Below are 44,393 nucleotides of genomic sequence, written 5' to 3'. Positions count from 1 at the left end.
GCTGCCCCTCCCCCGGGGGCCTCCCCCCCCCCCCCCGCGGGGGGCCCCCCCCCCCCCCGGGGGGGGGGGGGGGGCCGGGGGCGGGGGGGCCCCCCCCCCCCCGACGGTGCCGGCCTCAGGAGGTCAGCGAGGTCTTGCGGGTGGAGATGATCTGGTCCACCAGGCCGTACTCGGCGGCCTCCTCGGCGGTGAGGATCTTGTCGCGCTCGATGTCCTCGCGCACCTGCTCCACCGACTTGTTGGAGTGCTTGGAGAGCATCTGCTCCAGCTGCTCGCGCATCCGGAAGATCTCCTTGGCCTGGATCTCCAGGTCGGACACCTGGCCGCGGCCGGTCTCGGTGTACGGCTGGTGGATCAGGATGCGGGCGTTCGGCAGCGCCATCCGCTTGCCGGGGGTACCGGCGGCGAGCAGCACGGCCGCGGCGGAGGCCGCCTGGCCCATGCAGACGGTGGTGATGTCCGGCTTGACGTACTGCATGGTGTCGTAGATGGCCGTCAGGGCCGTGAACGAGCCGCCGGGCGAGTTGATGTACATCTGGATCTCGCGGTCCGGGTCCATCGACTCCAGGCACAGCAGCTGCGCCATGATGTCGTTCGCCGAGACGTCGTCGACCTGCGAGCCGAGGAAGATGATGCGCTCCTCGAACAGCTTGGCGTACGGGTCGTACTCGCGGATGCCCTGCGTGGTGCGCTCGACGAAGCGCGGGACGATGTAGCGGCCCTCGGCGCGCATGTCCTCGACGCGGGCCTTGGCGGCCGACAGGCTGGGGATGTTCATGGGGGTTCTTGTCCTCCGGGGCGTTGTGGCTGTGGTCTCGTGGGCCGGGCCGAGGCTCAGGCGCCCGTGCCGCCGCCGCCGGGGACGTCCGCGGCGCTGTGCATGATCGCGTCGATCAGGCCGTACTCCAGGGCCTCCTCCGGGGTGAACCACCGGTCGCGGTCGGAGTCCCGGGTGATCTGCTCGAAGGACTGGCCGCTGTGGAAGGCGATCAGCTCGGACATCCGCTTCTTGGTGCGGAGCAGCTGCTCGGCCTGGATGCGGATGTCGGTGGCGGAGCCGCCGAGGCCCGCGGAGGGCTGGTGCATCAGGATGTTGGCGTTCGGCAGCGAGAAGCGCTTGCCCTTGGCGCCGGCGGTCAGCAGGAACTGGCCCATCGAGGCGGCCATGCCCATCGCGATGGTGACGACGTCGTTCTTGATGTACTGCATGGTGTCGTAGATCGCCATGCCGGCCGAGATCGAGCCGCCCGGGGAGTTGATGTAGAGGAAGATGTCCTTCTCGGGGTCCGCGGCCAGCAGCAGCAGCTGCGCGGTGATCTTGTTGGCGATGTCGTCGTCGACCTGCTGGCCGAGGAAGATGATCCGCTCGCCCAGCAGCCGGTTGTAGACCTGGTCGCCAAGGCCGCCGAGCACGTCACCAGCGGCGGCGTGCGGCGCCATCGGGCCAGGCATCTGCATCTGCGGGAACGTCACTTAGCCACCTGCTCAGTCGATTTGGACGGTCGCTCGACGGCCGTCACGATGTCGCACAGCTTCCGGGTATCACGTCGTGATTGTCGCTGTCCAAGGACCCTAACGCGCAGGCCGGGCCGCAGAATCCCTCACGCAGAACTGTTCGCTGTGAGCGCAGGGTCGCGGCGGCGCGCGGGCGGGACGACAGCGGGCCCGGACACCGTACGGCGTCCGGGCCCGCTGGGCTGCCTCAGGGGGCTACCGGGGCTCAGGCCTCGGTGTTCTCCTCGGCTGCGGCCTCGACGGCCTCAACGGCGGCCTCGACGGTCTCGCCCGTCTCGTCCTCGTCGTCGAAGTTGATCTCGTTGCCCTCGGTGTCGACGACCTTGGCGGCCTCGACCACGGTGGCCAGCGCCTTGCCGCGGGCGACCTCGCCGACCAGCAGCGGAACCTGGCCGCCCTGGACGACCTGCTGGGCGAACTGGTCCGGGGTGAGGCCCGAGCCGGCGGCGCGGCGGATGAGGTGCTCGGTCAGCTCCTCCTGGTTAACACCCAGCTCCTCGTTGGCGACGATCTGGTCCAGGACGAACTGGGTCTTGATGCCCTTCTTCGCCTGCTCCTCGATCTCCGCGTCCCACTCCTCGCGGGTCTTGCCCTGGGTCTCCAGGTAGGTGTCGATGTTCAGACCCATCGGCTCCAGCTGGTGGTGCTCGACGTTGTGCTTGCGGGTCTCGATCTCGTCCTTGAGGAGCTTCTCGGGGTACTCGATCTCAACCAGCGCGAGCAGCGCGTCCAGCACCTTCTCCTGGGCCTGGGTGGCCTGGTCGTACTCCTTCATGCGCTCCAGGCGCTTGCGGGAGTCGGCGCGCAGGTCCTCCAGGGTGTCGAACTCGCTGGCCAGCTGGGCGAACTCGTCGTCCAGCTCCGGCAGCTCCTTCTCCTGGACGGCCGTGACGGTGACGGTGACCTCGGAGGTCTTGCCGGCCTGGGTGCCGCCCTTGAGCTCGGTCTCGAAGGTCTTCTCCTCGCCGGCGGACAGGCCGACGACGGCCTCGTCGATGCCGTCGATGAGGCGGCCCGAGCCGATCTCGTAGCTGACACCGGTGGCGGTGCCGTCCTCCGGCACCTCGCCGTCGACCTTGGCGATCAGGTCCACGACCACGATGTCGCCGGCGGCCGCGGCGCGCTCGACGTCCTTGACCGAGGAGAAGCGCTCGCGCAGCTGCTCCAGCGACTTCTCGATGTCCTCGTCGGAGACGGCGATCGGGTCGACGGTCACCTCGATGGAGGAGAACTCCGGCAGGGTGATCTCGGGGCGGATGTCCACCTCGGCGGTGAACTTCAGGTCGCCACCGTCGGCGATCTTCTCGACACCCTCGATGTTGGTGATGTCGGGCTGGCCGAGGACCTCGATCTTGCCCTCGTCGACGGCCTGCGTGTAGAAGCGCGGCAGGGCGTCGTTGACGGCCTCCTCCAGCACGGCGCCACGGCCGAAACGCTGGTCGATGACGCGAGCCGGGATCTTGCCCTTACGGAAGCCCGGAACCGTGACCTGCTGGTTGATCTTCTTGTACGCCGCGTCGAGGCTGGGCTTGAGCTCCTCGAAGGGCACCTCGACGGTGAGTCGAACCCGGGTCGGGTTCAGAGTCTCGACGGCGCTCTTCACGGTTAGGTCTCCTATGGGCTTGCGGTCAGGTTGTCTCCGCCCGCCCCCGCACGCCCGGCCGGAGCCGGTACGGGTGGGTCGGACGAGACGGGCGATGGGCGGTTGGAGCTGCATCTCCCGTGTGGGTGGACGGTGAGCTTGACTCCTCGCCCTCGTGCGGTTGACCTGGGTGGACGCCACAGGGACTACCGCCGCCAGCGCACCATCCTACCGGTACCACGAAAGGCGGACGCCAGACGCCACCGTACCGCCCCGACAGAACAGGGCCCCGCCCCGATGGGCGAGACCCTGCCGCACTCACTGTCGGGGTGACCGGATTCGAACCGACGGCCTTCCGCTCCCAAAGCGGACGCGCTACCAAACTGCGCCACACCCCGTGGTGCCGAGAGGAAGCGTACACGCCGGGCCTGCACGGCTCGCCGACTATTTCGGGGCGGGGCGCAAGCGGGTTCGTGACGAATACGGTGTGCACGGGAGCGGCCGGACCAGGTACGCTGTCTCCCGAACTTCCGGCCGGAGACGGCTCGGGGGGTCGCGCGGGCGTAGCTCAATGGTAGAGCCCTAGTCTTCCAAACTAGTCACGCGAGTTCGATTCTCGTCGCCCGCTCTTCCGGTCCGGCCCCGGTGCGCCCAGCGCACCGGGGCCGTCGACGTTTTCGGCGTGTCCGGGGTTCCCGGCGGGATCAGAGCCCGAGCCGGGCGGCCCGGGCGGCGGCCCGGTCGAGCAGCAGGTGAACGTCACCCTCCCGGGTGGTGGGGCGGTCGTTGTACTCGTCCGGGGAGCGCGCCGGGTGCCCGGTGGCGTGCAGCACCTCCATCAGCTGGGCCCGGGCGGTGCGCACGGTCGCCGGGGTGCCGTAGCCGTACGCCAGGACGGCGGCCTGGGCGCCGAGCAGGCAGACCCGGCCGGAGTGGTCCCACATCGCGCCCTGCAGCCAGCCGTGGGCGCCGATGAAGCGGGAGGCGAGCCGCAGGTGGTCGGCGGCGCTGACCGGAACGGGCCGGGCGGGGCGGCGCAGCGCCCGGTCGAGCAGGGTGGCCCGGGGCGCCGGGTGGTCGGCGTTCCAGGGGCGCAGGGTGCTGCCGTACCGGCAGACGTACGGCGCCGGGGTACGCGCGGGGGCGGGGAGCGAGGCGAGGTAGGCCTCGATCTCGGCGACCAGGCCGGGGCCGTCCGGGCCCGCCGGCAGCCCCGGCAGGGGCACCGGGAGTGGCGGAAGGGGCGTCAGGTCGGTGCGGGGCATGCGGGCTCTCCAGGCGGGCGGCCTTCAGGTTCCGCTCCCCAAAGTGGGGCATTCAGAACATTTCCGCGACCGGAGGCCGGGCCTGCGCGAACGGTTTCCCGGTTGGCGGTCGGGCCGATAGCCTCGGCGGCGTTCGAGCTCAGTTCGAGCGCGGCCGCAGCCGGCGCGCTCCCTAGGTGGAGGAGTCCCGGTGCGTCCGCAGGAGCGACTGGCCGTCATACAGCGCTGCGTGGTCCGGGAGATGGCGCGACTGGGTCAGGAGTTCCATCCGGACGGCGAGGTGGTGCGCGGCCCGGGCACCACGGCGGTGGCGGTGCGCGAGCACCCCGGGGACGACGGCGCCGGGCACGTGGACCTCGGCTTCGTGCTGCAGCTGGGCCGGGCGGACGCGCCGGTGGTGTGGGACTGCGCGGCGGGCCTCGGCAAGACCGAGGAGGAGAAGCTCGCGAACGCGGTGAAGATGTGGGCGACCACCACCGCCTCGGTACTGGTCGAGCTGGCCGAGGGCCGCGGGGTGCACGCCGACCACGCCGATCTGCCCGAACTCCCGGGCTGGCACGCGGTGCAGGGGCCGGCGGCGGTGTTCGGCTTCGGCAACGAGCACCTGGCGGCGTGGCTCGCCGAGCACCGGGTACTGCCGGCGCTGGCGCCGGCGCTGCGGACGGAGCTGGCCGGGCCGGGCCCGGTGGGGGTGAAGCTCTTCCTGGGCGGGAAGGCGGGCGACGACGTCGCCGAGGTCCGGGTGGGCGGCGAGGCGTCGGAGGCGGCCTCTGCGGCGCTGCGCGCGCTGGACTGGCCGCGGGGCGAACGGCTGTGCTGGGCGCGGTTGTTCGTGCTGTTGACAGCGGAGCGGGCAGCACCGGTCACGGCCGCGCCGGCGGGTGCCGCGGCACCCGCACCCGTACGCGTCCCGGCCCCGGCGGCGATGCGCCCCCGGGGTCTGTTCGCCCGCTGGCGGGAGGCCCGACGGGCCGGCCGGTGACCGTGACGCGCCCGCTCGCCCCCTTCGGCTCGGGGCCGGCACGGCGCGAGAGGTCCGGCGGCCCGGGCCGGGTCAGCCGCCGGTGATGCTGGAGATGCTGTGCGCCAGGTTGGACAGCAGGGAGTTGATCGAGCCCGCCATGGTCGTCTCGTGCAGCATGAAGCCGAACAGGGCGGCGACGATGCCATGGGCGATCTTCATCTGCTTGTTCCGGATGAAGATGATGCACAGGATCGCGAACAGGACCAGCGCGGAGACGGAGAGTGCCACCCGGACTCACTTCCTCGTTTCATAGCGTGGTGCCGCCGCCCGGCGGCACCTGTGAAGCCGGACCCCGGCCTGTCCGACGGTCCCGAGGCGGAATCGCGGACCGTCCGGCGCAGTGCCGGTGAGGGAGCCCACGCTGGAGCGCTGCCTGTCGTGCCGCACGTGTCGCCCCCCATCCCCCGAATCCTGAACAGTCCCGCCCGGACTCAGTGTGGTCGACCGTGCCGATTGCGTAAAGGTCTGACAGTCAGCCCAACGCCGACATCCTGCGATGCGAGACGAGTTTCCGCCGACCGGGACGATATCGGAGCCGCCCTGACGAATCGTCGGCGGGGCGTGCTGAGCGGCCGGGAACGCGCGGAGACGGGGAGCGGAAGCCGCTGATCCGGTCAGCCGACGGGGCGCCCGATATGGCCGAAGATCAGCTGCCAGGCTTGACAGCGACGCTGCCGGTGGCATGTGTCACCGGCGTGCCGTCAGTCGCGCCAGAGCAGCAGGACCGCGCGGTCGTCGTTGATGTCCCGGGCCACCGTCTCGATCAGCGCGGCCGCGGCCCCCGCGCCGCTGCCCGGGCCGCCGCCGGGGACCAGCCGGTCCGCCTCCCCCATCAGCCGGTCCATGCCCTCGGCGAGGTCCCGGCCCGGCGCCTCCACCATGCCGTCGGTGCACAGCATCAGCACGTCGCCGCGGTTCAGCCGGCCGCGCACGCCCTCGAACTTGGCGCCGTCGTAGATCCCGAGCAGCGGGCCCTCGGCCTGCTTGACCTCCCAGCGCCCGGCGCCGGCCAGTCGCTGCATGCCCGGCAGGTGCCCGGCCGAGAGCAGTTCGTACTCGCCGGTGTCCAGGTCCAGCACCAGGTGGACGGCGGTGGCGAAGCCCTCCTCCCAGGACTGGCGCAGCAGGTAGCCGTTGGCTGCGGGCAGGAAGTCGTGCGCGGGCAGCGAGCCGACCAGGCCGCCGAAGGCGCCGGAGAGCAGCAGCGCCCGGGAGCCGGCGTCCATGCCCTTGCCGGAGACGTCCGCGAGGACCACCTCCAGCAGCCGCTGCCCGGGGCCGGTGCGGGCGGCCACCACGAAGTCCCCGGAGAAGGACTGCCCGCCGGCCGGGCGCAGCGCCATGTCGGCGTGCCAGCCGTCCGGCAGCCGGGGCACCCGGCTCTGCACCCGCAACCGCTCGCGCAGGTCGAACAGCATGGTGGAGCCGCCCCACCAGGGAACGCCGACCCGGGCCCGGAACTGGGCCAGCAGCAGGCCGCCCACTCCGGCGGCACCGACCACCAGGGCGGCGCCCGGGGTCACTCCGTAGACGTAGGCCTCCGGGTTCTCGCTGGCGACCCGCTGGCCGGTGTGGATCACGGACTCGGCGGACAGCCCGAGGGCCGCCAGCGCGTAGAGCACCACCAGGCTGCCGGGGCGCAGCAGCAGCGCGCCGGCCAGGATCGGCAGGACCAGGGCGGTGGGCGGGGCCCAGTCGGGGATCCAGACGTTGAGCAGGATCAGCAGCGGGACGAGCAGGGCCAGCGCGCAGAGCACCGGCCAGTCGGCGGCGCCGCCGCGGAAGTAGTCGACTCCGGCCGTGCGCAGCCTTCGGCGGACCCGGCGGAGCCTCTTGCGCAGCCGGGCCGTCACGGGCTCGGACGCCGGGGCGGCGCCGGGCCTCGTCGCAGTCGTCTGGGGCGGTGCGCCCGGCGGTCTGCCAGCCATGGGGCCCGACCCTATCCACGGGTGCGGCCCGGCGTCGACGGCCCGGGGGCGGGCGGCGATGTCGACGCGCGGGGGGTTCAGCGGGTTTCGGCCGATCGGAGCGGTGCCGGGCGCGCCGTCAGGAGGCGTGCGCCGGTTGGGCGTACGGAGCCTGCGGATGGTGTGCGCGCCCCGCGTGCGGCGGTGTGCGTGCGCCGGGGCCTGTGGCCGATCCCACAGGTCCGGGGGCCGGGGCGGATCTCTCGGATCTTCGCCGCCCCCCGGGCGGAAACGGCGGCGGCCGGTCGCACCCGGGGGTGCGGCCGGCCGTCGTGGGCGGGTGGGTGGCGGGATCAGCCCTGCGGGTGGTGGGCCGGGATCGGCGGGAGTTCGCCGGTGGTCTCGTACTCGCTCAGCATCTCGATCCGGCGGGTGTGCCGCGGCTCGCCGCTGTAGGGGGTGTTGAGGAAGACCTCGACGAACTTGGTGGCCTCCTCCTGCGTGTGCATGCGGCCGCCGATGGAGATCACGTTGGCGTTGTTGTGCTGACGGCCGAGCTCGGCGGTCTGCGCGCTCCAGGCCAGCGCCGCACGGACGCCCTTGACCTTGTTGGCGGCGATCGCCTCGCCGTTGCCCGAGCCGCCGATCACGATGCCCAGGGCCTCCGCGTCGGCGGCGGTGCGCTCGGCGGCGCGCAGGCAGAACGGCGGGTAGTCGTCCTCGGCGTCGTAGATGTGCGGCCCGCAGTCGACCGGCTCGTGGCCGGCCTCCTTCAGCCACTCCACCAGGTGGTTCTTCAGTTCGTATCCGGCATGGTCGGAGCCCAGGTACACGCGCATGCCATGAGTGTGGCATGCGCGAGCGCCCGGGCCCGACAACGGGGGCGTCAGCGCTTGCCGAGCAGCTTCCAGGCCAGCGGCAGGGCGGCGGCGGCGAAGGCCGCCTTGAGCGCGTCGCCGACCAGGTACGGGTAGAGGCCGAGCTCGGCGGCGCGGGCGAGCGACACGTGCAGGGTGAAGGCCAGGTACGGGACCCCGACCGCGTAGATGGCGAGGCTGCCGAGAACCATGGTGACGGCGGTGTTCACCGGGGTGCGGTCGGCGCCGCGGCGGGCCAGCGCGCCGGTCAGGGCGGCGGCCAGGACGAAGCCGAGCACGTAGCCGAAGGAGGGCATGGCCCAGCCGGAGGTGCCCTCGGCGAACCAGGGCATGCCCGCCATGCCGGCCAGCAGGTAGAGGGCGAGCGAGGCGACGCCGCGGCGGGCGCCGAGCGCGGTGCCGACCAGCAGGGCGGCGAAGGTCTGACCGGTGACCGGCACCGGCGAGCCGGGGACGTTGACCGACAGCTGGGCGGCCATACCGGTCAGCGCGGCGCCGCCGACCACCAGGGCGAGGTCACGGGCCTGCGTGCCGAGGCGGGTGGAGGCGGCGGGCAGCAGGTCGGCGAGGACGGCGCGGCGCGCTATCGGGGTGGTGGCAGTGGCCATCGGGGGATCCTCCGTACGGGTCCAGGTGAGTGAACACCTGTGAACCTACGCGGTGATCCACTGCGCCGCCGCCACGGTTTCGGACAAAGCCCCGCCCTCGGGCGTTGTCGGAACCGACCCGAAACGACGCTCCGCGATCGGTTGATCACGCCGGGGTGCGGCCCGGTCCGCATGGTGGGCCGGAAGCGGACATTCTTGGCATGACCGGAGGGGTCCCCGGATATTGGACAGCTCATGCCGCATTCCGCACAGTCTGGATCCACCCCTATGGCCCCCACCTCCACGCCCACGGCGTCCGGGACCACCGACGCCGCCCAGCCGGACTCCGGCCCGACGTCCGGCCAGCAGCTCAGCCACGGGCTCAAGCAGCGCCACCTGTCGATGATCGCCCTCGGTGGCGTCATCGGCGCCGGCCTGTTCGTCGGCTCGGGCGCCGGTATCGCGGCCGCCGGTCCGGCGATCATCCTCGCCTTCACCCTCTCCGGCCTGCTGGTCATGCTGATCATGCGGATGCTCGGGGAGATGTCCGCCGCCCGTCCGGCCTCCGGCTCGTTCTCGGTGCACGCCGAGAAGGAGATCGGCTCCTGGGCCGGGATCACGGCCGGCTGGATGTACTGGGTGATGCTCTGCTGCGGCGTCGCCGCCGAGGCCACCGCGGCCGGGAAGATCGTCAACGGCTGGATTCCCGGTGTCTCCGCCTGGGTCTGGGTCGGCCTGTTCATGGTCTTCTTCTGCGTCAGCAACCTGACCGCGGTGAAGAACTTCGGCGAGTTCGAGTTCTGGTTCGCCACCATCAAGGTCGCCGCGATCGTCGCCTTCCTGGTCCTCGGCGCGCTCGGCGTCGCCGGGGTGATCGGCCCCGGCGCCCCCGGCACGAGCAACCTCACCGGACACGGCGGCTTCCTGCCCAACGGCATCAGCGGGCTGATCGTCGGCCTGCTCGCCTCGGTGTTCGCCTACGGCGGCCTGGAGACGGTGACCATCGCCGCGGCCGAGTCCGACGACCCCAAGAAGAACGTCGCCAACGCGGTGCGCACGGCGGTGTGGCGGATCGCGATCTTCTACATCGGCTCGATGGCCCTGGTGGTCACCCTGGTCTCCTGGAAGGACCCGGCGGTCGTCGCCGACGGCCCCTACGTCACGGTGCTGCGCCACCTCGGGGTGCCCGCGGCCGGGGCGATCATGGAGGCGGTGGTGCTGATCGCGCTGCTGTCCGCCATGAACGCCAACATCTACGGCGCCTCCCGGATGGCGTACTCGCTGGTCGGCCGCGGCCAGGGCCCCAAGGCGCTGGCCAAGGTCAGCGGCGGGGTGCCGCGCCGGGCCGTGCTGGCCTCCTGCCTGTTCGGCTTCGGCGCCGTGCTGGCCGCCAAGTTCTGGCCCGCCACCGTGTTCACCTGGCTGATGAACACCACCGGCGTGGCGATCCTGGTGGTCTGGCTGTTCATCTGCATCGTCCAGCTGCGGATGCGCCGCCGGCTGGAGCGCGAGGCGCCCGAGCTGCTCACCGTGAAGATGTGGGGCTACCCGTACCTGACGTGGATCGCGATGGCCGCCGTGGTCGGCATCCTCGCGCTGATGACCACCACCGAGGGCAACCGCCAGCAGCTGTACGCCGCCGGGGTGCTGGTCGCACTGCTGAGCGGAGCCGGCCTGCTCAAGCAGCGCCGGGACGCGGCCGCGCGCTGAGCCCCGGACACCCGGAAGGGCCAGGTACCGAGCCTTGGTACCTGGCCCTTCCGCGTACCGGACGGACCTACTCGAAGGACGGGCCCGCCGTACGGGTGCGCTTGATCTCGTAGAAGCCCGGGGTGGAGGCCACCAGCAGGGTGCCGTCCCAGAGCCGGGCCGCGGCCTCGCCCTTCGGGGCCGGGGTGACGACCGGGCCGAAGAAGGCCACCCGCTCGCCGTCCGCGCCCTCGACCGCGATCACCGGGGTGCCGACGTCCTCGCCGACCAGGGTGATGCCCTCCTTGTGCGAGGCGCGCAGGGCCTCGTCGTACGCGTCGGTGTCGGCCGCGTCTGCCAGCTCGGCGGGCAGGCCGGCGGCCACCAGGGCGGCCTGGACGGTCTCCCGGTTCTGCGGCAGGCCCTGGTTGTGGAAGCGCAGGCCCAGCTCGGTGTAGAGCCGACCCAGTACCTCCTCGCCGTGCTGCTGGGCGGCCGCGATGCAGACCCGCACCGCGCCCCAGGCGTTGTCCAGCAGCTGGCGGTACTCCTGCGGCAGGTCGCGGTGCTCGTTGAGCACCGACAGGCTCATCACGTGCCAGTTCACGTCGACCGGGCGCAGCTGCTGGACCTCGACCAGCCAGCGGGACGTCATCCACGCCCACGGGCAGGCCGGGTCGAACCAGAAGTCGGCGGTCTTGCGCTCAGCGGCAGTCGTCACTGGGTCTCGTCCTTCGTGCGGTGATCCGAGGCGGCGGGGCCCCCATCCATGACAACGGGGCGCCACCCAGCCCCAACACCCCTCCGGCGCCGGTGATTCCGGCCCCGACCCGACGGCCTGTGCAATGGTACCGGCCAGGGCGGGCGTGAAAGGATGCCCCTGCGCGCGGCGCACACCGCGCACGGGACATCCACAGACGCACCACCGTGCGAGCCGGACAAAGGAGTACCGCCGTGCCGGGCAAGAACCTGAGCCGCGACGAAGCACAGCAGCGAGCCGGCATCCTGGCCGTGGACGGCTACCGGGTCCGGCTGGACGTGACCTCGGCCCCCGACCCGGCCGCCGCCACCTTCCGCTCCACCACCACCGTCGCCTTCCGCTGCTCCCAGCCCGGCGCCGCCACCTTCCTCGACCTGCTCGCCCCGGCCGTCCGCTCGATCACCCTCAACGGCCGCACCCTGGACCCGGCGACCGCCTACGACGGCGCCCGGGTGCACGTCGACGGCCTGGCCGCGGAGAACGTCCTCACCGTCGAGGCCGACTGCGCCTACAGCCGCACCGGCGAGGGCCTGCACCGCTTCGTCGACCCGGCGGACGGCGAGACCTACCTCTACACCCACTACGAGCCGGCCGACGCCCGCCGGGTGTTCGCGAACTTCGAACAGCCCGACCTGAAGGCCCCGTTCAGCTTCACGGTGACCGCCCCGGCCGCCTGGGACGTGTGGTCCAACGCCGTGCACGAGAGCGTGACCGAGGAAGGCGCCGCCCGCACCTGGGAGTTCGCGCCGACCAAGCCGATCTCCACCTACCTCACCGCCGTGGTGGCCGGCCCGTACCACGTCGCCCGCGACCACTACAGCCGCGAACTCGCCGACGGCACCACCCTGGAGATCCCGCTCTCCACGATGTGCCGCAAGTCGCTCGCGCCGTACTTCGACGCGGAGGAGATCCTCGGCGTCACCAAGCTCGGACTCGACTTCTTCCACGAGGAGTTCGACTTCCCGTACCCCTTCGGCAAGTACGACCAGGCCTTTGTCCCCGAATACAACATCGGCGCGATGGAGAACCCGGGCTGCGTGACCTTCAAGGAGGAGTTCGTCTTCCGCTCGAAGGTCACCGACGCCGCCTACGAGGCCCGCGCCAACGTCGTCCTGCACGAGATGGCGCACATGTGGTTCGGCGACCTGGTCACCCCGCGCTGGTGGGACGACCTGTGGCTGAAGGAGTCCTTCGCCGACTTCATGGGCTCCTACGGCCTGATCGGCGCCCGCACCCGGTACTCCTCCGCCTGGGTCACCTTCGCCAACCAGCGCAAGGCCTGGGCCTACCGGCAGGACCAGTTCCCCACCACCCACCCGATCACCGCCGACATCCGCGACCTGGAGGACGCCAAGCTCAACTTCGACGGCATCACCTACGCCAAGGGCGCCTCCGTCCTCAAGCAGTTGGTCGCGTACGTCGGTTCGGAGGCCTTCTTCGAGGGCGCCCGCCGCTACTTCAAGCGGCACGCCTTCGGCAACACCGAACTGGCCGACCTGCTGGGCGTGCTGGAGGAGACCAGCGGGCGCGACCTGAAGAGCTGGGCCGCCGCCTGGCTGCAGACCGCCGGGGTCAACGCGCTCACCCCGCAGGTCACCACCGACGCCGAGGGCCGGATCACCGAGCTGGCCGTGCTCCAGGACGGCGAGGTACTGCGCCCGCACCGGATCGCGGTCGGCCTGTACGACCGGGACGCCGACGGCGCCCTGGTGCGCACCGAGCGGATCGAGCTGGACGTCACCGGCGCCCGTACGGTCGTCACCGAGGCGGCCGGCCGCCCGCGCCCGGCCCTGGTCCTGCTCAACGACGAGGACCTGACCTACTGCAAGATCCGCTTCGACTCCGAGTCGCTGGAGGCCCTGCGCACCGGCCTCGGCGACATCCGCGACGAGCTGGCCCGCGCGCTCGCCTGGTCCGCCGTCTGGAACCTCACCCGCGACGGCCTGATGCCGGCCCGCGACTACGTCGCCCTGGTGCTGCGCTTCGCCGGCCAGGAGGGCAACATCGGCGTGCTGCAGTCGCTGCACGCCCAGGCCAAGACCGCCGTCGACCTGTACGCCGCCCCCGAGTGGCGCGCCGAGGGTGCCCGGCAGCTCGCCGACGGCGCCCTGCGCGAGCTGCGCGAGGCCGTCCCCGGCAGCGACCACCAGCTGGCCTGGGCCCGCTTCCTGGCCCAGACCGCGGGCGGCGCCGAGCACCTCGGCCTGGTCCGCGGCCTGCTGACCGGCAGCGCCCGGATCGACGGGCTGGAGGTCGACCAGGAGCTGCGCTGGTCGCTGTGGCTGGCGCTGGCCGCCGCCGGGCAGGCCGCCGACGAGGAGCTCGCCGAGGAGCTGGCCGCCGACAACACCGCAGGCGGCAAGCGCCAGTACACCCAGTGCCTGGCCGCCCGGCCCACCCCGGAGGCCAAGGCCGCCGCCTGGTCGGCCGTGCTCGACTCGGACGAGCTGCCGAGCGCCCTGGTCGAGGCCAACACGGCGGGCTTCTCGATCCCGGCCCAGCGCGACCTGACCGTCCTCTACGCGGCGCCGTACTTCAAGCTGCTGGAGAAGGTCTGGGCCGAGCGGACCATCGAGATCGCGATGCGGATCGTCGGCGGCTTCTTCCCGATCGCCCAGACCGGCGAGCAGACCCTGGCCGAGGCCGACGCCTGGCTGTCCGGCCACCCGAAGGCGGCGCCGGCACTGCGCCGCCTGGTGCTGGAGCGCCGGGACGACCTGGCCCGCGCGCTGCGGGCGCAGGCCTGCGACCGCGCCTGATCCACGGGTGACGAAGGGCCCGCCGTGCTCGGCACGGCGGGCCCTTCGGCGTGGGCCACGGCAGCGTCGGCTCCGCTCGGTCAGCTCCGCTCGGTCCGCGTCGCCGGCCCCTTCGCAGGCGGGGAGAGCGCGAAGAGGCCGGACCGCGGGGTGCGGTCCGGCCTCCCTGAGGCGCTCGGGCTCAGTCGCTGTGCCCGATCAGCCGATGAGCGAGCGCAGCACGTACTGCAGGATGCCGCCGTTGCGGTAGTAGTCCGCCTCACCGGGGGTGTCGATGCGGACGACCGCGTCGAACTCCTTGTCACCGGCCTTGACCTTGACGGTCTTGGGGGTGCGGCCCTCGTTGAGCTCGGTCACGCCGGTGATGGAGAAGGTCTCCTCGCCGGTCAGGCCGAGGGAGTCGGCGTTCTCGCCCTCCGGGAACTGCAGCGGCAGGACGCCCATGCCGATCAGGTTCGAGCGGTGGATGCGCTCGTAGGACTCGGCGATGACGGCCTTGACGCCGAGCAGCGCGGTGCCCTTGGCGGCCCAGTCGCGGGACGAGCCGGAGCCGTACTCCTTGCCGGCCAGGACGACCAGCGGGGTGCCGGCGGCCTGGTAGTTCTGCGAGGCGTCGTAGATGAACGACACCGGGCCGTCGGCCTGGGTGAAGTCGCGGGTGTAGCCGCCCTCGGTGCCCGGCGCGATCTGGTTGCGCAGACGGATGTTGGCGAAGGTGCCGCGGATCATGACCTCGTGGTTGCCACGGCGCGAGCCGTAGGAGTTGAAGTCACGCTTCTCGACACCGTTGGCGGTCAGGTACTGCGCCGCCGGGGTGCCCGGCTTGATGTTGCCGGCCGGGGAGATGTGGTCGGTGGTGACCGAGTCGCCCAGCTTGGCCAGGACGCGGGCACCGGCGATGTCGGTAACCGGGCTCGGGGTCTTGGCCATGCCCTCGAAGTACGGGGGCTTGCGGACGTAGGTGGACTCGGCGTCCCACTCGAAGGTGTTGCCGGTCGGGACCGGGAGCGACTGCCAGCGGTAGTCACCGGCGAAGACGTCCTGGTAGCCCTTGTCGAACATGTCCTGGTCGATGGAGCCGGCGACGACGTCGGCGACCTCCTGCTCCGACGGCCAGATGTCGGAGAGGAAGACGTCGTTGCCGTCGGCGTCCTTGCCCAGGGCGTCCTTGGTGATGTCGACGTTCATGTTGCCGGCGAGGGCGTAGGCGACCACCAGCGGCGGGGAGGCCAGGTAGTTCATCTTGACGTCGGGGTTGATCCGGCCCTCGAAGTTGCGGTTGCCGGAGAGCACCGAGACGACCGCGAGGTCGGACTCGTTGACGGCGGCCGAGACCTCCTCGGGCAGCGGGCCCGAGTTGCCGATGCAGGTGACGCAGCCGTAGCCGACCAGGTTGAAGCCCAGCTTCTCCATGTACGGGAGCAGGCCGGCCTTCTCGTAGTAGTCCATGACGACCTTGGAGCCCGGCGCCAGGGTGGTCTTGACCCAGGGCTTGACCTGCAGGCCACGCTCCACGGCCTTCTTCGCCAGCAGGGCGGCGCCCAGCATGACGGAGGGGTTGGAGGTGTTGGTGCAGGAGGTGATCGAGGCGATCACGACCGCGCCGTTGTCGATCTCGTAGGTCGAGCCGTCGGGGGCGGTGACGGCGGTCGGCTTCGAGGCCTCGGCGGAGTAGGTCGGCAGCGCCTCGGCGAACTTCTGGGCGGCCTCGGCCAGGATCACGCGGTCCTGCGGGCGCTTCGGGCCGGAGATCGACGGGACGACGGTGGAGACGTCCAGCTCCAGGTACTCGGAGTAGACCGGCTCGACCGACGGGTCGTGCCAGAGGCCCTGCTCCTTGGCGTACGCCTCGACCAGGGCGAGCTGCTGCTCGTCGCGGCCGGTGAGCTTCAGGTAGTTGACGGTCTCGGTGTCGATCGGGAAGATCGCGCAGGTCGAGCCGAACTCCGGCGACATGTTGCCGATGGTGGCGCGGTTAGCCAGCGGGATGGCGCCGATGCCGTCGCCGTAGAACTCGACGAACTTGCCGACCACACCGTGCTTGCGCAGCATCTCGGTGATGGTGAGCACCAGGTCGGTGGCGGTGGTGCCGGCCGGCAGCTGGCCGGTCAGCTTGAAGCCGACCACGCGCGGGATCAGCATGGAGACCGGCTGGCCCAGCATCGCGGCCTCGGCCTCGATGCCGCCGACGCCCCAGCCCAGCACGCCCAGGCCGTTGACCATGGTGGTGTGCGAGTCGGTGCCGACGCAGGTGTCCGGGTAGGCCTGGCCGCCGCGGACCATGACGGTGCGGGCCAGGTGCTCGATGTTCACCTGGTGGACGATGCCGGTGCCCGGCGGGACGACCTTGAACTCGTCGAAGGCGGTCTGGCCCCAGCGCAGGAACTGGTAGCGCTCCTTGTTGCGGCCGTACTCGATCTCGACGTTCTGGGTGAACGCGTCCTTGGTGCCGAACTTGTCGGCGATGACGGAGTGGTCGATGACCAGCTCGGCCGGGGCCAGCGGGTTGATCTTGTCCGGGTCGCCGCCCAGCTCCTTGACGGCCTCACGCATGGTGGCGAGGTCGACCACGCACGGCACACCGGTGAAGTCCTGCATGATCACGCGGGCCGGGGTGAACTGGATCTCCTGGCTCGGCTGGGCGTCGGCGTCCCAGTTGCCGAGGGCGCGGATGTGGTCGGCGGTGATGTTCGCGCCGTCCTCCGTGCGGAGCAGGTTCTCCAGCAGCACCTTGAGGCTGTAGGGCAGCCGCTCGGAACCCTCGACGGCGGAGAGCTTGAAGATCTCGTACGACTCGTCGCCCACCTGCAGCGAGCTGCGGGCGTCGAAGCTGTTCGCGGACACGACTGACTCCTTCTGGGTGCTTCGTGCTTAATCCGGCCGTCACGCGGTGGTGAGGTCACCCTTACTTGGGCCGACCTTGCCCGCATCGCCGGTGAGCGCCTCTCGGCAAGTATCTTGATGTCGAGATATATCGTAAGGGGCAGTTATCTCGATGTCGAGATAAACCATAGTGCATGCCGCCGCCATCACCACCGCAGGCATGCCCCGGGGCGCGACGGCGCAGGTCAGCGGCCGTCCGGGCCGCGGCGCTTGCGCTCCAGCCGGATCAGCCAGACCGCTCCCGCCACGACGGCGGCGGCCACCAACAGCACCACCACCAGCTCACCACCCGAGCCGCCGGTCGGCGAGGGGGCGATGTCCGCCAGCAGGGTCGTCGTGCTCATTCCTTCTCCTTCTCCTTCTCATCCGCCCGGTCCGTGCCCAGGCCCAGGACAAGCATCAGCAGCACCGGGAACTCCAGATAGGCGTGGTAACTGGCCAGCGCCGCGTACACCGAGCGACCCTGGGCGTAATCCACGGCGAACAACAGGGCCAGCAGCGCGCCCGCGCCCGCCCCCAGCGCCCAGGCCCGCACCCCGCGCAAGGACGGCACCCGGGCTTCGAAGCGCTCCGCCGCCTCGGGCGCGTACCGCGGCAGGAACCACACCCAGACCACGTAGTGCATCGTCTGCAGGAAGGCGAACACCGCCAGGAACCGCAGACCGCCCTCCGGGCTCAGCCAGGCCGGCGGGGTGTAGGCGGCGGCCAACCTGTCCGTCCAGCCGCCGGGGCGCTGGGACAGCACTCCGTCCAACAGCCCGCTCAGCAGCAGCGCCGGAACCAGCAGCACCCAACCGAACTGCAGCGCCAGGAACGCCGCGCGCCCCCGCGCCAGTCGGCGCGACCACTCGGCCAGGAACAGCAGCGGCACCACGTTGTGCAGATGTGCCAGCACCACGAAGTGGTACGCCGGGAAGGCCAGCGAGGCGGCGCCCGCACCCGCCAGGCCGACGGCGCTCACCACCAGCAGCCGCGGCCGGCCGCGCAGCCCGTACCGGCAGGCCGCCGCCAACAAGCCGTAGGCGAGCAGGATCTCCGCCGACTGGGACAGCCGGGAGGGCGGCAGCAGGCGGCACACCACGATCCCGGTCACCAGCGCCAGCAGCAGCCGCAGCAGCGGACCGGCCAGCACCGCGGCGAAGCGGCCGGCCACGTAGCGCAGCTCCAGCACGTTGTGCAGCAGACCGAAGGCGGCCAGCCCCAGCACCGCCAGACCGGTCGGCGCGCGCAGGGCCAGCGCCAGCGCCAGGACGGCCGACAGTGCGAAGCCCGCGAACGGCGCGGCGGACAGCCTGGCCGTCGGGCCGGGCGCGGGCCAGGCGCCGACTCCGGCGCCCGCTCGGATCCCCGTGGTCGCCATGCTCCCCCTCCCCGTGGCACGATCCCCGCCGTGCGCTACCCGGTGGCCCTCGCCCTCACCCTGCTGACCGAGACACCCGTCTACACCGCCGCCCTCACCCGGATCGGGCGGGTGCGCCCGGCACGGGCCGCCGCGGCCGGCGTGCTGGTCAACCTGGTGACGCATCCGCTGCTCTGGTGGACCCTCCGGCACTGGACCGACGGACCCGCCGCAGCGTACTGGACGGGCTTCACGCTCAGCGAGACGTCGGTCGTCGTGGTCGAGGCGCTGCTGCTGTGCCCGATCACCGGACTGCGCCCGCGCGACCCGCTGCCCTGGATCGCCTCCCTCACCGCCAACGCGGCCTCGCTGCTGGCGGGGCTGCTGCTCGGGACCTGACCGCCGACGGCCCGTAACGCGGTCTCCGGGCTCGGGCGTCTAACCGTGCGCAGAGGGCGCGCCGTGCGCAGATGGTGCGGAGCCCACCACGTCACGGGGTTCGAGGGGACAGCAGTGATCAGGAAGACGCGACGGGCCGAGGAGAGCGCGGAGTTCGAGAGCTTCGCGCAAAGCCGGGGGCAGCGACTCTTCCGCACCGCCGTACTGCTCTGCGGCGACTGGCACCTCGCCGAGGACCTCACCCAGGTCACCCTGGCCAAGCTCTACGCCTCCTGGTCCAAGGTCCGCCGGGCCGAGAACCAGGACGCGTACGCCCGCAGCACTCTCGTCCGCTCCTACCTCTCCCACCGCCGGCTGCGCCGCACCGGCGAACGACCCGCCCTCGGCGAACTGCCGGAGGGCGTCTGTCCCGAGGGCGACCCGGCGCTGCGCGTCACCCTGCTCACCGCCCTCGCCGAACTCGCGCCCCGGGACCGGGCCGTACTCGTCCTGCGCTACTGGGAGGACCGCAGCGTCGAGGAGACCGCCGCCGAACTCGGCCTGAGCCCCGGGGCGGTGCGCAGCCAGGCCCTGCGCGCCCTCGGCCGGCTGCGCACGGTCCTCGGCCCGGACGCGGCCGAGCAGCTCGCCCGCTCCTGAGACGTCTCCCCCCACCAGGTGTCTGAAAGGAACCCGACCATGAACGAACCGGACGCGGACGGCCGGAAGCTGTCCACCACCTTCGAACAGGCGATGGACGGCGTCGGCCTGGACCTGGGCCCGCTGGTCGCCGACGCGGCCGCACGGGGCCGCTCGATCCGGCGCCGGCGCCGGCTGACGGTCGCCGGCACCGTGACGGCGGTGGTCGCGCTGGCGATCGGCGGCACCGTCGCCCTGCGGACGGACGGCGGCAGCACGACCGCGGTCGCGGTGGCCGCCGCCTCCCCGACCGTGTCACCGACGCCCAGCCAGCGGTTCCCGCAGCCGCTCCAGCGGCCGGACGACGGTCCCGAGCAGCTGCTGCCGGGCACCGGCCCGCACACCGGCGAGGTCGCCATGACCGGCCATGCCGCGCTCGCCGCCCTCGCCAAGGCGCTGCCCTCGGCCGGGCGGACCTCCGACTACGCCGGCCACTCCGCACTGCTCAGGCCCACCAAGAACGCGGACCCCGAGGGCGTACTGGTCCTGGCCGACATGCTGTACGACGACGGCTCCGGCCCGGCCAGCGTCCGACTCCGGGTCGAGGGCAACCTCGGCGCCCACCTGCGGGCCGACTCCAACCCCAGCTACGACGACCTGTTCAGCTGCGCGAAGCTGAACAAGGGTGGCCAGTACCGCTACTGCTCCGACAGCGTGCTGCCGGACGGTACCCGTCTGCTGCTCATCGAACGGGCGACGGGCGACGTCCTCGAACGCGAGGTCACCCTGCTGCGGCCCGACCTGGCCAGGGTGTCGGTCGTGGCCGCCAACACGGCGGAGGTCGCGGGACAGGCCAAGGTCCAGGTGGTCCGGGAGGGACTGCCGCTCAGCCTCGACCAGCTCAAGGCCGCCGCAATGGCGACCAGCCTGCAGGAGTGGATCACCCCCGAGGAGGCGCGGCAGGCCGAGCAGACGATCCGGCCGTTCCACGACAACTCGCCCGAGCGGGACCTGCCCTCCGGCTCCGCGACCCCGAAGCCCGGCTCCGCCGGGTGAGGCCCCGCCGGGTACGGTGGCCGGTGTGGTGACAGACCGAGGGGGCCCGCGATGATCGTGGTGGACGCATCCGCGCTGGTGCTGGCGCTCGCCGACCAGGGCCCGCGCGGAGACCGCGCCCGGGCCGAACTCGCCGCCGACGGCGAGTGGTTGGCGCCCGAGCACATCGTCATCGAGGTGATGCAGTCGCTGCGCGGGCTCTACCTGGCCAAGGAACTGACCGCCGGGCGGGTCGCCGAACTCACCGGGGAGCTCGCGGCGGTGGCGATCCGCAAGATCGAGGTGGCGCCGCTGCTCGGCCGGATCTGGGAGCTCAAGGACAACCTCACGCCGGACGACGCCGCGTACGTCGCGGTCGCCGAGCAGTACGGGGTGCCGCTGGTCACCGCCGACCTGCGGCTGATGCGGGCCAGTGGGCCGCGCTGCGAGATCCGGGGGATCCGGCGGGACGCGGACTGAGGGTGTCCTCGGAGCGAGGCGCGAGGCGGGCCGAGGGTGTCCTCGGTGCTCCGGCCGCGTTAGCAGGGTGACCGTCGCCCCGCCCGTGGAAGGCCCGTCCCGATGCCCGCTCCGTTCACCGCCGCCCTGCTGCCGCTGGCCCTGCTCGCCCCCGCCACCTCCCCGGTCTCCGTCCTGGACGCGCACTTCGACCCGGCGACGGCCTTCGTCCCGCCGGCCGCGATCAGCTACGCGGACGACCTGGTGCCGTACGGCTCGCACGCCCGGGTGGTCACCGACCGGTCGGTGCCCGGGCGGACGGTGGTCACCCTGACGGTGACCGGGCTCGCCCCCGACCACGAGTTCCCGGTGCACCTGCACACCGGCAGCTGCGAGGCGGACCCGGCCGCCTCCGGGCCGCACTACCAGAACGCGGTCGACCCGGTGCAGCCGTCCACCGACCCGGCGTACGCCAACGACCGCAACGAGCTGCGGCTGGCGCTGCGCACCGACGGGCGGGGCGAGGGCACCGCCTCGGCCGCGGTGGACTGGCAGCCGCGGCCGGGCGAGGCGCGCTCGCTGGTGCTGCACGCGGGCACCCCGGCCGGGCCGCACGCGGCGGGCGACCGGGTGGCCTGCGTCCGGCTGGAGAAGTAACCGGCCCCCCGGGGGCGGCCGGTCCGTTCGTTCAGGAGCCCAGGGTGGCGACCAGGACCGCCTTGATGGTGTGCAGGCGGTTCTCGGCCTGGTCGAACACGATGGAGTGCGCCGACTCGAACAGCTCGTCGGTGCACTCCAGCTCGGTCATGCCGGTCGCCTCGTACATCTGCCGTCCGACCACGGTGCCGAGGTCGTGGAACGCGGGCAGGCAGTGCAGGAACTTCACGTCCGGGTTGCCGGTCGCCCGGACGGTGTCCATCGACACCTGGTACGGCTTGAGCAGCTCGATCCGCTCCGCCCAGACCTCCTTGGGCTCGCCCATCGACACCCAGACGTCGGTGTAGAGGAAGTCGGCGCCGGCCACGCCCTCGGCCACGTCCTCGGTCAGGGTGATCCGCGCGCCGGTCTCCTCGGCCAGCTGCTGGGCGGCCTTCCGCACGTCCTCGGCCGGCCAGAGGGCGCGCGGGGCGACGATCCGGATGTCCATGCCGAGCAGAGCGCCGGTCACCAGCAGCGAGTTGCCCATGTTGGAGCGGGCGTCGCCCAGGTAGGCGAGTGCGACCTCGGTGAGCGGCTTGGCGGTGTGCTCGGTGACGGTGAGCACGTCGGCCAGCATCTGGGTGGGGTGCCACTCGTCGGTCAGGCCGTTCCAGACCGGGACGCCGGCGTACTCGGCCAGCTCCTCGACGACCTCCTGGCCGTGGCCGCGGTACTCGATTCCGTCGAACATCCGGCCCAGCACCCGGGCGGTGTCCTTCACCGACTCCTTGTGGCCGATCTGCGAGCCGGCCGGGTCCAGGTAGGTGGTGGTGGCGCCCTGGTCGTGGGCGGCGACCTCGAAGGCGCAGCGGGTGCGGGTGGAGGTCTTCTCGAAGATCAGCGCGATGTTCTTGCCGCGCAGCCGGGGCTGCTCGGTGCCCGCATACTTGGCCGCCTTGAGCCCGGCGGCGAGGTCCACCAGGAAGCGGAACTCCTGGGGCGTGAAGTCGAGCTCCTTGAGGAAGTGCCTGTTCCGGAGGTTGAAGGCCATACCGGGCTCCTGGGGTGACGGGACTACGGGGAAGGCGGCAAGCGTATACGACAGGTGGAATTTCTATACAGAATGACGGTGAACGAAGGGGAGCCCGGGTCGGACTCCCCCCTCACCGGCCGTGCCGGAGGTCCTCGCCGCCGGCCTGCCGACCCCCGCTACAGGCGCGGATCGACCGGCTCGGACTCCAGCGCCAGCACCGCGAACACCGGCTCGTGCACCCGCCACAGCGGCTCACCGGCCGCCAGCCGGTCCAGCGCCTCCAGGCCCAGCGCGTACTCGCGCAGCGCCAGCGAACGCTTGTGGCCCAGCGAGCGCCGGCGCAGCCGGTCCAGGTGCACGGTGTAGTCCGGGCCGTAGATGATCCGCAGGTACTCCCGCCCGCGCACCTTCACACCCGGCTGCACCAGCCCGCCCGGACGGCCCTCGCCGCGCACCGTCCGCGCCACCGAGGCCAGCGGCTTGACCACCATGCCCTCACCGCCGGCGCCGGTCAGCTCCTCCCACCAGGCGGTGGCGGCGGCCATCGAGGCCTCGTCCTCGGTGTCCACCAGGACTCGGCCGGTGCGGTGCAGCATCGGCTCCTTCCCGGCCGCGTTCCCGGCGCCGGCGTTCCGCTCGTCGGCGTTCTGCTCGTCGGCGTCCACCAGGCGGTCGATCCAGGCCAGGTGCTCGTCGTGCGGGCGCACCGCGAGGTTCGCCCCCTCGGCGGCCAGCAGCTGGAACGGAGCGAGCCGGATACCCGACAGCCCCTCGGTCGGCCAGCAGTAGCGCCGGTAGGCCTCGGTGAACGCCGTCGCGTCGGCGGCACGCCGGCGCTGGCGATCGGTCAGCTCCGCGAGGTCCAGCCCACGCCCGGCGGCCCGCTCCAACGCGGACAGCACCTCGGGCAGGGCGGCTCCGGCCGCCGCGCCGACCGCCGCGTACTGACGGCGCAACAGCTCCACCGCCTTCAGGGACCAGGGCATCAGCTCGGCGTCCAGCAGCAGCCAGTCGGTGCCCAGTTCCTCGAACAGCCCGGCGCGTTCGGCGGCCTCGCGGACCCGTCCGAGCACGGCTCCGGTCAGCTCCCCGTCGTTGAGGAAGGCCCGGCCGGTCCGGGTCCAGATCGCACCCGGCCCCGCCACCCCGAAGCGCCGCTCCAGCGCGGCATCGTCCCGGGCGACCAGCAGCACCGCGCGCGAGCCCATGTGCTTCTCCTCGCAGACCAGGTGCCGGACGCCGTCCGCGCGGTAGGCGAGGAAGGCCTCCTCCGGGTGCTCCAGGTAGCCGTCCCGGCGGGAGGTCGGGCTCGGCGCCATGGTCGGCGGCAGGTAGGTGAGCAGCCTGGGGTCCAGCGCGAAGCGGCTCATCACCTCCAGCGCGGCCGCCGCGTTCTCCTCCCGGACGGCGACCCGCCCGTGCAGGCCGGTCTCCACGGTCCGGCGCCCGGCCACGTCGGCGAGGTCCAGCGGACGGCCCTCGCGGGCGCCCGGCGCGTCGGTGAGCAGCGGACGCACCGGCGTGTACCACTCCTGCTCGGCCTCGACGCTCACCAGCTCGCGCTCGGGGTAGCGCAGCGCGGTCAGGCTGCCGCCGAAGACGCAGCCGGTGTCCAGACAGATGGTGTTGTTGACGAAGCTCGCGCTCGGCACCGGGGTGTGGCCGTAGACCACCAGCGCCCGGCCCCGGTACTCCTCGGCCCAGGGGTAGCGCACCGGCAGACCGTACTCGTCGGTCTCGCCGGTGGTCTCCCCGTACAGGGCGTGCGAGCGGACCCGGCCGGAGTTGCGGCCGTGGTACTTCTCCGGCAGACCGGCGTGGCAGACCACCAGGGCGCCACCGTCCAGCAGGTAGTGGCTGACCAGGCCGCGCATGAAGGCGCGTACCTCGGCCCGGAACTCCTCGCTCTCCCCGGCCAGCTGGTCCAGCGACTCCTGGAGGCCGTGCGAGACGGTGACCTTCTTGCCGTCCATCGCCCGGCCGAGCTTGTTCTCGTGGTTGCCGGGCACGCAGATCGCGTGACCGGCCGCCACCATGCCCATCACCAGGCGCAGCACGCCCGGGGTGTCGGGGCCGCGGTCGACCAGGTCGCCGACGAAGACGGCGGTGCGGCCCGCGGGGTGGGCGGCGTCCACCGGGCGGCCCTCGGCGTCCCGGGTGAGGGTGTAGCCGAGGCGGGTGAGCAGGGTCTCCAGCTCGGAGCGGCAGCCGTGGATGTCGCCGACGATGTCGAACGGGCCGGTGAGGTGGCGCAGGTCGTTGTAGCGCTTCTCCAGCTCGATCTCGGCGGCCGCCACCTCGGCCTCACCACGCAGGATGTGCACCTTGCGGAAGCCCTCGCGCTCCAGGTCGCGCAGCGAACGGCGCAGCTCGCGGTTCTGCCGCGGGACGACGTGGGCGGCCAGCTGACGGTCCGGGCGGGAGCGGTTGCGCTCGGCGCACACGCCGGGCGGGACGTCCAGCACGATCGCGATCGGCAGCACGTCGTGCTCGCGGGCGATCCTGACCAGCTGCTTACGGGCCTCCGGCTGGACGTTGGTGGCGTCCACGACGGTGAGCCGGCCGGCCGCGAGGCGCTTGCCGACGATGTAGTGCAGGAGGTCGAAGGCCTCGGCGGAGGCCGACTGATCGTTCTCGTCGTCGGCGACCAGGCCACGGCAGAAGTCGGAGGACACCACCTGGGTGGGCAGGAAGTGGCGGCGGGCGAAGCTGGACTTGCCCGCGCCGCTGGTGCCGATCAGGACGACCAGGGAGACGTCGGTGACGGGGAGGCGGCGGGGGGTGGTGGTGCTCCCGGTTTCGTCGTTGGTCATCGGAGTCCGCCTCCTTCGGGCGTCATGGTGGTGGTCGTCGTGGTGACGGTCGGCGTGGTGGTGGTCGTAGTGGTGGTGGTCGTAGTGGTGTTCGCGGCCGTGGTGTTGGTGGCCGTGGTGGTCCGGTCGGTGCCGGAGCCGGAGCGGAACAGGGCGAGTTGGGTCGGGGCGCCGACCTCCTCGTCCTCGGGACCGACCGGGCGCAGCTCGACCGTGTAGCCGTACGCGGCCGCGACCTTCTCGGCCCAGGCGCGGAACTCGGCGCGGGACCACTCGAAGCGGTGGTCCGCGTGCCGGACGCTGCCCGCCGGGAGGCTCTCCCAGCGGATGTTGTACTCCACATTGGGCGTGGTGACCACGACGGCCTTCGGGCGGGCGGCGCCGAACACCGCGTACTCCAGGGCGGGCAGCCGCGGCAGGTCCAGGTGTTCGATCACCTCACACAGCACCGCCGCGTCGTAGCCCTTCAGCCGGGCGTCGGTGTAGGTCAGCGCGCCCTGCGCCAGCGTCACCCGGGCTGACTGCCGCTCGGGCAGGCGTTCCAGGCGCAGCTTGCGGCTCGCCGCCTGCAGCGCCCGCGCGGAGACGTCCACACCGAGGATGTCAGTGAACCGGGCGTCCTTCAGCAGCTCGCCGATCAGCTCGCCCTGGCCGCAGCCGAGGTCGGCGACCCGGGCCGCGCCGGTCTCGCCGAGGGCGGCGAGGATCGCGGCGCGGCGCTGCTCGGCGAGGGAAGGCGGCCGGGGCTCCCGCCGCTCGCCGTACCCGCTGTTCTCGGCGTACCCGCTGGTCTCGGTGGTCTCGGCAGTCTCGGTGGTCTGGGCCGTCCCGGCGCGCTCCTCCTCCGGCCGGTCGTCGACCGCGTTGTCGATCTCCTCGACCTCGCGGTCGTCCGCCTCGGCCAGCCGGGCCAGCTCCAAGCGCTCCATCGCCGCCCGGGTCAGCGACCAGCGCCGGGACAGGTAGCGGCGGGCGATCAGGCCGCGCTCCGGGTGGACGGCCAGCCAGCCCTCGCCGGCGGCGAGCAGCTTGTCCACCTCGTCCGGGGCGACCCAGTAGTGCTTGGCACCGTCCAGCACCGGCAGCAGCACGTACAGCTGCTGGAGCGCGTCGGCGAGCCGTACGGACTCCGAGGAGAGCGCGATCCGCACGTAGCGGGACTCACCCCACTCCGGGAAGGCCTCGTCCAGCGGGATCGCGGTCGCCGCGACCCGCCAGCCCAGCGGTTCGAACAGCCGGGCCACCATGGCCGGGCCGCCGCCCTCGCCCGCGCCGTTCGCGGGCACGGCGGGCAGCTCGATCCGCAGTGGGCGGGCCTGCCCCGGCAGTTCGGGGCGGGCCGGGCAGGCGCCCTTCATCGCGGACCGGAACACCGTCCGCAGCGCCACCGCGAGCAGCGAGGACGCGGCGTACGGGCGGTCGTTGACGTACTGCGCGAGGGCGAAGTCGGGCGAGCCGCCGCGGCCCCTGCCGTCGCCCCGACCCTTGCGGACGAGCGCGATCGGGTCGATGTCCAGCAGCAGCGCCGCCGTGCAGACCTCGTCCCCCGCCTCGGGGTAGAAGACGTGGGCCTCGCCGTGCGACGTCGTGAACCGCTGGACCTTGCCGGGATGCTTGTGCAGCAGGAACCCGAGATCCGTGGCCGGGTTCTCGGCGCTGCCGGTGGTGGAGATCGACATGAACACCCGCCGAAGTATTGCCCAGCACACGGCCCCCGAGCACCGGGTTTTCCCTCCGCACGGCCCGCCGACCTGCGGCTCCGCCCGGCACGTCCGCACGGTGGGCGTGTTCGGCAGTAGGGCCCCGCATTGGTTAACGTGCACGGTGTGACTGCTGAATCCACCTCCCTTCCGAACGGCGCCGTGGCCACCGGCCTGGCCACCATCGCCGCCGACGGCACCGTCCTCGACACCTGGTTCCCCGCCCCCGTCCTGGCCGCCGAGCCCGGCCCGGCCGGCACCGTCCGCCTGACCGCCGAGCAGGCCGAGGCCGAGCTCGGCGCCGGCGCCGCCGACGCCCTGCGCGCCGACGCCCGCCGCGGCGTCGAGGTGGTCGCCGTGCGCACCACCATCGCCTCGCTGGACGAGAAGCCGCTCGACACCCACGACGTGTACCTGCGCCTGCACCTGCTCAGCCACCGCCTGGTCAAGCCGCACGGCCAGAACCTGGACGGCATCTTCGGTCTGCTCGCCAACGTCGCGTGGACCAGCATCGGCCCCGTCCCGGTGGACAAGGTCGAGCAAGCCCGCCTCGCCGTCCGCGCCCAGGGCGGCCAGCTGGCCGTCTACGGGATCGACAAGTTCCCGCGGATGACCGACTACGTCGCCCCGACCGGTGTGCGCATCGCCCACGCCGACCGCGTCCGGCTCGGCGCACACCTGGCGTCCGGCACCACCGTGATGCACGAGGGCTTCGTCAACTTCAACGCCGGCACCCTCGGCACCTCGATGGTCGAGGGCCGGATCAGCGCGGGCGTCGTGGTCGGCGACCACAGCGACATCGGCGGCGGCGCCTCGATCATGGGCACCCTGTCCGGCGGCGGCAAGCAGGTCGTCTCGGTCGGCGAGCGCTGCCTGCTCGGCGCCAACGCGGGCATCGGCATCTCGCTGGGCAGCGACTGCGTGGTCGAGGCCGGTCTGTACGTCACCGCCGGCACCCGGGTCACCACCCCGGACGGCACGGTGGCCAAGGCCGTCGAACTGTCCGGCCAGGACAACCTGCTGTTCCGCCGCAACTCGCAGACCGGCGCGGTCGAGGTCATCGCCCGCTCCGGCTCCTGGGGCGGTCTGAACGCGGACCTGCACGCCCACAACTGACCTTCGGGCAGTGGCCCTCGGGGTCCGGCGCTGGATGCGCCGGGCCCCTTCGGCGTTCTACGGGGTTGCGGCCGGTACGGACCGCCGCGCCCTACGGCCGACGGTGGCGCCCCGGCGCCTTCCGCTGCCGCGGCGCCGAGTAGGGCGGCCACCGCACCCCGTCGCCCTCGATCCCGTGCAGGATCCGCTGGGCGGCGGCGTAGTCCTCGGCCACCGTCTCCGCCAGCCACTGGTAGCCGTCCCACCGCACGATCAGCCGCGGCTCGCGCGGCGCCACGTGGGCGCCCCGCTGTTGCTCGTCCGCGAGCCGCACGGCCCTCAACTGCCCGACCGGCCGCAGTCGTTGCTCCCGCCTCGCGGCCCACGACGCCAGCGGTTCGCCCTCGTCCATCGTCCCAGTCTGGCCTCCTCACCCCGTTGATCGGCACCCTCGTCACTCGACCGGGGGACGCACCGGCCCCGGTGCCCGAAGCTCTCCGCTCCCTCCCGGTGTCCACCGCGGTCTATCGCACCATCAGCGGCTCCTCAGCACGGCGAGCTGCTGGGTCGCCCTGGTCATCGCGACGTAGCGGTCGACCGCTCCCTCGACGCCCTCACCGAACGCCTCCGGGTCGACCAGGACGACCAGGTCGAATTCGAGCCCCTTGGCCAGCTGCGGGGTGAGCGAACGGACCCTCGGCCGCTCCCGGAAGCCCGGGGCGCCTATGACGCAGGCGACCCCTTCGGCGTGCTCGGCGAGCCAGGTGTCGAGCACCTCGTCCAGCTCCGCCACCGCCCCGTGCCGGACCGGGATGCCGCTGCTGCGCACCGAGGTCGGCACGTTGGCGTCCGGCAGGGCCGCCCGGATGGCCGGCTCGGCCTCCGCCATGACCTCCTCCGGCGTCCGGTAGTTGATGCTCAGCGAGGCCAGGGTGGTGCGGTCGAGCCCGACCCGCCCGAGCCGCTCCTGCCAGGACTCGGTGAAGCCCTGCCTGGCCTGGGCGCGGTCCCCGACGATGGTGAAGCTCCGGGACGGGCAGCGCAGCAGCAGCATCTGCCACTCCGCGTCGGTGAGTTCCTGGGCCTCGTCCACGACGATGTGCGCGAACGGGCCGGCCAGTGGCTCCGCGTCGGCGCCGGGCAGCGCGGCCTCGTCGATCAGGGTGTCCTGGAGGTCCCGGCCGCGCAGCATGGTCACCGCGCCCTCGCCGTCGTCGTCGGCCTGGAGGAGGTCGCCGATCACGTCGGCCATCCGCGCCCGCTCGGCGGCCGCCGAGGCCTGGTGGCGGTTCCGGCGCAGAATGGCCTCGCGGTCCCCGAGCCGCTGGCGGGCCGCGTCCAGGAGCGGCAGGTCGGAGACCGTCCAGGCGTTCGGGGCGTGCTTGCGCTGGAGCGTGCGGACCTCCTCGGGGGCGAGGTGGGGGGCGCACATCCGCAGGTAGGCGGGCACCGACCAGAGGTCGCCGACCAGGTCGGTCGCGTCGAGCAGCGGCCAGGCACGGTTCAGCGTCTCGACCAGCTCCCGGTCCTGCCGCAGCGAGCGCCGGAACAGCTCGGGCGAGACCTCCTCCTCGTCCTGCTCCAGCTTGTCCATCAGGATCGAGGCCAGCTCGTCCCAGATCTGCTCGCGCGCCTCGTTGTGCGGGGTGCCCGGATCCGGGGCATCGAAGGCCTCGACCCAGTCCTCGGCGCTCAGCCAGAGGTCGGACCAGTAGGTGGTGACCGCCATCCCCTCGGTGGGCGGCTCCTCGTAGAACCGGACGGCCTTCTCGATCGCCTTCACCATGTCGACGGAGGACTTCAGCCGGGCCACCTCCGGGTCGGCCTCCGGCGCCGCGCCCGCGCCCTCGGGGAGCAAGTCCCGCACGGTACAGGTCCGCACCCCCTCCTCGCCGAGGCTGGGCAGGACGTCGGCGACATAGGCCAGGTACGGCTGGTGCGGGCCGACGAACAGCACGCCGCCGCGCCGGTGGCCGAGGCGGGGGTCGGAGTACAGGAGGTAGGCGGAGCGGTGCAGCGCGACGACGGTCTTGCCGGTACCGGGGCCGCCGTCGACCACCAGGGCGCCGCGCGAGCCGGCCCGGACGATGGCGTCCTGGTCGGCCTGGATGGTACCGAGCACGTCCCGCATCCGGGCCGAGCGGTTGGTGCCCAGGCTGGCGATGAAGGCGGACTGGTCGTCCAGCGCGGCGTGCCCCTCCAGTCCCTCGGCGGTGAACACCTCGTCCCAGTAGTCGGCGATCCGCCCGCGGGTCCAGCGGTACCGGCGGCGGCTCACCAGACCCATCGGGTCGGCGTGGGTGGCCGCGAAGAACGGCTCGGCCGCGGGCGAGCGCCAGTCGACCAGCAGTCGGCGTCCCTCGCTGTCGGTGAGCCCGAGCCGGCCGATGTGCACCGGCTCCTCGTCGTCCGCGGCGACGATGCGCCCGAGGCACAGGTCCAGGCCGTAACGGCGCAGCGCGCGCAGTCGGCCGCTCAGCCGGTGGACCTCGATGTCCCGGTCCATCGCCGCCTGCCCGGCACCGCCCGGGGCCCGGCGCACCGCGTCGAGCTGGTCGGACAGTTCGGCGATCGCCCGCTCCAGGCTCTCCGCGATGTCCGCGAAGTGTCGCTCGTCGCCCCCGATCAGCGCCGGGTCGGCCTTGGCGGAAAGGCGCTCGGGAAGGTCGAAAGCACTGGTGGTCAGGGGATTCATGGCATCAGCTCCGATCTGAGGTCGCCGATTCTGCGCCATCACCGGGGCCTTGCCGCAAGACCCCCGGTGCGCTATATGTTGAGAGTGGCAAGGGGTGGGTTCTCCCCCTTTCCCCTCTTCCTCCCGCTCCTTCGGCAGTCGCTCTCGGCTCCTTTCTCCGTCGCCCCCCGTCGCGCCCTGCGCTCCCCCTCGACCCGGCCCCTAGCCGAGGCTGCGGCGCGGCGGCAACCCCGGCTCACCCGAGAGGCCTACGGCGTACTGGAGTTGGACCGCATCGGGTGGTACGCGGTGACCGCCCGCCGGAACGGTTCGTTGGTCGCTGCGGCACACGGCACCACCGATCCGAAGAGGTCCCCGTCATGTCCGAACCCTCTGCCACGCCGCAGTTCCCGAGCAGCCCGACAGGCTCGGCCGCCGGCGACTCGGCCGGGCCCGCGACCCCCAAGAGCCTGCTGGAGCAGATGCAGGAACTGCTCGCCTCGGTGACCGCGGACCTCGCCGAGCTGCAGTCCGGCACCCGTGGCACCGCCCCGGCCGCCGCCTACCCGGCCGGCACGGACACCTCCGACGCCCCGGCCGCGCCGGGCACCCGGTAGTCCGGCGCCCACTCCTCCTCCGTCGGCCCGCCCTCGCCCGGCGGGCCGAGCCGGACCACGAGCAACGGCGAACCGTGACCGGCCCGTTCCGGCTCCGCGCCACCGAGCGCCGTATGCTCCGCTCCTCCGCCCCGGTCGACCGCCTCCCGCAACCGGGCGGTCACGTCCTTGCACTCCGACATCGCGTCGACACCGTCGATGCACGTCCAGTAGAGACTCTCGGTGTCGGCTCCGCAGGCCAGCACCACGAGCGTCTCCCCGACCTCCCCCAGCAGTTCGTCCAGCGCTCCCAACATCGGCGCCAGTTCGCCGAGTTCGGTGAGCCGACCGGCCCGCCCGCCGCTCACCGGGATGCCGCCGGCGACGGACCTGTCCAGGCAGACCGCCGCGTGCGCCCCCGCCTCGGAGAGCTGCTGGCCGAGCCCGGCCAGCTCCTCGTCCTCCGACTCCGCCAGCCTGGCACCCACCGCCTCGGTCAGCAGCGCGGCCTGCCGCGCCTCGGCCAGCACATCCGGCACGTGTCTGGCCTCGGCCAGGGCGTGCCGGGCCGTTCTGATCAGTCGCAGCGCCTCCATGGGCCCCGCTCCTTCCGCTCGCTGTCGCCGTCGCCCCCGACCGCCGCACCAGGGCGGTCGAGTGGTCACGGCGAAAGCGTGCGGGGAAGCGGGTCGACCCGCATCCACCCATTCCGAAGCTGTGGAAAACCCCGGGGTTGTGGATAACTTCCGTCCCTCACAGGGGTGATCAGCCCACGTCAGGGTTGACGTCAGCCGCCCCTCCGGGCACCGGGAAGCGGTGCTCGTTGCGTTCGATCTTGGCCGCGAGCGCCTCCAGCGGGTCCACCCCGACCGCGGTGCAGAACTGCACCAGGTACGCGAGCACGTCCGCGACCTCGTCGCGCACCCGGTGGGCCCGCTCCGGGTCGGACATCACCGCGGCCGCCTGCTCGGGCGTGAGCCACTGGAAGATCTCCAGCAGCTCCCCCGCCTCCACGCTCAGCGCCGCCGCCAGGTTCTTCGGCGTGTGGTACGGCTCCCAGCGCCGCGCCGCCGCGAAGTCCACCAGCCGCTGCCGAAGGCCCTCCAAGGTCAGCTCCGTCGGCACGCCCCGCTCCCCCGGCCCCGTCTCTCGCTCGTTCACGCCCCCAGGTCTACCGCATCCGCGCCCCCCACCACCTCCGGGGCGCCCCCGTCCCGGTCCCCGTCCCCCCACGCCCACTGCACCGGCACCCGGGCCGCCTCCGGCCGCAGCACCGTGAACCCCGACCCCGGATCGCGCCGGCACTCCACCAGCGCCACCGCCCCCGGCCGCTCCTCGCCCGCCCCGAACGCCTCCCGCGCCGCCGTCGGCTCCTGCAGCGCGGCCACCACCCTCAACTGGTTGCGCCCCGCCATGTCCCGCGCCAGCCGCAGCAGCGAGGCGGTCTGCTCGGTGGCGAGCCCGGCCCCGAGGTCCTCGGCGAGCACGGTGAGCTGCCGGTGCGCCCAGGGCACCTCGGCGGCCACGTCGAGGTCGAGCACCCCGGCCCCGGTCAGCAGCACCGCCGCGAAGGCGAGGTGGCGCAGCATGCCGTCGGAGGCCTGGTCGGCCCCGGTGCGTCCGAGCACGCCCTCGTCGAAGACGGCGAGCACCCCCCGCACGCCCCCGCTCTCGCGCTCCGCGAGGGTGAGCCCGAGCAGCGGGTGCGGCGCGGCGGCCTGGACGGCCCGCAGCAGCTGCCCGTACCGGCGCGGGCACTCGTTGCTGAGCCGGTTGATCAGGGCCGAGATGTTGGCGGCGTTGCTGCGCAGCCGGGCCTGCGGATCGGCCTTGGCCCAGCCACGCATCAGCGCCGGGACGGGGTGCAGCGGGAAGACCTCGCGCAGCGCGGTGAGCAGGTCCTCGACGGCGGCGAGGACCAGCCGCTCGCCGTGCGAGGAGCCGGCCACCCTCAGCGGCAGCTGCGCGGTGATCATGGTGCCGCTGGGGAGCGGCGCCCGGATGTCACCCTGCCGGGTGTCGTTGTGCCAGCAGACGTTGACGCGCCGGCTGCGCACGTCCTGCTCGCTGGTGTCCACCAGCGTCCGGCCGTCGAGGCTGAGCGACTCCCGGGCGATCCGGACCGGGCCGTCGGTGCGGATCACCAGGTCGAGCCGGATCCGGCCGCGCGGCGAGCGGACGGTGCAGCCCAGGATGACGGCGTCCCGCCCGTGCGGCACGCACCCGTCCAGGCCGCCGCGCACGGGTGCGGCGAGCGGGCCGGTGCGGTCCGGCAGCCCGTCCAGGGAGTCGGCGATCTCCTCGCCGAGGGCGAGCCGGGACAGCACGGCCAGCGCGTCGAGGGCGTTGGACTTGCCCACCCCGGCCGGCCCGTACAGCACGGTGAGCGGCGCGAGCGGCAGGACGGCGCGCCGGTACGACTTGAAGGCGGTGAGCCGAAGCTCCTCAAGGGTGGGACGTGGCACGGGCGGCCGGTCGGGCCACGGAGCACCCGGTCGCAGATGGGCCGGCCCGGCGGGCGCGGCGGCGTCGCGGTTCACCCGTCGGACGTTAGCCGCAGCCCGATCGGGAGAAACGTGCCTGCTCAGCAGATTCATCCCAACGTGCGGCCACGCCCCGACACGGTGACCCGGCCAGGGCTCAGGGCCGCCGGTACCCGGCCACCGTCACCGAGGCGGTCACCTCGACCGGGTCCGGCAGGCCCGCCAGGGCGGCGGCGAGCCGGTCCGGGTCGGTGTGCCAGGCGCTCGGGCCCATGCCGACGACGGTACGGACGTCCTGCGGGGCGAGGCGCAGGGTGAACTCGACCTCCCGCTGCTCCACCGGCGTCAGATGGGGTCCGAGCTTCTCGTCGATCCGGCGCTGCTTGTCCTCGTCCACCGACAGCAGCCCGAGCGCGGCCACCAGTTCGCGCAGGTGGCGGGCGGTGGGCGAGACCAGGAGCAGGGTGCCGCCAGGGCGCAGCACCCGGCGGATCTCGGGTCCGTTGCGCGGGGCGAACACGTTGAGCATCAGGTCGGCGGAGGCGTCCCGCAGCGGCAGCGGGCGCCAGGCGTCGCAGACCACGGCGCCGATCCTGGAGTGGGCCTTGGCGGCGCGGCGCAGCGCGTACTTGGAGATGTCGAGCGCGGCGCCGACCCGGCCGGGCAGGGCGTCGAGGACGTGGGCCAGGTAGTGGCCGGTGCCGGCGCCGAGGTCGGCCACCAGGCCCCCCGGGGCGACGGCCGGGGCGGCCGGGGCGGCCGGGGCGGCGGAAGCGGCCTCGGCGAGGGCGTCGGCGATCGGCCGGTAGTGGCCGGCGGCGAGGAAGTCGGCGCGGGCGGCGACCATCTCGGCGGTGTCGCCGGTGCCGGTGTGGGCGTCGCCGGCGAGGAGGCTGACGTAGCCCTGCTTGGCGAGGTCGAAGCTGTGCCCGGCGGGGCAGCGCAGGCTGCGCTCGTGCCGGGTGAGGGCCTGCGCGCAATGGGGGCAGGCCAGGTAGGGCTCGATGTCCTGCAGCAACGTTCCGTCTTCTCTCGCCGTTCGCCCCGGCTGTTCGGGGGCGCCAGCCAGCCTAACGACCCCGGCCCGCCGAAACCCGACCCCGCTCCGGTGCCGCCCGCCCCGCAGCCAGCCGCAACGCCAGCCCGGCGAGCGCCTCCGGCGCGCCCGGCCGCCCGCGCACCCCCGGGAACGCGTTGACGTCCACGATGACCGGCTCCGCCGCCCCGTCCAGCAGGTCGACCCCGTACACGTCGAGCCCGAACACCTCCCCCACCCGTAGCGCCAGCGCGGCCAGCCCGGCGGACGGCTCCCACTCCCCCGCCGCCCCGGGCCCACCCTCGTCCGGGGAGAGTTCGGAGCGCCGCCGAGCCGCGAACACCCGCCCGTCGACCACCCACAGCTTCTGGTCCCAGCCGCTCCCCGGCAGGTACGGCTGGGTGACCACCTCCTCCTGCGGCCAGCGCTCGACGAGGTCCCGCAGCCGGGCCGCACCGTCGACCCGCGCGACCAGGTCGTGCCGTCGGCTGTGCCGGCTCTTGACCACGAACGGGTAAGCCGGAGGCGCGAGTTCGCCCAATCGCCCGGCTGCCACGGTCGCCGCGAACGGCAGCCCGGCGTCCCGGGCGAGTTGCGCCATCCGCACCCGGTCCTGGCAGAGCTCCGTCGCCGCCGCCGAGTTGACCACGACCGCACCCCGCCGCTCCAACTCCCGCGCCAGCGAAAGCGCTTGCGGCGTACGAGCCTTGAGCAGATAGACATCGGCAAGCGCCCCCACCCCGCCGCCGGGCGGAACGACCTCCACCCCGCCGCCGGGCGGAACGACCTCCACCTCGCACCCGCGCCGCACCAGCACCTCGGCGGCGGCCACGAGCACCGGGTGCCCCGGATCTCGCGCGATCAGCCCGACCCTCACAGCAAGTCACCGTCCACGAGCCCCAGCCGGCCGTACGGGGCACCACCCGCCGGCACCAGCGCGGGCGCCGACACGGCCGTCCCGCTGCGCGCGAGCCGCAGCACCGCTCGGGCGACCCGGGCCACCGCGTCCGGCACCTGCCGGAAGCTCGGGAAGTCGTTGACGTCCACCACCACCGGCCCGTCCGGCCCGAGCAGCACGTCGAGCCCGTACAGGTCCAGCCCGAACACCTCGCCCACCTGTGCCGCGATCCGCGCCACGCTCGCCGGCAGCGGCACCTGCCGTTCGCGAACGCCCTGACCGGGGTGCAGCGGGGAGGAACGTTCCGTCGCGAAGAACTCGCCGTCGACGCAGTACACCTTCAGGTCCGTCCCGGAGTTGGGCACGTACGGCTGCGCGATCAGCAGCCCCTCGCCCGCGAGTTCGGACCCGAGGCCGGGCAGGTCGTCGGGCCCGGCCACCAGCCGGACGCCCCGCCCCGAGCTGCCGTCGGCCGGCTTGACGACCAGCGGGTACTCGGCGGCCGGGATCTCGGTGAGCCGCTCCCAGCGGGCGGCCGCGTAGGTGACCGGGACGGGCAGGCCGCGGGTACGGGCGATGACCGAGGCGAGCGCCTTGTCCCGGACGCCGCGGATCGAGCGCACGTCGTTGACGGTGGTCAGGCCCACGGCGGCGGCCGCCTCCAGCAGGGTGAGCCCGGGCCCGCCGGAGACGGTCTTGAGCACCCAGGCGTCGTGGCTGCCGGCCCGCACCGCCTCGGAGACCACCATCAGCGAGTCCCCGGGGCGCAGCACGTCCACCCGGTGCCCCCACGCGGTGAGTTGCCGCGCCACGTCGAGCGGCATCCCGTCCCGCCGGTAGTGCTCCTCCACCAGAAAGCAGAGCCTCATGGGCCTGTCTTCCCCCTTGCATCGCCGAGTGCGGACGTCCGCCGTCCCCCTCGGCAGAGCTGTGAAGGGTTCAGCATGCCCGACGTGTACGCACAAGATCACCGCGAGCCGGTAAGCGTTCGGCAACAATCCACGACCCGCCGCCCGGGCACCCGCACAAAGCGGTGGCGGACCGTCAACACCCCTGCTTGGATGCACGCCGTGACTTCCGTTGATCATGTTCCCGACGACCGCGCCCTGCTCGACGAGATCGAGCGCTACTACGACACCGCGCCCCGCAGTGCCGCCGACGCCGAGGACTTCGGCCCGCTGACCCTGTTCGTCCGCAGGGGCGACACCGGCTGGCCGTACTACGCCCGCCCGACCCTCGGCCACGACGGCCCGGCCGCCACCGCCGAGGACGTGCGCAAGGTGCTGGAGCGGCAGCGGGAGTTGGGCGCGCCGGAGGCCTTCGAGTGGGTCGCCGAGCAGAACCCCGGGCTGCGCGCGGCCGTGGAGGCGGCCGGGCTGACGGTGCACGAGCACCCGCTGCTGGTGCTGGGCCCGCAGGACGAGCCGGCCCCGGCGCCCGGCCTCCCCGGGCGGGTGGAGGTGCGGCTAGTGGGTGCGGACGCCCCCGAGCTGGCCGACGCGGTCGCCGTCCCGCACGTGGCCTTCGGCAACCCGGGCACCGCCACCGGCTCCGCGGGAGCGGCCGAACTGGCCGAGAACGCGGCGAAGTTGACGGCCGACGGCGGAGTGGCGCGGATCGCCCGGCGACTCACCGACGGCGTGACCGTGCTGGCCGCCGCCCTGGACGGCGCCGAGGTGCTGTGCGCGGGCCAGCACAACCCGGTGGGCCCGGTCACCGAGGTGGTCGGGGTCGGGACGCTCCCGTCCGCGCGCCGGCGCGGCCTGGGTCTGGCCGTCACCGCGGCCCTGGTGGCGCACGCGCGCGCCAACGGCGTGCGGACGGTGTTCCTGTCCGCCTCCGACGAGGACGTCGCCCGGATCTACCGCCGGGCCGGCTTCCGCCCGTTCGCGACGGCCCTCATCGCGGAGCCCTGAGCCGCAGCGGCGAGGACGGCGGTCAACCGGTCAACCGGTCAACCGACCTGGCGGCCGACCAGTCGGGCGGCCAAGCGGTCAAACAGCCCCACGACCGAACAGCCCCACGGCCCAAAGGCCCGGCAATCAGTCGTCGTCCTCGTCCTCGTCGTCCGCCCCGCTGACACCCTCTCCCTCAGCCTCGTCCACCACCCAGGCCGCCAGCCGCTCCGCGACCCCGGACACCCCGAGCCTCCCCTCCCGGATGGCCCGGGACAGGCTGCGCACCTCGCGGGCGGTGGTGGCGACGGTGCAGCCGCTGGCGACGAGGTAGGCGTAGGCGACGGCGGTCGCGTAGAGCTCGTTGGTCCTCTCCAGGGCCGGCACCCGGATCAGCTGGTGCATCAGCGCGGCGGCGCGGTCCTGCGGTTCGGGGTAGACGGAGATGTCGAAGATCTCGGCCTGGTGCCGGGTGACGGCCGCGAGCAGCGAGCCGTAGTCGGTGACCTGCGGGTCACCGGGCGTGTACTGCTCGGCGGTCATGAGCAGCCACGAGAGGTCGACCTCCAGTTTCAACGGCGCACGTCCTGGATCTCGCCCGGCTCCCCGAACTCGGCGAGGAACGCCGTCTCGTACTCCTTCATGAACTGCGCGGCCGCGTCGACGAAGGCCCGCCCCGACTCACCCATGTCCTGCTGGACCAGGCGCTCGATGTACTGGTTCATGCTGATCCCCTGCTGCTCCGCCCGTTCCCGGGCCATCTCCGCGGTCGTGGCGTCCACTCGGACGTTCAGCTGCTTCTTGCCCATGCCGTTCAAGCTAGCGCCGAAGTGCTAGCACAACAAGGGCGCACGCACACCGCCCGCACACCTGCCGCACGCCCCCGCGCAACCTTCTGTCATCGAAGCCGTCACCGAAGCCGCCACCGGACCCGCCGGAGGCGGCCCAGCTCCCATACCCGCCCCGCCGCCACCCCATCCCCACCGGGACGAGTGAGACTTGAAGAGTCCTTCACCATTCGGGACCCTGAACTCTCCTGAGCGTTCCCCCCGAGCGGCACCGACCGGTCTGGAGGCCGGCAATGACAGCCATATTCGACCAGGAGCTGCGCGAGCAGCTCGCCCAGGCCCGCCGGGACCTCGCGGAGGCCCAGGCCCAAGGGGACGCCGACGGCGTCCAGGCATATGAGGGCAGGATCGCCGGGCTCCTGCGGCTCGCCGCCCAGCACGGCATCGACCTTCCGCACAGCGCCGACGAAGAGGAGCACAACGAGTAGCCGCGCCCCGAAACGCCGAGGAGGCGGCACCCGTGCCGGACGGGTGCCGCCTCCTCGACAACGGGGTCACTCCCCGGCCGGCTCCAGGATCGCCACGCACTCGAAGTGGTGCGTCATCGGGAACAGGTCGAAGGCCCGCAGCGACACCGGGCGGTAGCCGCCCTCGCGGAAGAACTTCAGGTCCCGGGCGAGCGCCGCCGGGTCGCAGGCCACGTACGCGATCCGGCGCGCCTCCAGGCCCACCAGGTGGGCGACCGTCTCGCGGCCGGCACCCGAGCGCGGCGGGTCCAGGACGATCAGGTCGGTGGCGGTGATGCCGGTGCGCGGCAGCAGCGTCTCGACCCGGTCGCACTCGATCCGCACGTTGTCCAGCGCGGCCAGGTTGTGCCGGGCGTCGACCACGGCCTGCTTGGCCGACTCGATGCCGAGCACCGCGCCGTCCTCGCCGACCCGGTCGGCCAGCGCGCCCGCGAACAGGCCGACGCCGCAGTACAGGTCGAGCGCGTTCTCGCCCCACTGCGGGTCCAGCCCGTCCAGCACCGCGTCGACCAGGGTGTCCGGCGCCTCCGGGTGGATCTGCCAGAAGCCGCCGTTGCTGACCCGCCAGGTCCGCCCGGCCGCCCGCTCGCGGACGAAACTGCGCCCGTGCACCCGGTGCAGGTCACCCTGCTCGTCCACCCGGGCGATCGACACCGGCTTGTCCAGCTCGACCAGCGGCAGCTGGGCGCCGTCGCGCGGGGTCAGCACCACCTGACGGTCCGAGGAGCCGGTCGCGGCGATCGCCTCGACGCTCGCCACGCCCGGCCAGTCGCGGGACTCGATGCCCAGCTCGGTGACGCCCTCGGCGGCGATCAGGCAGCGGTCCACCGGCTGCACGTCGTGCGAGCGGTGCTTGCGCAGGCCGACCTTGCCGGTCTCCGCGTCCACCGCGTACTGCACCCGGGTGCGCCAGGCCGGCACCTGCCCGGCCGGCAGCTTGCCGCCGACCGGCTCGACGCTGCCGTCCCAGCCCGCCTCGGCCGGGGTGAGCCCGGCCAGCTTCGCCAGCTGCTCGGTCAGCACCGCCGCCTTGAGCTTGCGCTGACCACCCGGGGTCACGTGCTGCCAGTCGCAGCCGCCGCACTTGCCCGGCCCGGCGAACGGGCACGGCGCCTCGATCCGGTCCTTGGCCGGCTCCAGCACCTCCACCGCGTCGGCCCGCAGGAAGCGCGAGGTGCTGGTGCCCTCGGTCACCAGCGCGACCACCTTCTCGCCCGGCAGCGCGTGCCGGACGAACAGCACTCGGCCCTCGTGCCGGGCCACGCAGTGCCCGCCGCCGTGCGCGACCGGGCCGACCTCGACCTCGTAGCGCTGCCCGACCAGCGGCTCGCCGGACGGCTTCTCCGTCCGCGGCGCCCGCGCGGCGGCCGTGCGCAGCGCCTTCGGCGGGCGCACCGCCTGCTTGCGCGGCGCCTTCCGGGCCGCCCCGGCGGCGCCCTTCTCCTTCTCCGCCCGGGCACCCTTCTCACCGCGCGCGGACTTCTCGGCCCTGACGGGCTTCTCGACCGGGGCCTCCGAACGGGCCTCCCCCGGCACGATCGGCGCCGTGCGCGCCGTCAGGCCGTCACGGTCGGTGGCCTCCGGGCGGTTCGGCTTGCCCCAGCGCGGCCGGGCGACCTGCCCGGGCTGGGAGCCGCCCCGACGGGCGCCCTTGCCCTTGCCGGAGGCACCGGAGGAGCCCGAGGAACGGGGCGGAGTGTTGCGCGTCACTGGGAGGAGTCCTTGCTGCGGTCGGAGGTGTCACCGGCGGTCGCACCGGTGGAGACGGAATCCTTCGACTTTACGGCCTTCGGCGCCCGCGGCTCGCCACGGCGGACGGCACCCGGCGGCGACCAGGCCTTCTGCGGCTTGCGCCGCTCCGAGGACTCCAGCTGCCAGGGCACCGAGGTGACCATCACCCCGGGCTTGAACAGCAGCCGCCCCTTGAGGCGCAGCGCGCTCTGGTTGTGCAGCAGGTGCTCGTACCAGTGGCCGACCACGTACTCCGGGATGTAGACCGAGACCACGTCGCGCGGGCTGCTGCGCCGCAGGTTCTTCACGTAGTCGAGGACCGGCCCGGTGATCTCGCGGTACGGCGAGTCCAGCACCTTGAGCGGCACCTCGATGCCGCGCTCGTCCCACTCCCGCCGCAGCGCCGTGGTGTCCGCCGGGTCGACGTTGACGGTGAGCGCCTCCAGCGCGTGGGCGTGGGCCAGTCTGGCGTACGCGAGGGCGCGCAGCGCCGGCTTGTGCAGCTTGGAGACCAGCACGATCGCGTGCACCCGGGTGGGCGGCACCACGTCGTCCGGCTCCTCGGCGGCGGTGAGCTCCTCGGAGACCCGGTCGTAGTGGCGGCGGATGCCCTTCATCATCACGAACAGCACGGCCATCGCGGCGATCGCGATCCAGGCGTGGCCGATCTTGGTGACCAGCACGACGATCAGCACCGCCATGGTCATCACCAGGCCGAAGCCGTTGATCGCCCGGCTGCGCTGCATGTGCCGGCGCTCGGCCGGGTCGGTCTCGGTGCGCAGCAGCCGGGTCCAGTGCCGGATCATGCCGGACTGGCTCATGTTGAAGGAGACGAAGACGCCGACGATGTAGAGCTGGATCAGCCTGGTCGGGTCCGCGTCGAAGGCGATGATCAGCAGGATCGCGGCGATCGCCAGCAGGATGATGCCGTTGGAGAAGGCCAGCCGGTCGCCGCGGGTGTGCAGCTGGCGCGGCAGGTAGCGGTCCTGGGCCAGGATCGAGCCGAGCACCGGGAAGCCGTTGAAGGCCGTGTTGGCGGCCAGCACCAGGATCAGGCCGGTGACGGCGGCGACGAAGTAGAAGCCGGGCGTGAAGTTGTTGAAGACGGCCTCGCTGATCTGGGCCAGCGCGGTCTTCTGGTGGTAGCCGGACCCGGAGCCGACCAGCTGCTCGGCCGGGTTCTCGGCCATCTGCACCCCGGTCAGCCGGGCCAGCCAGATGATGCCCATGAACATCACCACGGCGATGGAGGCCATCATCAGCAGCGTGGTGGCCGCGTTCTTGCTCTTCGGCTTGCGGAAGGCCGGCACGCCGTTGGAGATCGCCTCCACACCGGTGAGCGCGGCGCAGCCGGAGGAGAAGGACTTCAGCAGCAGGAACACCATCGCGAACCCGGCGAGCGAGTCGTTGCCCGGGGTGGCGGCGAGGTGGAAGCCGGAGCTCTCGGCGGGCATGTCCTGGCCGAGCACGAAATGCCGGAACACCCCGTAGCCGACCATCCCGATCACGCCCGCCATGAAGGCGTAGGTGGGCACCGCGAAGGCGGAGCCGGACTCACGGACGCCGCGCAGGTTCATGCCCATCAGCAGCACGACCACGACCACCGACACGATCATCTCGTGCCCGCGCAGCGCCGGGACGGCGGAGACCACGTTGGCGACGCCTGAGGTGGTGGACACGGCCACGGTCAGCACGTAGTCGACCATCAGAGCCGCCGCGACCACCAGACCGGCGGCCGGCCCGTGGTTGACGGTCGCCACCTCGTAGTCGCCGCCTCCGCTCGGGTAGGCGTGCACGTTCTGCCGGTACGAGGCGACCACGGCGAGCATCACGATCGCCACGACGAGGCCGATCTGCCAGGAGAAGTGGATCGCCGAGGCGCCCGCGACGGAGAGGGTGAGCAGGATCTCCTCGGGGGCGTACGCGACCGAGGAGAGCGCGTCCGAGGCGAAGACGGGCAGCGCGATCCGCTTGGGAAGAAGGGTTTCCCCGAGCTTGTCGCTGCGCAGGGCGCGCCCGATCAGGATGCGTTTCGGAAGGTCAGTCGGCATAGGCACGTTAAGGAATCGTAGGGGTTTCCCGGCAGGGCTTGCGCCGTTTATCCCCCCCTTCGTCGCGACTGCGTTCGGTGGACCGGCTAGCGTGTCGGATACGAGTCGGTGGGCAACACTCTGGTTGTCGAGCGGAGTCCGGCCGACGCCCCACGAGAACGCTCGCCCCGGAACCACCGGGCGGGAAAGGGAGATGAACGGTGTTTGCGCAGGTCAAGAACCCTTCGGAACGGGTGAGGTAGCGCCGGTGCACATCGTCATCATGGGCTGCGGCCGCGTGGGCTCCGCCCTCGCCAGAACACTCGAGAAACAGGGCCACTCGGTGGCCGTGGTCGACCAGGACCCGACCGCGTTCCGTCGGCTGGGCGCCGGGTTCAACGGGCGCCGGGTGACCGGGGTCGGCTTCGACCAGGACACCCTGCGCGAGGCGGGCATCGAGGAGGCCGGCGCCTTCGCCGCCGTCTCCAGCGGCGACAACTCCAACATCATCGCCGCGCGCGTGGCCCGGGAGACCTTCGGCGTCGAGAACGTCGCGGCCCGGATCTACGACCCCCGCCGCGCCGAGGTGTACCAGCGCCTGGGCATCCCGACCGTGGCGACGGTCCGCTGGACCGCCGACCAGATGCTGCGCCGACTGCTGCCGAGCGGCGCCGAGCCGCTGTGGCAGGACCCGAGCGGCAGCGTGCAGCTGGCCGAGGTCGCCTACCACCCGAACTGGGTCGGCCACCGGATCAGCCTGCTGGAGGAAGCCTCCGGCGCCCGGGTGGCGTTCGTCACCCGGCTCGGTGAGGGCGTGCTGCCCTCACCGCAGATGGTGGTGCAGGAGGGCGACCTGGTGCACGTGACGGTGCGCCGGACCGACCTGACGGCGGTCGAGGCCGCGTTCGCGCAGGGGCCGAAGGAGGAGGGTCACTGATGCGGGTCGCCATTGCCGGGGCCGGTGCCGTGGGCCGCTCGATCGCGGGCGAGCTGCTGGAGAACGGCCACGAGGTCCTGCTGATAGACAAGAACCCGAACGCCATCTCGGTGGAGCGGGTCCCGATGGCGGAGTGGCTGCTGGCCGACGCCTGCGAGATCACCTCGCTGGACGAGGCGGCGCTGCAGCGCTGCCACGTGGTGATCGCCGCGACCGGTGACGACAAGGTCAACCTGGTCGTCTCGCTGCTCGCCAAGACCGAGTACGCGGTGCCGCGGGTGGTCGCCCGGGTGAACAACCCGAAGAACGAGTGGCTCTTCAACGAGTCCTGGGGCGTGGACGTGGCCGTGTCCACCCCGCGCCTGATGTCCGCCCTGGTCGAGGAGGCGGTCAGCGTCGGCGACCTGGTCCGCCTGATGCGCTTCAGCCAGGGCAACGCCAACCTGGTCGAGCTGACCCTGGCCGGCGAGGCCGAGCTGGTCGGCACCCGGGTCGGCGACGTGACCTGGCCGCAGGACACCGCGCTGGTGAGCATCATCCGCGAGGGCCGGGTGCTGGTGCCGAGCAAGGACGACACCCTGGAGGGCGGCGACGAGCTGCTCTTCGTCGCCGCGCAGGAGCGCGAGGAGGAGCTGGAGCAACTGCTCTCGGCCACCACCGGCGCCCAGTAGGAACAGCGGGAACACGGGACACGGCGGAGGGCCCGCACCCACCCGGGTGCGGGCCCGCCGCCCGACACGTGCCGCGGGCGGGGGGACGTTGGCCGCGCCACCGCGGGGGCGTCCACCTGCGCCTGGTTAGGCGGCGGGGCCCTCAGCA

General features: G+C 72.8%; 41 protein-coding genes and 2 tRNA genes. 15 read left to right on the top strand and 28 right to left on the bottom strand.

Annotation, left to right across the window (positions count from 1 at the left end; translation table 11 throughout):
* Positions 1 to 115: 115 nt before the first annotated feature.
* The 4 genes from ACIRYZ_RS34950 to ACIRYZ_RS34935 all read right to left on the bottom strand — a co-directional run bounded on the left by ACIRYZ_RS34950 (position 116) and on the right by ACIRYZ_RS34935 (position 3,495).
* Positions 116 to 778 (bottom strand): ATP-dependent Clp protease proteolytic subunit, encoded by a 663-nt coding sequence (locus tag ACIRYZ_RS34950; RefSeq protein ID WP_393027691.1) that lies wholly within the window; start codon positions 776 to 778, stop codon positions 116 to 118.
* 56 nt (positions 779 to 834) lie between these two features.
* Positions 835 to 1,452 (bottom strand): ATP-dependent Clp protease proteolytic subunit, encoded by a 618-nt coding sequence (locus ACIRYZ_RS34945; protein ID WP_402952180.1) that lies wholly within the window; start codon positions 1,450 to 1,452, stop codon positions 835 to 837.
* 268 nt (positions 1,453 to 1,720) lie between these two features.
* The gene (tig, locus tag ACIRYZ_RS34940) at positions 1,721 to 3,118 is read right to left on the bottom strand and encodes a trigger factor (RefSeq protein ID WP_402952151.1); all 1,398 of its coding nucleotides are present in this window, start codon (positions 3,116 to 3,118) and stop codon (positions 1,721 to 1,723) included.
* 303 nt (positions 3,119 to 3,421) lie between these two features.
* A tRNA-Pro gene (locus ACIRYZ_RS34935) sits at positions 3,422 to 3,495 on the bottom strand.
* Positions 3,496 to 3,654: 159 nt separating this feature from the next.
* Between ACIRYZ_RS34935 and ACIRYZ_RS34930 the strand changes: the two genes are divergently transcribed.
* Positions 3,655 to 3,725: transfer RNA gene (locus ACIRYZ_RS34930), tRNA-Gly, on the top strand.
* Between the two features lie 76 nt (positions 3,726 to 3,801).
* Here ACIRYZ_RS34930 and ACIRYZ_RS34925 read toward each other — a convergent pair.
* Positions 3,802 to 4,362 carry a hypothetical protein gene (locus tag ACIRYZ_RS34925; RefSeq protein ID WP_402952150.1) on the bottom strand — a complete coding sequence of 187 codons (561 nt, stop codon included), beginning with the start codon at positions 4,360 to 4,362 and terminating at the stop codon, positions 3,802 to 3,804.
* Between the two features lie 190 nt (positions 4,363 to 4,552).
* On the opposite strand from ACIRYZ_RS34925, the gene ACIRYZ_RS34920 reads away from it, so the two are divergent.
* Positions 4,553 to 5,344 carry a DUF6348 family protein gene (locus ACIRYZ_RS34920; protein WP_402952149.1) on the top strand — a complete coding sequence of 264 codons (792 nt, stop codon included), beginning with the start codon at positions 4,553 to 4,555 and terminating at the stop codon, positions 5,342 to 5,344.
* A 72-nt stretch (positions 5,345 to 5,416) separates the two neighbouring features.
* Here the strand turns inward: ACIRYZ_RS34920 and ACIRYZ_RS34915 are convergent, their stop codons facing one another.
* The 4 genes from ACIRYZ_RS34915 to ACIRYZ_RS34900 form a co-directional block, all read right to left on the bottom strand.
* Positions 5,417 to 5,614: a hypothetical protein gene (locus tag ACIRYZ_RS34915; protein ID WP_380613713.1), complete on the bottom strand. Its 198-nt coding sequence runs from the start codon at positions 5,612 to 5,614 to the stop codon at positions 5,417 to 5,419.
* Between the two features lie 473 nt (positions 5,615 to 6,087).
* Complete coding sequence (locus ACIRYZ_RS34910) at positions 6,088 to 7,314, bottom strand: PP2C family protein-serine/threonine phosphatase (protein WP_380613712.1); 1,227 nt, start codon at positions 7,312 to 7,314, stop codon at positions 6,088 to 6,090.
* Between the two features lie 332 nt (positions 7,315 to 7,646).
* Entirely contained in the window at positions 7,647 to 8,132 is a 486-nt protein-coding gene (locus ACIRYZ_RS34905; protein WP_402952147.1) for a ribose-5-phosphate isomerase, read from the bottom strand.
* 47 nt (positions 8,133 to 8,179) lie between these two features.
* Positions 8,180 to 8,779: a biotin transporter BioY gene (locus ACIRYZ_RS34900; protein ID WP_402952145.1), complete on the bottom strand. Its 600-nt coding sequence runs from the start codon at positions 8,777 to 8,779 to the stop codon at positions 8,180 to 8,182.
* A gap of 267 nt (positions 8,780 to 9,046) precedes the next feature.
* Here ACIRYZ_RS34900 and ACIRYZ_RS34895 point away from each other — a divergent pair, with 267 nt between their 5' ends.
* Positions 9,047 to 10,468, top strand: coding sequence for an amino acid permease (locus tag ACIRYZ_RS34895; protein ID WP_402952143.1), 1,422 nt, complete (start codon positions 9,047 to 9,049; stop codon positions 10,466 to 10,468).
* Positions 10,469 to 10,535: 67 nt separating this feature from the next.
* On the opposite strand, the gene ACIRYZ_RS34890 is transcribed toward ACIRYZ_RS34895, so the two are convergent.
* Positions 10,536 to 11,168: a DsbA family protein gene (locus tag ACIRYZ_RS34890; RefSeq protein WP_402952141.1), complete on the bottom strand. Its 633-nt coding sequence runs from the start codon at positions 11,166 to 11,168 to the stop codon at positions 10,536 to 10,538.
* Positions 11,169 to 11,401: 233 nt separating this feature from the next.
* Between ACIRYZ_RS34890 and pepN the strand changes: the two genes are divergently transcribed.
* Positions 11,402 to 13,966, top strand: a complete 2,565-nt coding sequence (pepN, locus tag ACIRYZ_RS34885) for an aminopeptidase N (RefSeq protein ID WP_402952140.1) — start codon at positions 11,402 to 11,404, stop codon at positions 13,964 to 13,966.
* A 198-nt stretch (positions 13,967 to 14,164) separates the two neighbouring features.
* Here pepN and acnA read toward each other — a convergent pair whose 3' ends face one another.
* The 3 genes from acnA to ACIRYZ_RS34870 form a co-directional block, all read right to left on the bottom strand.
* Positions 14,165 to 16,810 (bottom strand): aconitate hydratase AcnA, encoded by a 2,646-nt coding sequence (gene acnA, locus ACIRYZ_RS34880; RefSeq protein WP_402952138.1) that lies wholly within the window; start codon positions 16,808 to 16,810, stop codon positions 14,165 to 14,167.
* 224 nt (positions 16,811 to 17,034) lie between these two features.
* Positions 17,035 to 17,193: a hypothetical protein gene (locus ACIRYZ_RS34875; RefSeq protein ID WP_387619816.1), complete on the bottom strand. Its 159-nt coding sequence runs from the start codon at positions 17,191 to 17,193 to the stop codon at positions 17,035 to 17,037.
* The gene (locus ACIRYZ_RS34870) at positions 17,190 to 18,209 is read right to left on the bottom strand and encodes a hypothetical protein (RefSeq protein WP_402952137.1); all 1,020 of its coding nucleotides are present in this window, start codon (positions 18,207 to 18,209) and stop codon (positions 17,190 to 17,192) included. Before ACIRYZ_RS34870 ends, ACIRYZ_RS34875 begins: the two co-directional genes overlap by 4 nt.
* A 30-nt stretch (positions 18,210 to 18,239) precedes the next feature.
* Here ACIRYZ_RS34870 and ACIRYZ_RS34865 point away from each other — a divergent pair, with 30 nt between their 5' ends.
* The 5 genes from ACIRYZ_RS34865 to ACIRYZ_RS34845 all read left to right on the top strand — a co-directional run bounded on the left by ACIRYZ_RS34865 (position 18,240) and on the right by ACIRYZ_RS34845 (position 21,356).
* Positions 18,240 to 18,587: a hypothetical protein gene (locus tag ACIRYZ_RS34865; protein ID WP_393027667.1), complete on the top strand. Its 348-nt coding sequence runs from the start codon at positions 18,240 to 18,242 to the stop codon at positions 18,585 to 18,587.
* A gap of 114 nt (positions 18,588 to 18,701) precedes the next feature.
* A complete protein-coding gene (locus ACIRYZ_RS34860) occupies positions 18,702 to 19,226 on the top strand; it encodes a SigE family RNA polymerase sigma factor (protein WP_402952135.1) in 525 nt (174 codons plus the stop codon).
* Positions 19,227 to 19,265: 39 nt separating this feature from the next.
* Positions 19,266 to 20,261, top strand: coding sequence for a hypothetical protein (locus tag ACIRYZ_RS34855; protein ID WP_402952133.1), 996 nt, complete (start codon positions 19,266 to 19,268; stop codon positions 20,259 to 20,261).
* A 51-nt stretch (positions 20,262 to 20,312) separates the two neighbouring features.
* Complete coding sequence (locus ACIRYZ_RS34850; RefSeq protein WP_402952131.1) at positions 20,313 to 20,720, top strand: type II toxin-antitoxin system VapC family toxin; 408 nt, start codon at positions 20,313 to 20,315, stop codon at positions 20,718 to 20,720.
* Between the two features lie 102 nt (positions 20,721 to 20,822).
* Positions 20,823 to 21,356, top strand: a complete 534-nt coding sequence (locus ACIRYZ_RS34845; RefSeq protein WP_402952130.1) for a superoxide dismutase family protein — start codon at positions 20,823 to 20,825, stop codon at positions 21,354 to 21,356.
* 31 nt (positions 21,357 to 21,387) lie between these two features.
* Here ACIRYZ_RS34845 and argF read toward each other — a convergent pair whose 3' ends face one another.
* From argF to ACIRYZ_RS34830, 3 genes are all read right to left on the bottom strand, one after another.
* Positions 21,388 to 22,389, bottom strand: coding sequence for an ornithine carbamoyltransferase (gene argF, locus ACIRYZ_RS34840; RefSeq protein WP_402952128.1), 1,002 nt, complete (start codon positions 22,387 to 22,389; stop codon positions 21,388 to 21,390).
* A gap of 158 nt (positions 22,390 to 22,547) precedes the next feature.
* The gene (locus ACIRYZ_RS34835; protein WP_402952126.1) at positions 22,548 to 25,184 is read right to left on the bottom strand and encodes a polynucleotide kinase-phosphatase; all 2,637 of its coding nucleotides are present in this window, start codon (positions 25,182 to 25,184) and stop codon (positions 22,548 to 22,550) included.
* On the bottom strand, positions 25,181 to 26,869 hold the full coding sequence (locus ACIRYZ_RS34830; protein WP_402952124.1) for a 3' terminal RNA ribose 2'-O-methyltransferase Hen1: 1,689 nt from the start codon (positions 26,867 to 26,869) through the stop codon (positions 25,181 to 25,183). Before ACIRYZ_RS34830 ends, ACIRYZ_RS34835 begins: the two co-directional genes overlap by 4 nt.
* Positions 26,870 to 27,010: 141 nt before the next feature.
* On the opposite strand from ACIRYZ_RS34830, the gene dapD reads away from it, so the two are divergent.
* Positions 27,011 to 28,000, top strand: coding sequence for a 2,3,4,5-tetrahydropyridine-2,6-dicarboxylate N-succinyltransferase (gene dapD / locus ACIRYZ_RS34825; protein WP_380613695.1), 990 nt, complete (start codon positions 27,011 to 27,013; stop codon positions 27,998 to 28,000).
* A 91-nt stretch (positions 28,001 to 28,091) separates the two neighbouring features.
* Here the strand turns inward: dapD and ACIRYZ_RS34820 are convergent, their stop codons facing one another.
* Together ACIRYZ_RS34820 and helR are read right to left on the bottom strand one after the other, a co-directional pair.
* Entirely contained in the window at positions 28,092 to 28,391 is a 300-nt protein-coding gene (locus ACIRYZ_RS34820; RefSeq protein ID WP_402952123.1) for a DUF6087 family protein, read from the bottom strand.
* Positions 28,392 to 28,514: 123 nt separating this feature from the next.
* On the bottom strand, positions 28,515 to 30,674 hold the full coding sequence (gene helR, locus ACIRYZ_RS34815; protein ID WP_402952121.1) for an RNA polymerase recycling motor ATPase HelR: 2,160 nt from the start codon (positions 30,672 to 30,674) through the stop codon (positions 28,515 to 28,517).
* Between the two features lie 359 nt (positions 30,675 to 31,033).
* Here helR and ACIRYZ_RS34810 point away from each other — a divergent pair, with 359 nt between their 5' ends.
* Complete coding sequence (locus tag ACIRYZ_RS34810) at positions 31,034 to 31,270, top strand: hypothetical protein (RefSeq protein ID WP_402952120.1); 237 nt, start codon at positions 31,034 to 31,036, stop codon at positions 31,268 to 31,270.
* Here ACIRYZ_RS34810 and ACIRYZ_RS34805 read toward each other — a convergent pair.
* The 6 genes from ACIRYZ_RS34805 to ACIRYZ_RS34780 form a co-directional block, all read right to left on the bottom strand.
* Entirely contained in the window at positions 31,216 to 31,845 is a 630-nt protein-coding gene (locus tag ACIRYZ_RS34805; RefSeq protein WP_402952118.1) for a DUF6099 family protein, read from the bottom strand. The genes ACIRYZ_RS34810 and ACIRYZ_RS34805 overlap by 55 nt on opposite strands.
* 169 nt (positions 31,846 to 32,014) lie before the next feature.
* Positions 32,015 to 32,410, bottom strand: coding sequence for a nucleotide pyrophosphohydrolase (locus ACIRYZ_RS34800; RefSeq protein ID WP_387619853.1), 396 nt, complete (start codon positions 32,408 to 32,410; stop codon positions 32,015 to 32,017).
* On the bottom strand, positions 32,407 to 33,714 hold the full coding sequence (locus ACIRYZ_RS34795; protein WP_402952117.1) for an AAA family ATPase: 1,308 nt from the start codon (positions 33,712 to 33,714) through the stop codon (positions 32,407 to 32,409). Before ACIRYZ_RS34795 ends, ACIRYZ_RS34800 begins: the two co-directional genes overlap by 4 nt.
* Positions 33,715 to 33,889: 175 nt before the next feature.
* The gene (locus ACIRYZ_RS34790; RefSeq protein ID WP_402952115.1) at positions 33,890 to 34,750 is read right to left on the bottom strand and encodes a putative RNA methyltransferase; all 861 of its coding nucleotides are present in this window, start codon (positions 34,748 to 34,750) and stop codon (positions 33,890 to 33,892) included.
* A gap of 52 nt (positions 34,751 to 34,802) precedes the next feature.
* Complete coding sequence (locus tag ACIRYZ_RS34785; protein WP_402952113.1) at positions 34,803 to 35,645, bottom strand: RimK family alpha-L-glutamate ligase; 843 nt, start codon at positions 35,643 to 35,645, stop codon at positions 34,803 to 34,805.
* Complete coding sequence (locus ACIRYZ_RS34780; protein WP_402952111.1) at positions 35,642 to 36,535, bottom strand: RimK family alpha-L-glutamate ligase; 894 nt, start codon at positions 36,533 to 36,535, stop codon at positions 35,642 to 35,644. The genes ACIRYZ_RS34785 and ACIRYZ_RS34780 overlap by 4 nt, the downstream gene beginning before the upstream one ends.
* A gap of 192 nt (positions 36,536 to 36,727) precedes the next feature.
* Here ACIRYZ_RS34780 and ACIRYZ_RS34775 point away from each other — a divergent pair, with 192 nt between their 5' ends.
* Complete coding sequence (locus ACIRYZ_RS34775) at positions 36,728 to 37,582, top strand: GNAT family N-acetyltransferase (RefSeq protein ID WP_402952110.1); 855 nt, start codon at positions 36,728 to 36,730, stop codon at positions 37,580 to 37,582.
* Positions 37,583 to 37,708: 126 nt separating this feature from the next.
* On the opposite strand, the gene ACIRYZ_RS34770 is transcribed toward ACIRYZ_RS34775, so the two are convergent.
* Together ACIRYZ_RS34770 and ACIRYZ_RS34765 are read right to left on the bottom strand one after the other, a co-directional pair.
* On the bottom strand, positions 37,709 to 38,137 hold the full coding sequence (locus ACIRYZ_RS34770) for a fic family toxin-antitoxin system, toxin component (RefSeq protein WP_402952108.1): 429 nt from the start codon (positions 38,135 to 38,137) through the stop codon (positions 37,709 to 37,711).
* Entirely contained in the window at positions 38,134 to 38,370 is a 237-nt protein-coding gene (locus ACIRYZ_RS34765) for a toxin-antitoxin system HicB family antitoxin (protein WP_380613687.1), read from the bottom strand. Before ACIRYZ_RS34765 ends, ACIRYZ_RS34770 begins: the two co-directional genes overlap by 4 nt.
* Positions 38,371 to 38,642: 272 nt before the next feature.
* Between ACIRYZ_RS34765 and ACIRYZ_RS34760 the strand changes: the two genes are divergently transcribed.
* A complete protein-coding gene (locus ACIRYZ_RS34760) occupies positions 38,643 to 38,837 on the top strand; it encodes a hypothetical protein (RefSeq protein WP_387619871.1) in 195 nt (64 codons plus the stop codon).
* 66 nt (positions 38,838 to 38,903) lie between these two features.
* Here the strand turns inward: ACIRYZ_RS34760 and ACIRYZ_RS34755 are convergent, their stop codons facing one another.
* Complete coding sequence (locus ACIRYZ_RS34755; protein ID WP_402952178.1) at positions 38,904 to 40,253, bottom strand: class I SAM-dependent RNA methyltransferase; 1,350 nt, start codon at positions 40,251 to 40,253, stop codon at positions 38,904 to 38,906.
* Positions 40,254 to 40,582: 329 nt separating this feature from the next.
* Positions 40,583 to 42,658, bottom strand: a complete 2,076-nt coding sequence (locus tag ACIRYZ_RS34750) for an APC family permease (RefSeq protein ID WP_402952105.1) — start codon at positions 42,656 to 42,658, stop codon at positions 40,583 to 40,585.
* 247 nt (positions 42,659 to 42,905) lie between these two features.
* Here ACIRYZ_RS34750 and ACIRYZ_RS34745 point away from each other — a divergent pair, with 247 nt between their 5' ends.
* Positions 42,906 to 43,574 (top strand): potassium channel family protein, encoded by a 669-nt coding sequence (locus tag ACIRYZ_RS34745; protein WP_402952103.1) that lies wholly within the window; start codon positions 42,906 to 42,908, stop codon positions 43,572 to 43,574.
* Positions 43,574 to 44,245, top strand: coding sequence for a potassium channel family protein (locus tag ACIRYZ_RS34740; RefSeq protein WP_393027625.1), 672 nt, complete (start codon positions 43,574 to 43,576; stop codon positions 44,243 to 44,245). Before ACIRYZ_RS34745 ends, ACIRYZ_RS34740 begins: the two co-directional genes overlap by 1 nt.
* The last annotated feature ends 148 nt before the right edge of the window (positions 44,246 to 44,393 follow it).

The organism is Kitasatospora sp. NPDC101155, from assembly GCF_044768305.1.
Taxonomy (GTDB): domain Bacteria; phylum Actinomycetota; class Actinomycetes; order Streptomycetales; family Streptomycetaceae; genus Kitasatospora.
Note: the sequence above shows the minus strand (reverse complement) of the source record. Positions and strands in the feature narration are given on the sequence as shown.

What these genes read in the sequence shown, in the direction of transcription:
- ACIRYZ_RS34950 (WP_393027691.1), bottom strand. Translation starts at nt 778, where the DNA reads ATGAACATCCCCAGCCTGTCGGCCGCCAAGGCCCGCGTCGAGGACATG.
- ACIRYZ_RS34945 (WP_402952180.1), bottom strand. Translation starts at nt 1,452, where the DNA reads ATGCCTGGCCCGATGGCGCCGCACGCCGCCGCTGGTGACGTGCTCGGC.
- ACIRYZ_RS34925 (WP_402952150.1), bottom strand. Translation starts at nt 4,362, where the DNA reads ATGCCCCGCACCGACCTGACGCCCCTTCCGCCACTCCCGGTGCCCCTG.
- ACIRYZ_RS34910 (WP_380613712.1), bottom strand. Translation starts at nt 7,314, where the DNA reads ATGGCTGGCAGACCGCCGGGCGCACCGCCCCAGACGACTGCGACGAGG.
- ACIRYZ_RS34905 (WP_402952147.1), bottom strand. Translation starts at nt 8,132, where the DNA reads ATGCGCGTGTACCTGGGCTCCGACCATGCCGGATACGAACTGAAGAAC.
- ACIRYZ_RS34900 (WP_402952145.1), bottom strand. Translation starts at nt 8,779, where the DNA reads ATGGCCACTGCCACCACCCCGATAGCGCGCCGCGCCGTCCTCGCCGAC.
- ACIRYZ_RS34895 (WP_402952143.1), top strand. Translation starts at nt 9,047, where the DNA reads ATGGCCCCCACCTCCACGCCCACGGCGTCCGGGACCACCGACGCCGCC.
- ACIRYZ_RS34875 (WP_387619816.1), bottom strand. Translation starts at nt 17,193, where the DNA reads ATGAGCACGACGACCCTGCTGGCGGACATCGCCCCCTCGCCGACCGGC.
- ACIRYZ_RS34870 (WP_402952137.1), bottom strand. Translation starts at nt 18,209, where the DNA reads ATGGCGACCACGGGGATCCGAGCGGGCGCCGGAGTCGGCGCCTGGCCC.
- ACIRYZ_RS34855 (WP_402952133.1), top strand. Translation starts at nt 19,266, where the DNA reads ATGAACGAACCGGACGCGGACGGCCGGAAGCTGTCCACCACCTTCGAA.
- ACIRYZ_RS34850 (WP_402952131.1), top strand. Translation starts at nt 20,313, where the DNA reads ATGATCGTGGTGGACGCATCCGCGCTGGTGCTGGCGCTCGCCGACCAG.
- ACIRYZ_RS34845 (WP_402952130.1), top strand. Translation starts at nt 20,823, where the DNA reads ATGCCCGCTCCGTTCACCGCCGCCCTGCTGCCGCTGGCCCTGCTCGCC.
- argF (WP_402952128.1), bottom strand. Translation starts at nt 22,389, where the DNA reads ATGGCCTTCAACCTCCGGAACAGGCACTTCCTCAAGGAGCTCGACTTC.
- ACIRYZ_RS34835 (WP_402952126.1), bottom strand. Translation starts at nt 25,184, where the DNA reads ATGACCAACGACGAAACCGGGAGCACCACCACCCCCCGCCGCCTCCCC.
- ACIRYZ_RS34820 (WP_402952123.1), bottom strand. Translation starts at nt 28,391, where the DNA reads ATGGACGAGGGCGAACCGCTGGCGTCGTGGGCCGCGAGGCGGGAGCAA.
- helR (WP_402952121.1), bottom strand. Translation starts at nt 30,674, where the DNA reads ATGAATCCCCTGACCACCAGTGCTTTCGACCTTCCCGAGCGCCTTTCC.
- ACIRYZ_RS34810 (WP_402952120.1), top strand. Translation starts at nt 31,034, where the DNA reads ATGTCCGAACCCTCTGCCACGCCGCAGTTCCCGAGCAGCCCGACAGGC.
- ACIRYZ_RS34805 (WP_402952118.1), bottom strand. Translation starts at nt 31,845, where the DNA reads ATGGAGGCGCTGCGACTGATCAGAACGGCCCGGCACGCCCTGGCCGAG.
- ACIRYZ_RS34780 (WP_402952111.1), bottom strand. Translation starts at nt 36,535, where the DNA reads ATGAGGCTCTGCTTTCTGGTGGAGGAGCACTACCGGCGGGACGGGATG.
- ACIRYZ_RS34775 (WP_402952110.1), top strand. Translation starts at nt 36,728, where the DNA reads ATGCACGCCGTGACTTCCGTTGATCATGTTCCCGACGACCGCGCCCTG.
- ACIRYZ_RS34765 (WP_380613687.1), bottom strand. Translation starts at nt 38,370, where the DNA reads ATGGGCAAGAAGCAGCTGAACGTCCGAGTGGACGCCACGACCGCGGAG.
- ACIRYZ_RS34760 (WP_387619871.1), top strand. Translation starts at nt 38,643, where the DNA reads ATGACAGCCATATTCGACCAGGAGCTGCGCGAGCAGCTCGCCCAGGCC.
- ACIRYZ_RS34750 (WP_402952105.1), bottom strand. Translation starts at nt 42,658, where the DNA reads ATGCCGACTGACCTTCCGAAACGCATCCTGATCGGGCGCGCCCTGCGC.
- ACIRYZ_RS34740 (WP_393027625.1), top strand. Translation starts at nt 43,574, where the DNA reads ATGCGGGTCGCCATTGCCGGGGCCGGTGCCGTGGGCCGCTCGATCGCG.